37 protein-coding genes and 1 pseudogene are annotated in these 42,378 nt (G+C 64.6%); 32 read left to right on the forward strand and 6 right to left on the reverse strand.

The window, feature by feature from the left end; translation table 11 throughout:
- Positions 1 to 133 precede the first annotated feature (133 nt).
- The 10 genes from C2U70_RS24820 (at position 134) to C2U70_RS24870 (ending at position 12,183) form a co-directional block, all read left to right on the forward strand.
- Positions 134 to 451, forward strand: coding sequence for an FtsB family cell division protein (locus tag C2U70_RS24820; RefSeq protein WP_140981261.1), 318 nt, complete (start codon positions 134 to 136; stop codon positions 449 to 451).
- 213 nt (positions 452 to 664) lie between these two features.
- A complete protein-coding gene (locus tag C2U70_RS24825) occupies positions 665 to 1,624 on the forward strand; it encodes a GAF domain-containing protein (protein ID WP_186294449.1) in 960 nt (319 codons plus the stop codon).
- 176 nt (positions 1,625 to 1,800) lie between these two features.
- Entirely contained in the window at positions 1,801 to 3,318 is a 1,518-nt protein-coding gene (adh, locus tag C2U70_RS24830; RefSeq protein ID WP_140981263.1) for an aldehyde dehydrogenase, read from the forward strand.
- A gap of 297 nt (positions 3,319 to 3,615) precedes the next feature.
- Positions 3,616 to 4,626, forward strand: a complete 1,011-nt coding sequence (gene pdhA, locus C2U70_RS24835) for a pyruvate dehydrogenase (acetyl-transferring) E1 component subunit alpha (protein ID WP_140981264.1) — start codon at positions 3,616 to 3,618, stop codon at positions 4,624 to 4,626.
- Positions 4,627 to 4,655: 29 nt separating this feature from the next.
- On the forward strand, positions 4,656 to 6,056 hold the full coding sequence (locus C2U70_RS24840) for a pyruvate dehydrogenase complex E1 component subunit beta (RefSeq protein WP_140981265.1): 1,401 nt from the start codon (positions 4,656 to 4,658) through the stop codon (positions 6,054 to 6,056).
- Positions 6,057 to 6,059: 3 nt separating this feature from the next.
- Complete coding sequence (locus C2U70_RS24845; RefSeq protein WP_140981266.1) at positions 6,060 to 6,365, forward strand: DUF5076 domain-containing protein; 306 nt, start codon at positions 6,060 to 6,062, stop codon at positions 6,363 to 6,365.
- Positions 6,366 to 6,409: 44 nt separating this feature from the next.
- On the forward strand, positions 6,410 to 7,756 hold the full coding sequence (locus tag C2U70_RS24850) for a pyruvate dehydrogenase complex dihydrolipoamide acetyltransferase (protein ID WP_140981267.1): 1,347 nt from the start codon (positions 6,410 to 6,412) through the stop codon (positions 7,754 to 7,756).
- A gap of 392 nt (positions 7,757 to 8,148) precedes the next feature.
- Positions 8,149 to 9,570: a dihydrolipoyl dehydrogenase gene (gene lpdA / locus C2U70_RS24855; RefSeq protein ID WP_140981268.1), complete on the forward strand. Its 1,422-nt coding sequence runs from the start codon at positions 8,149 to 8,151 to the stop codon at positions 9,568 to 9,570.
- 219 nt (positions 9,571 to 9,789) lie between these two features.
- Entirely contained in the window at positions 9,790 to 11,031 is a 1,242-nt protein-coding gene (locus tag C2U70_RS24860; RefSeq protein WP_140981269.1) for a threonine synthase, read from the forward strand.
- Positions 11,032 to 11,211: 180 nt separating this feature from the next.
- Complete coding sequence (locus C2U70_RS24870; protein WP_140981271.1) at positions 11,212 to 12,183, forward strand: tripartite tricarboxylate transporter substrate binding protein BugD; 972 nt, start codon at positions 11,212 to 11,214, stop codon at positions 12,181 to 12,183.
- 178 nt (positions 12,184 to 12,361) lie between these two features.
- On the opposite strand, the gene C2U70_RS24875 is transcribed toward C2U70_RS24870, so the two are convergent.
- Positions 12,362 to 14,554, reverse strand: a complete 2,193-nt coding sequence (locus C2U70_RS24875) for a lytic transglycosylase domain-containing protein (protein ID WP_140981272.1) — start codon at positions 14,552 to 14,554, stop codon at positions 12,362 to 12,364.
- A gap of 259 nt (positions 14,555 to 14,813) precedes the next feature.
- Here C2U70_RS24875 and C2U70_RS24880 point away from each other — a divergent pair, with 259 nt between their 5' ends.
- The 5 genes from C2U70_RS24880 to C2U70_RS24895 all read left to right on the forward strand — a co-directional run bounded on the left by C2U70_RS24880 (position 14,814) and on the right by C2U70_RS24895 (position 20,379).
- Complete coding sequence (locus tag C2U70_RS24880; RefSeq protein WP_140981273.1) at positions 14,814 to 16,547, forward strand: adenylate/guanylate cyclase domain-containing protein; 1,734 nt, start codon at positions 14,814 to 14,816, stop codon at positions 16,545 to 16,547.
- 175 nt (positions 16,548 to 16,722) lie between these two features.
- Positions 16,723 to 16,899 carry a hypothetical protein gene (locus C2U70_RS33155; RefSeq protein ID WP_186294450.1) on the forward strand — a complete coding sequence of 59 codons (177 nt, stop codon included), beginning with the start codon at positions 16,723 to 16,725 and terminating at the stop codon, positions 16,897 to 16,899.
- Positions 16,900 to 17,097: 198 nt separating this feature from the next.
- On the forward strand, positions 17,098 to 17,313 hold the full coding sequence (locus C2U70_RS24885) for a hypothetical protein (protein ID WP_140981274.1): 216 nt from the start codon (positions 17,098 to 17,100) through the stop codon (positions 17,311 to 17,313).
- A gap of 539 nt (positions 17,314 to 17,852) precedes the next feature.
- Positions 17,853 to 19,577, forward strand: a complete 1,725-nt coding sequence (gene ilvD, locus C2U70_RS24890) for a dihydroxy-acid dehydratase (protein WP_140981275.1) — start codon at positions 17,853 to 17,855, stop codon at positions 19,575 to 19,577.
- Complete coding sequence (locus tag C2U70_RS24895; protein WP_140981276.1) at positions 19,564 to 20,379, forward strand: tetratricopeptide repeat protein; 816 nt, start codon at positions 19,564 to 19,566, stop codon at positions 20,377 to 20,379. Before ilvD ends, C2U70_RS24895 begins: the two co-directional genes overlap by 14 nt.
- Positions 20,380 to 20,391: 12 nt before the next feature.
- Here C2U70_RS24895 and xth read toward each other — a convergent pair whose 3' ends face one another.
- The gene (gene xth / locus C2U70_RS24900; protein WP_140981277.1) at positions 20,392 to 21,189 is read right to left on the reverse strand and encodes an exodeoxyribonuclease III; all 798 of its coding nucleotides are present in this window, start codon (positions 21,187 to 21,189) and stop codon (positions 20,392 to 20,394) included.
- A gap of 135 nt (positions 21,190 to 21,324) precedes the next feature.
- Between xth and C2U70_RS24905 the strand changes: the two genes are divergently transcribed.
- The gene (locus C2U70_RS24905) at positions 21,325 to 23,655 is read left to right on the forward strand and encodes an ATP-binding protein (protein ID WP_140981278.1); all 2,331 of its coding nucleotides are present in this window, start codon (positions 21,325 to 21,327) and stop codon (positions 23,653 to 23,655) included.
- A gap of 36 nt (positions 23,656 to 23,691) precedes the next feature.
- On the opposite strand, the gene C2U70_RS24910 is transcribed toward C2U70_RS24905, so the two are convergent.
- Positions 23,692 to 24,594 (reverse strand): hypothetical protein, encoded by a 903-nt coding sequence (locus C2U70_RS24910; protein WP_140981279.1) that lies wholly within the window; start codon positions 24,592 to 24,594, stop codon positions 23,692 to 23,694.
- A gap of 185 nt (positions 24,595 to 24,779) precedes the next feature.
- Between C2U70_RS24910 and C2U70_RS24915 the strand changes: the two genes are divergently transcribed.
- Positions 24,780 to 25,442 carry a DUF4272 domain-containing protein gene (locus C2U70_RS24915; RefSeq protein ID WP_140981280.1) on the forward strand — a complete coding sequence of 221 codons (663 nt, stop codon included), beginning with the start codon at positions 24,780 to 24,782 and terminating at the stop codon, positions 25,440 to 25,442.
- 128 nt (positions 25,443 to 25,570) lie between these two features.
- Here C2U70_RS24915 and erpA read toward each other — a convergent pair whose 3' ends face one another.
- Positions 25,571 to 25,900, reverse strand: a complete 330-nt coding sequence (gene erpA / locus C2U70_RS24920; RefSeq protein ID WP_140981281.1) for an iron-sulfur cluster insertion protein ErpA — start codon at positions 25,898 to 25,900, stop codon at positions 25,571 to 25,573.
- A 111-nt stretch (positions 25,901 to 26,011) separates the two neighbouring features.
- On the opposite strand from erpA, the gene C2U70_RS24925 reads away from it, so the two are divergent.
- The 12 genes from C2U70_RS24925 (at position 26,012) to surE (ending at position 38,065) form a co-directional block, all read left to right on the forward strand.
- Positions 26,012 to 27,220 carry a deoxyguanosinetriphosphate triphosphohydrolase gene (locus C2U70_RS24925; protein ID WP_140981282.1) on the forward strand — a complete coding sequence of 403 codons (1,209 nt, stop codon included), beginning with the start codon at positions 26,012 to 26,014 and terminating at the stop codon, positions 27,218 to 27,220.
- Positions 27,221 to 27,230: 10 nt separating this feature from the next.
- On the forward strand, positions 27,231 to 29,021 hold the full coding sequence (argS, locus tag C2U70_RS24930) for an arginine--tRNA ligase (protein WP_186294451.1): 1,791 nt from the start codon (positions 27,231 to 27,233) through the stop codon (positions 29,019 to 29,021).
- Between the two features lie 153 nt (positions 29,022 to 29,174).
- Positions 29,175 to 30,701 carry an SPOR domain-containing protein gene (locus tag C2U70_RS24940; protein WP_140981284.1) on the forward strand — a complete coding sequence of 509 codons (1,527 nt, stop codon included), beginning with the start codon at positions 29,175 to 29,177 and terminating at the stop codon, positions 30,699 to 30,701.
- 52 nt (positions 30,702 to 30,753) lie between these two features.
- On the forward strand, positions 30,754 to 31,782 hold the full coding sequence (gene nagZ / locus C2U70_RS24945; protein WP_140981285.1) for a beta-N-acetylhexosaminidase: 1,029 nt from the start codon (positions 30,754 to 30,756) through the stop codon (positions 31,780 to 31,782).
- Positions 31,779 to 32,618, forward strand: a complete 840-nt coding sequence (locus C2U70_RS24950) for a segregation and condensation protein A (protein WP_140981286.1) — start codon at positions 31,779 to 31,781, stop codon at positions 32,616 to 32,618. Before nagZ ends, C2U70_RS24950 begins: the two co-directional genes overlap by 4 nt.
- 21 nt (positions 32,619 to 32,639) lie before the next feature.
- Positions 32,640 to 33,374, forward strand: coding sequence for an SMC-Scp complex subunit ScpB (gene scpB / locus C2U70_RS24955; RefSeq protein WP_186294452.1), 735 nt, complete (start codon positions 32,640 to 32,642; stop codon positions 33,372 to 33,374).
- 165 nt (positions 33,375 to 33,539) lie between these two features.
- The gene (locus C2U70_RS24960; RefSeq protein ID WP_140981288.1) at positions 33,540 to 33,776 is read left to right on the forward strand and encodes a twin-arginine translocase TatA/TatE family subunit; all 237 of its coding nucleotides are present in this window, start codon (positions 33,540 to 33,542) and stop codon (positions 33,774 to 33,776) included.
- An 86-nt stretch (positions 33,777 to 33,862) separates the two neighbouring features.
- Positions 33,863 to 34,369, forward strand: coding sequence for a Sec-independent protein translocase protein TatB (gene tatB, locus C2U70_RS24965; protein WP_140981289.1), 507 nt, complete (start codon positions 33,863 to 33,865; stop codon positions 34,367 to 34,369).
- Entirely contained in the window at positions 34,366 to 35,169 is an 804-nt protein-coding gene (gene tatC / locus C2U70_RS24970; protein ID WP_140981290.1) for a twin-arginine translocase subunit TatC, read from the forward strand. The genes tatB and tatC overlap by 4 nt, the downstream gene beginning before the upstream one ends.
- Positions 35,170 to 35,308: 139 nt before the next feature.
- Entirely contained in the window at positions 35,309 to 36,637 is a 1,329-nt protein-coding gene (serS, locus tag C2U70_RS24975; protein ID WP_140981291.1) for a serine--tRNA ligase, read from the forward strand.
- A gap of 69 nt (positions 36,638 to 36,706) precedes the next feature.
- Positions 36,707 to 37,207, forward strand: a complete 501-nt coding sequence (locus C2U70_RS33890) for a hypothetical protein (RefSeq protein ID WP_433960705.1) — start codon at positions 36,707 to 36,709, stop codon at positions 37,205 to 37,207.
- A gap of 90 nt (positions 37,208 to 37,297) precedes the next feature.
- Complete coding sequence (gene surE / locus C2U70_RS24985; protein ID WP_186294453.1) at positions 37,298 to 38,065, forward strand: 5'/3'-nucleotidase SurE; 768 nt, start codon at positions 37,298 to 37,300, stop codon at positions 38,063 to 38,065.
- A gap of 106 nt (positions 38,066 to 38,171) precedes the next feature.
- Here surE and C2U70_RS24990 read toward each other — a convergent pair whose 3' ends face one another.
- Positions 38,172 to 38,534, reverse strand: coding sequence for a response regulator (locus C2U70_RS24990; RefSeq protein WP_140981293.1), 363 nt, complete (start codon positions 38,532 to 38,534; stop codon positions 38,172 to 38,174).
- A 266-nt stretch (positions 38,535 to 38,800) separates the two neighbouring features.
- On the opposite strand from C2U70_RS24990, the gene C2U70_RS24995 reads away from it, so the two are divergent.
- Positions 38,801 to 39,451: a protein-L-isoaspartate(D-aspartate) O-methyltransferase gene (locus C2U70_RS24995; protein ID WP_140981294.1), complete on the forward strand. Its 651-nt coding sequence runs from the start codon at positions 38,801 to 38,803 to the stop codon at positions 39,449 to 39,451.
- Between the two features lie 109 nt (positions 39,452 to 39,560).
- Positions 39,561 to 40,955: a LysM peptidoglycan-binding domain-containing M23 family metallopeptidase gene (locus C2U70_RS25000; RefSeq protein ID WP_140981295.1), complete on the forward strand. Its 1,395-nt coding sequence runs from the start codon at positions 39,561 to 39,563 to the stop codon at positions 40,953 to 40,955.
- On the opposite strand, the gene C2U70_RS25005 is transcribed toward C2U70_RS25000, so the two are convergent.
- A complete protein-coding gene (locus C2U70_RS25005; RefSeq protein ID WP_140981296.1) occupies positions 40,915 to 41,889 on the reverse strand; it encodes an AraC family transcriptional regulator in 975 nt (324 codons plus the stop codon). The two genes, C2U70_RS25000 and C2U70_RS25005, sit on opposite strands and share 41 nt — an antisense overlap.
- A gap of 100 nt (positions 41,890 to 41,989) precedes the next feature.
- Between C2U70_RS25005 and C2U70_RS25010 the strand changes: the two are divergent.
- Positions 41,990 to 42,378 (forward strand): annotated as a pseudogene (locus tag C2U70_RS25010) (serine hydrolase domain-containing protein); the annotation flags it as partial.

Below are 42,378 nucleotides of genomic sequence, written 5' to 3' on the forward strand. Positions count from 1 at the left end.
CCCGGCCATCCACGTCTTTCTTGGTTGTGGAGGCGAAGAACGTGGATGCCCGGCACAAGGCCGGGCATGACAGGGGATACAGGGGTGCGCAGAGTTAGCACTCCGTTAACCGACCTCGCCGATCTTGGCTGTCATGGTCACCCGTGCCCGCCTCAAATCGATTCTGACCGGCCTTGCGCTCTATACGATCGCTGCCGCGATCGTCGGCTATTTCGGCATGAACGCCTATACCGGCAAATACGGCCTGAATGCCCGCCAGGAGCTCGACCAGGAGATCATCGCGCTGACCTCCGAGCTGGCGCGGCTGAAGCGGGAGCGGGCCGAGGGCGAGCAGCGGGTGTCGCTGTTGCGGGCGGATAAAATCGACCCCGACATGCTGGACGAGCGGGCGCGCTTCCAGCTCCAATATGCCAACCCGCACGATCTGGTTCGATTGATCAACCAGAACTAGCGTTTTCGTACTGCTTTGATGCCGAAAGCCGCGCGACGAAACTGGCGCGGATGCGTCGTCTATGTCGAAGGTCGGTACCGGCGGAGGCCTGTTGCGTCTTGACGGCTGCCGGGAGCCGGGTTCATGGCATGACGCGCGCCGTCTTGCGCAGTTGACGCAGATCAACCTGACGGTGCGGGCACGACCCTAGACTGCCTTTCGGAGGAAACAGTGATGCACGGGCAAATGCCGCATCACGCGGCCCGTATTGAGGCCGCCATCGCGTCGGGCCAGGCGGCACGTTCCGCGCTCGTGGCCTCGTGGCGCCGTTCCTCGTGTTTGCATCACCTCGATCCCTCAGGCCACAGATCGCCGACCCGGCTCACCGACGCCGAGCTCATCTCCGCGCGCGAGCGCATCGCGCCGCTGCTTGCGGCAGCCCAGGGTGCGATGGACCGGCTCTACCAGGCGGTCGGCGCTGCCGGCTGCTGCGTGCTGCTCGCCGACGGCGAGGGCATTCCGGTCGACCGCCGCGGCACGCCGGCCGACGACGCGACGTTCCAATCCTGGGGCCTGTGGACCGGCGCGCTGTGGAGCGAGGAGCACGAAGGCACCAACGGCATCGGCACCTGCCTCGTCGAGCAGCGGCCGCTGACCATCGACCGCGACCAGCACTTCTTCACCCGCAACACGCTGTTGAGCTGCACCGCCGTGCCGATCTACGACCATGAGGCGGTGCTGGCCGGCGTGCTCGACGTCTCCTCCTGCCGTGCCGATCGCACCGACGCGTTCTCGAATTTGATTGCGCTTGCCGCGGGCGAGGCTGCGCGGCGCATCGAGGCCGACCTGTTTCGACACGCCTTTGCCAATGCCCGCATCGTGCTGATGCCGCCGGCGGAGGGGCAGGGCGGCGGCCTCGTGGCCGTCGATGCCGACGATCTCGTGATAGGCGCAACCCGATCCGCCCGGGTCGGATTGGGGATTGCGCCCGGCCGCCCGTGGCAGCCGGTGCCCGCAGCCGATCTGTTCGGTGGCGATACGGTGTGCGATCATCTTGCCGGTGGTCAGCGGTCCGTGTTGCAGCGGGCGCTGTTGCGCGCGGGCGGCAATGTTTCGGCTGCCGCCAAGGCGCTCGGCGTCAGCCGCGCCACGCTTCATCGCAAGCTCAAGCGCTTCGAGCTGCGCGCGCACTAAGTTTCCTTCATTGCTCATGTCGGCCGCAGCATCTGTCGCAGTTCTGCGACAGGTCGGTCGCACCGTCGTGCCCGCCCGGGCTGACAGCAGGCAGCTCCCGCGACATTTTCGATGCAAGTCGCAAGGACGCGAAACATCCGCGACGAATTGCTCACACAGCAACACCGGGAGTGAACATGAACAAGGTCGAATTCCTCAACGTATCGAAAGTTCCCTTCGCCGCGCGCTATGACAATTTCATCGGCGGCAAATGGGTCGCGCCGAAAGCGGGCAAGTATTTTGACAACACCTCGCCGGTGACCGGAAAGGTGGTGTGTCAGATCGCACGTTCCGACGAGCAGGACATCGAAGCTGCGCTCGACGCCGCGCATGCCGCCAAGCTCGCGTGGGGACGCACCAGCACGGCCGAGCGCTCGCTGATCCTCAACAGGATCGCCGACCGCATGGAGGAGAACCTGGAGCGGCTCGCGATCGCCGAGACCTGGGATAACGGGAAGCCGATCCGCGAGACCCGTGCCGCCGACCTGCCGCTCGCGATCGACCATTTCCGCTATTTCGCCGGCGTCGTGCGCGGCCAGGAAGGGACTATCGGCGAGATCGACGAGGACACCGTCGCCTATCATTTCCACGAGCCGCTCGGCGTCGTCGGTCAGATCATCCCCTGGAATTTTCCGCTGCTGATGGCGTGCTGGAAGCTCGCTCCGGCCCTGGCCGCCGGCAACTGCATCGTGCTGAAGCCCGCCGAGCAGACGCCTGCCTCGATCATGGTGTTTGCCGAGATCATCGGCGACCTCTTGCCGCCGGGCGTCCTCAATATCGTCAACGGCTTTGGCCTCGAGGCCGGCAAGCCGCTCGCCTCCAGCAAGCGGATCGCAAAAATCGCCTTCACCGGCGAAACCACGACGGGCCGGCTGATCATGCAATATGCCAGCCAGAACCTGATCCCTGTCACCCTCGAGCTCGGCGGCAAGTCGCCGAACATCTTCTTCAAGGACGTCACCGCCGAGGATGACGACTTCTTCGACAAGGCGATCGAGGGCTTTGTGATGTTCGCCCTCAACCAGGGCGAGGTCTGCACCTGTCCGAGCCGGGCGCTGATCCACGAAGACATTTACGACCGCTTCATGGAACGGGCGCTGAAGCGCGTGGCCGCCATCGTTCAGGGCGACCCCCGTGACGCCGCCACGATGATCGGTGCGCAGGCGTCCAGCGAGCAATTGGAGAAAATTCTTTCCTATATCGACATCGGCAAGCAAGAAGGTGCCAAGGTTCTGGCCGGCGGCGGGCGCGCCAGCCTGTCCGGCGATCTCGCCAGCGGCTTCTACGTCCAGCCGACCGTGTTCCACGGCCACAACAAGATGCGGATCTTCCAGGAGGAGATCTTCGGCCCCGTCGTCTCGGTCACGACCTTCAGGAACGACGACGAGGCGCTGTCGATTGCCAACGACACGCTCTACGGCTTAGGGGCCGGGGTCTGGAGCCGCGACGCCAACCGCTGCTACCGCTTCGGCCGCGCCATCCAGGCCGGCCGCGTCTGGACCAACTGCTACCACGCCTATCCCGCGCATGCGGCGTTTGGAGGCTACAAGCAGTCGGGCATCGGACGCGAGACCCACAAGATGATGCTCGACCACTACCAGCAGACCAAGAACCTGCTGGTCAGCTACAGCCCGAAGAAGCTCGGCTTCTTCTGATCCGGCACACAGGACGGCGCAAAAATCTTCTCCCATTGCGCCGTCCTGGACTGGCGGGGCACGGCTCATGCACGGCCCCGTCCTGTTTCATCAATCGGAGGTTCTTGACGCGGTCACAAATCTGATCGCGCGGCGACGGCGATTAGATTTGTTGCCCGATCGGCGCAAAAGATTTTGCAAAATTTCCGGCCACGTTGCACTGCGGCATAATGAAAATCGCATGGCGGCGCTGCGGTGCTTTCACCGGCGTTTGAGTTGGGTTAGAGAGGACTTAGTTTTCTCTGACCCGGAATTCGCATGGCCTCACCCAAAAAAGCCGCCGCTGACAAGACCAACGGCAGCTCTCCTCCGGAATTCACCAAGGAACAGGAACTCAAGGCGCTTCGGGACATGCTCCTGATCCGCCGTTTCGAGGAGAAGGCGGGCCAGCTCTACGGCATGGGTGCGATCGGCGGTTTCTGCCACCTCTATATCGGCCAGGAGGCCGTGGTGGTCGGCATGCAGATGGCGCTGAAGCAGGGCGACCAGGTCATCACCGGCTACCGCGACCACGGCCACATGCTCGCCTGCGGCATGGATGCCAACGGCGTGATGGCCGAGCTCACCGGCCGCCGCGGCGGCTACTCCAAGGGCAAGGGCGGCTCCATGCACATGTTCAGCATGGAGAAGCAGTTTTACGGCGGCCACGGCATCGTCGGCGCCCAGGTCTCGCTTGGCACGGGGCTCGCCTTCGCCAACCATTATCGCGGCAACGACAATGTCAGCGTCGCCTATTTCGGCGACGGTGCGGCGAACCAGGGTCAGGTCTATGAGAGCTTCAACATGGCGGAGCTCTGGAAGCTGCCGGTGATCTACGTCATCGAGAACAACCGCTACGCCATGGGCACGTCGGTATCGCGCGCCTCGGCGCAGCAGGACTTTTCCAAGCGCGGCGCCTCCTTCAACATCCCGGGCAAGCAGGTCGACGGCATGGACGTGCGCGCGGTCAAGGCTGCGGGTGATGAGGCGGTCGCCTGGTGCCGCGCCGGCAAGGGCCCCTTCATCCTGGAGATGCAGACCTATCGCTATCGCGGCCACTCGATGTCCGACCCCGCGAAATATCGCACGCGCGAGGAGGTCGAAAAGGTCCGCCACGACCAGGACCCGATCGAGCAGGTGCGCAACCGCCTGTTGGCGGCCAAGGTGAGCGAGGCCGACCTCAAGGCGATCGACGCCGAGGTGCGCGACATCGTCAACGCGTCAGCCGACTTCGCCCAGCATGATCCCGAGCCGGATGCCGCCGAGCTCTGGACCGACGTCTACCGCTAATCGCGCGCAAGCTTTCTTTTGGAGTCGATATGCCAATTCAAGTGCTGATGCCCGCGTTGTCGCCCACGATGGAAAAGGGCAACCTCGCCAAATGGCTGAAGAAAGAGGGCGAGACGATCAAGTCGGGCGATGTCATCGCCGAGATCGAGACCGACAAGGCGACCATGGAGGTCGAGGCGACCGATGAGGGGACGCTCGGCAAGATCCTGATCCCCGAGGGGACCGCCGACGTTGCCGTCAACACGCCGATCGCAACCATTTTGGCCGATGGCGAGACGGCCGCTGATCTCGCCAAGGTGCCGGCCGCGCCCGCGCCGAGCGTCGCGCAGGAGGTTGCCGAATCCCGCTCGCCGGTCGGCGAGGGCAAGCCGATGATCTCGGCGCCGAAGGCTACTGCCGCGCCGCAGGCCGTTGCCGAGCCCGATCCCGAAGTGCCCGCGGGCACCGCGATGGTGACGCAGACCATCCGCGAAGCGCTGCGCGACGCCATGGCCGAGGAGATGCGCCGCGACAAGGACGTCTTCGTCATGGGCGAAGAGGTCGCCGAATATCAGGGCGCCTACAAGGTCACCCAGGGCCTGTTGCAGGAGTTCGGCGCCAAGCGCGTCATCGACACGCCGATCACCGAGCACGGCTTTGCGGGCGTCGGCGTCGGCGCGGCCATGACCGGGTTGAAGCCGATCGTCGAGTTCATGACCTTCAATTTCGCCATGCAAGCGATCGACCAGATCATCAACTCCGCCGCCAAGACGCTTTACATGTCCGGCGGCCAGATGGGCTGCTCGATCGTGTTCCGCGGACCGAACGGTGCGGCTGCGCGCGTCGCCGCGCAGCACAGCCAGGACTATTCGTCCTGGTACTCGAACATCCCGGGTCTCAAGGTCATCGCGCCGTTCTCGGCCGCCGACTACAAGGGCCTGCTCAAGGCCGCGATCCGCGATCCCAACCCGGTGATCTTCCTCGAGAACGAGGTGCTCTACGGCCATACCGGGGAAGTGCCGAAGCTCGACGACTACGTGATCCCGATCGGCAAGGCGCGCATCGTGCGCGCGGGCTCGCACGTCACCATCATCTCCTGGTCGAACGGCATGACCTATGCGCTGAAGGCCGCCGACGAGCTCGCCAAGGACGGCATCGAGGCCGAGGTGATCGACCTGCGCACGCTGCGCCCGATGGACACCGAGACCATCATCAACTCCGTCAAGAAGACCGGCCGCGCCGTCACCGTCGAGGAGGGCTGGGCGCAGAGCGGCGTCGGCGCCGAGATCGCCGCGCGCATCATGGAGCACGCCTTCGACTATCTCGATGCGCCGGTGACGCGCGTGTCGGGCAAGGACGTGCCGATGCCCTATGCCGCTAACCTGGAAAAGCTCGCGCTGCCGTCGGCGGCCGAAGTCGTCGAGGCCGCCAAAGCCGTCTGCTACAGGTAAACCATGGCAGGGCCCAAGGAGCAGCCACTGCCGCCCGACGTCATGGCCCGCGAGGATGCGATCGAGATCCTGCGCGTGTTCGTGCTCGACGGCGGGCTGTCGATGGCGTTCCAGCGGGCCTTTGAAGAGCCCGACATGTGGGGCCTGCTGCTCGTCGATCTCGCACGCCATGCCGCGCGCGCCTATGCGCGGGAGAGCGAATACACCGAGGACGAGGCGCTGGGTCGAATCCTCGAGATGTTCGAGGCGGAAATCCAGCGGCCGACCGACATCGGCACCACCACACCACGTGGTCAGAAGGGACACTGAGCGCGTGGCATTCAAGCTTTTGAAAAGTTTTTCGTGAGGTCAGCATGCCCATCAACATCCTGATGCCCGCTCTTTCGCCGACGATGGAGAAGGGCAACCTCGCCAAGTGGCTGAAGAAGGAAGGCGACAAGGTCAAATCCGGCGACGTCATCGCCGAGATCGAGACCGACAAGGCCACCATGGAGGTCGAGGCGATCGACGAAGGCACAATCGCCAAGATCCTGGTGCCTGAGGGCACGCAGGACGTGCCGGTCAACGACGTGATCGCGGTACTCGCTGGTGAAGGCGAAGACGTGAAAGCTGCTGGTGCCGCAAAACCCAGCGCATCCGCCGCGCCGCCGAAGGCGGCCGAGGCTCCCGCCGCTGCGCCTGCAGCGCCGGCCGCACCGAAGGCTGCTCCGGCTCCTGCCGCCGCGCCCGCGGCACCTGCTGCTGCTCCCGCCGCGCAAGCCAACGGGCAGGGCGGCCGCGTGTTCTCCTCGCCGCTGGCGCGCCGGCTCGCCAAGGATGCCGGCATCCAGATTTCGGCCATCAACGGCACCGGCCCGCATGGTCGCGTCGTCGCGCGCGATGTCGAGCAGGCGAAATCCGGCAAGGGCCTCAAGGCGCCCGCCGCAGCGCCCTCAGGCGCGTCCTCGATCGCGCCGACCATGTCGGACAAGCAGATCCTGTCGCTGTTCGAGCCCGGCTCCTACGAGATCATCCCGCATGACGGCATGCGCCGCACCATCGCGCAGCGCCTGACCGCGTCGATCCAGAACGTCCCGCACTTCTTCCTCACCATCGACTGCGACATCGGCAAGCTGATGGCCGCGCGCGAGGAGATCAATGCGGCCGCGCCGAAGGACAAGGAGAAGAAGCCGCTCTACAAGATCTCGGTCAACGACTTCGTCATCAAGGCGATGGCGGTCGCGCTGCAAAAAATCCCGAACTGCAATGTGAGCTGGACCGAAAGCGGCATGGTCAAGCACCATCATTCCGACGTCGGCGTTGCCGTTGCGATGCCTGGCGGCCTGATCACGCCGATCATCCGCAAGGCGGAGACCAAGACGCTGTCCACCATCTCCAACGAGATGAAGGATTTTGCCGCGCGCGCCCGTTCGCGCAAATTGAAGCCCGAGGAATATCAGGGCGGCACCACGGCCGTCTCGAACCTCGGCATGTACGGCATCAGCCACTTCACCGCCGTGATCAACCCGCCGCATGCCACCATCCTGGCGGTCGGCACCAGCGAGGAACGCCCGGTCGTGCGCGGCGGCAAGATCGAGATCGCGCATATGATGAGCGTGACCTTGTCGTGCGATCACCGCGCCATCGACGGCGCGCTCGGCGCCGAGCTGATCGGCGCATTCAAGCAGCTGATCGAAAACCCCGTCATGATGATGGTGTGATGGGTTTTTTGTTTTTCCTGCTCGGCGTTCTGTTGTGGGACCTTCTTGCTCTCATGGTCTTAAGCGGGTCGCCAGCAGCTTTAGCTGGTTCGGGGGAAATGATACTCGCTGCTGCATTTTTCGCGAGCCTGTGGGCACTACCAATCGTCGCTTTTGTCTCCGTTGCCGACGCCATCTCGCGGCAGTTTCATTCTTGGATGAGATTGCTGCTGTTCCTCGGGCTGTGTTCCTTAGGAATAGCCGGCTTGCTCTTTTGGCTCGCAAGCCTTTCGACTTGGTACACGTTGAGACACGATGGTACGCTCCGGCTCATCCTCTTCCCGACCCTGGGTGTCGTCGCTCTGTATTTGGGGCGCTTCTTTAGGTCCGCGAACAGATCAGGTGCGTAACATATGGCCGACACATCCTTCGACATCATCATCATCGGCTCCGGTCCCGGCGGCTACGTCACCGCGATCCGCGCCGCCCAGCTCGGCTTCAAGGTCGCGATCGTCGAAAAATCCTATCTCGGCGGCATCTGCCTGAACTGGGGCTGCATCCCGACCAAGGCGCTGCTGCGCTCGGCCGAGATCTACCACTACATGCAGCACGCCAAGGATTACGGCCTGTCGGCGGAGAAGATCTCGTTCGATCCGAAGGCGGTGGTGCAGCGCTCGCGCGGCGTCTCCAAACGGCTGAACGACGGCGTCGGCTTCCTGATGAAGAAGAACAAGGTTTCGGTGATATGGGGTGCCGCCTCGATCGACGCGCCCGGCAAGGTCACCGTGAAGAAGTCCGATGTCGAGGCGCCCAAGGGGACGCTCGGCGAGGGGAGCTATCAGGCCAAGCACATCATCATCGCGACCGGCGCGCGGCCGCGCGTGCTGCCCGGGCTCGAGCCCGACAAGAAGCTGGTCTGGACCTATTTTGAAGCGATGGTGCCGGATCGTATCCCGAAATCGCTGCTGGTGGTCGGCTCCGGCGCCATCGGCATCGAGTTCGCGTCGTTCTTCCACACCATGGGCTCCGAGGTGACCGTGGTCGAGGTGCTGCCGCAGATCCTGCCCGTCGAAGACGCTGAGATCGCGACGCTGGCGCGAAAACGCTTTGAGAAGATGGGCATCAAGATCATGTCCTCGACCAAAGTGACGAAGCTCGACAAGAAGGCCGACAGCGTCGTCGCCACCATCGACGACGGCAAGGGCAAGCCGGTCACGACCGAATTCGAGCGCGTGATCTCCGCCGTCGGCGTCGTCGGCAATATCGAGAACCTAGGCCTCGAAAAGCTCGGGGTCAAAACCGATCGCGGCTGCGTCGTGATCGACGGCCTCTGCAAGACCAATGTCCCCGGCATCTACGCCATCGGCGACGTCGCAGGTCCCCCCATGCTGGCGCACAAGGCCGAGCATGAAGGCGTGATCTGCGTCGAGGCGATCAAGGGCCTGCACCCGCATCCCATGGACAAGAACATGATCCCGGGTTGCACCTATTGCCATCCGCAGGTCGCCTCGGTTGGTCTCACTGAGGCCAAGGCAAAGGAAGGCGGCCGCGAAATCCGCGTCGGCCGCTTCCCCTTCGTCGGCAACGGCAAGGCGATCGCGCTTGGCGAGGACCAGGGTTTGGTCAAAGTCATCTTCGACAAGAAGACCGGGCAGCTTCTGGGGGCCCACATGATCGGCGCCGAGGTCACCGAGCTGATTCAGGGGTATGTCGTCGCCATGAACCTGGAGACCACGGAAGAAGAGCTGATGCACACGGTCTTCCCGCATCCGACGCTGTCGGAGATGATGAAGGAAGCCGTGCTGGATGCTTACGGAAAGGTGCTGAATATCTAGCCTGTTGCGGCGGGCAACACGCGTAACCCGTCATCCTGAGGTGCGAGGCCGGCGGTGCGGAGCACCGATGGCCAAGCCTCGAAGGATGAACGGCCGAGATGCTACAGCGGGGCCCGTCGCCCTTCGGGGCTCACCGCACGGCGCGCTGCGCCGCTTGGTTCGCACCTCAGGGTGACGGGTTCGACAGGAACAGAGTAAAACAAGAAAAGGGAAGAACCCGTGCACGACAACGACAACCTCACCATCGAGCGCCCGACCTTCGTCACGCATCTGGAATGCGCGATGGAGGGCGACCGCTACGCCGCCGACCAGGTCCATAACCTCTCCAAGGCCGGCAAGCCGCTGCTGGTCCGCTACGACCTCGCGGGGGTGAGGAAAGCGCTGACCAAGGACGCGCTCGCCCAACGCCCCGCCGACATGTGGCGCTATCGCGAGCTGCTGCCGGTGCGCAAATGCAGGGATATCGTCTCGCTCGGCGAGGTCACGACGCCGCTGATCCGGCTGCCAAAGCTCAGCACAAAACTCGGCGGCGGCGAGATCATCGTCAAGGACGAAGGGCGGCTGCCGACCGGCTCGTTCAAGGCCCGCGGGCTCGTGATGGCGGTGTCGATGGGCAAGGCGCTCGGCATCAAGCACATGGCGATGCCGACCAACGGCAACGCCGGCGCGGCACTCGCGGCCTACGCGACCTCCTGCGGCATCAAGACCACGATCTTCTGCCCGGCCGATACGCCGGAAGTGAACGTGAGCGAGATCGAGCTGCAGGGCGCGACCGTCTACCGCGTCAACGGCTATATCGACGATTGCGGCAAGATCGTCGGCGAGGGCAAGGCCAAGGTCGGCTGGTTCGATACGTCCACCTTGAAGGAGCCGTACCGGATCGAGGGCAAGAAAACGATGGGGCTCGAGCTCGCCGAGCAGCTCAATTGGGACGTGCCGGACGTGATCTTCTATCCGACCGGCGGCGGCACCGGCCTGATCGGCATGTGGAAGGCTTTTGACGAGCTCGAGAAGATCGGCTTCATCGGCTCAAAGCGCCCGCGCATGGTCGCGGTGCAGGCCTCCGGCTGCGCGCCGATGGTGCGCGCCTATGACGCCGGCACCGAGCACGCCACGCGCTGGGAGGACGCCCACACCATCGCGTCAGGCATCCGCGTGCCGCAGGCGATCGGCGACTTTTTGATCCTGCGCGCGGTGCGGCAGAGCAAGGGTTTTGCGATCGCGGTCGACGACGACCAGATCTCGTCGGCGCTCAACGAGGTCGCGCGCGAGGAGGGGCTGCTGCTGTGCCCCGAAGGTGCCGCGACCTATGCCGCCTACAAGCAGAGCCTTGCCGACGGCCGCGTCACCAGGAGCGATCGCGTGATGCTGTTCAATTGCGCGACCGGGCTGAAGTACCCGCTGCCGCCGGTCACCCGCACGCTCGACCGTCACAAGCCGATCGACTATTCGCAGTTCTGAGGACTTCTCCCTCTCCCCGCTTGCGGGGAGAGGGTTGCGGTGAGGGGGAGTCTCCGCGGGGACGGTGAGAGTTGGACTCGCGGAGACTCCCCCTCACCCGGATCGCATCTAACGATGCGATCCGGCCTCTCTCCGCAAGCGGGGAGAGGCGAAGAAGAAACGATGTCGGGAGGAAGAACAATGAAAAAAGCTGTCTGGGCTGCCTTGTTTGCCGTTCTCGCGTTCACCGGCGTCGCGCGTGCGGATACCTTTCCCTCGCGCCCCATCACCATCATCGTGCCGTTCTCGGCCGGCGGTCCGTCGGACGCGATGGCGCGCATCCTCGCCGAGCGGATGAAGGTGACGCTGGGGCAGGCCGTGCTGGTGGAGAACGTCACCGGCGCCGGCGGTTCGATCGGGGTCGGGCGCGCCGTGCAGTCGCCGCCGGACGGCTACACCATTTCGTTTGGCCATCTCGGCACCCATGTGGCCAACGGCGCCGTCTACAAGCTCAGCTACGATCTCGTCGCCGACCTCATGCCGGTGGTGCTGCTGCCGAGCAATCCGATGATCGTCGTCAGCAAGAACGCCGTGCCGGCGAAATCGCTGACTGAGCTGATCGCCTGGCTCAAGGCGCGTCCGGCGCCTGCGACCGCGGGCACCGCCGGCGCGGGCTCCGGCAGCCACATTGCCGGCGTTTATTTCGAGAGCGCCACCGGCATCAAGCTGCAATATGTGCCGTATCGCGGCACGGGACCTGCCCTGAACGATCTCATCGCCGGTCAGATCGACGTCATCGTCGACCAGACCTCCAACTCCATCAACCAGGTCCGCGCCGGCACCATCCGCGCCTATGCCATCAGCGACGACAAGCGCCTGGCTTCCGCGCCTGACATTCCGACCGCGCAGGAGGCGGGGCTCAAAGGTTTCACCATGACGCTGTGGTCGGGAATGTGGGTGCCGAAGGGCACGCCGAAGGACATCGTCACCAAGCTCAACGCCGCGGCGGTTGACGCGCTGAACGATCCCGGCGTGAAGAAGCAGATGGAAAACCTCGGCCTCGAAATGCCGCCACCGGATCAGCTCACGCCCGAAGCGCTCGGCGCCAAGCAGAAGGCCGAGATCGCCAAATGGTGGCCGATCATCAAGGCCGCCGACATCAAGGTGGATTAGGGCGCAGGCTGCGCAAATGCGTAGGGTGGGTTAGCGAGGCGGATGCGCGAAGCGCAGTCCGCTCCGCGTAACCCACCACTTTGGTTTCCGCGTCGACAGAAGAGGTGGGTTACGCCCAGCGAACTGCGCTTCGCGCAGTCGCAAGGCTAACCCACCCTACGAAGCCTCCGTGACAGACTCAATCCGCGCCGGCGCTCACCGGCACCGCGGCTGGCTTCGCACTGACCTCCTGCGCGCCGACCCGTCCTTCGGACTTCGCGGCGACCGTGCCTGATCCCTCGAACCGCACCCGATAAACCAGCACGTTCTCCATCACCCGCTGGACGTAGTTGCGCGTCTCCGACAGCGGGATGCGCTCGACCCAGTCGACAGGATCGACCTTGGGGTCGCGGGGATCGCCGCGCGCCTGCACCCATTCGCGCACGCGGCCACGGCCGGCATTGTAGCCGGCGAAGGTCATGATCTGGTTGCCGCGGTATTCCGACAGCAGCGCGCTGAGCTCGGCGGCGCCCATCTGCGTGTTGTAGACGGGGTCGGAGACCATCTTGCTCCAGTCATAGGTGAGGCCGAAGCGCTTTGCAGTATCGCGGCCGGCCTCCGGCGTCACCTGCATCAGCCCGACGGCGTTGGCCGGCGACTTGTCGCGCTGGTCGAACGCGCTTTCGGTCCGCGCCACGCCATAGATGATGCTGAGCTCGATCTCGGGCGCGACCTGCTTGTGCGGGGGAATGCCGATGGTGGGGAAGGCGTAGTGATCGAGCGCGAGCCCGCGGGCCAGCGCCGACTTGCCGATCTCCAGCATGGCGCGGGCGTCGTTGCGGCGGCCGGCCAGTTCGCCGAGCGCTTCGAGCATGCGCGCATCCGTGCTCTGCTCGGCGAGGTCGTCGGCGTAGTAGTAGACGACGTCGCGCTCGCCGACCTCGTAGAGCATCTCGGCGCCGCGCACGCGCTCGTCCATCGGGGCCGCCGTATCGGAGGCGAGCACGGCCGTGGGCGCGCGCAGCTCGATGCGGTCGATCCCGAGTCGCGCGCGGGCAAGCTGGCCGTAATAGGCGGTCGGATAGCGGGCGGCCGCCTTGTAGCTCGCCCGCGCGTCGGCGGTGGCACCGAGCGCCTCGGCCGCGCGACCGCGCCAGTAATGCGCGCGCGACAAGGCGAGCGGGTTCGGCGAGCCCTCGTCGATGGAGGCGAAGTGCGTCAGCGCCGTCCTGGGATCGTCGAGATAGCGCAGCGCAATCCAGCCGCACATGAAGTGATAGTCGACGCGGTAGACTTCCATCGCCGGCACCGCCGCGGTGCGCACCACGTCATAGGCCGTCGTGAACTTGCCCTGGTCGAGCAGTTTTCGCGCGATCAGGCGCCGCTCGCGCCACCAGGCGTCGGTGTCCTGCGCCGCCATCATGTCGGGGCTGGCTGCCAAAATCACCTGCGCGGCGTCGTCGACACGGTCCTTCTGCAGGTGCCACTGCGCGCGGCACAGCACATAGCCGAGATCCTTGCGGCCATCGGTCGAGACGTCGTCGAGATAGTCCTTGGCCTTGTTGGCCTTGCCTGTCACGGCCGAGCACGCCTTCACGATCGCGAGCGCATCGTCGTCGAGATGCTTGGCCGCGCGCCGCGCGCCGGCGTAGTCCTTGACGCCGAGGCGCTTGTCCATTCGGGCGCGATGGTCATCTGACGTCAGCAGGTCGCGGAATAGTTCGTAGGCGTCTTCCTCGCTACGCTCCGACAATTCGTCGGTGCGCCAGGCGTCACGGATGACCCGTTGGGCGCCGTCGCGGTCGCCCTCGGAGAGCAGCGCGCGGGCAAGCGCAAACTTGCCCTTGCCGGTCAGCGGCTGGTCGGCGGTGAAGCGATGCACGGTTGCGGCGTCGCTCTTCTCCTGCCACAGCCGCGCCTCCGCGCGCCTGCGCAATTGGGGGATGCTCGGCCATTCCGGATTGGCTGTGATGAACGCCGCGTAGCGGTTGAAGTTCGCTGTTGTCTCCGAATTGCGCAGGATGAACCACTCGGCGAGCTTCTGCCCGGCGGGCTCGGCGATCCGGTCGCGCGCGGCGGTCGCATCGTCGGTCTTACCCTTGCGGGCGAGGTCGATCGCGTCTTTCAGCGCGGCGAGGTCGCCGGTCAGCGCCGGCTTGGCCGGCGTCTCCTCGTCATCGTCATCATCGACGGGCTTCGGCTTGCGCTTGGCCGTGGCATGCTTGGAATGCCGATGCTTGGCGGCGACGCGCTTGCCGCCCTTCGAGTCCTTCTTGGCCTCGTGCGTCTTTTTCGGATGGGAGGATTTTGGCTTTGCTCCGGCCTCCGTCGACAGAAGCGCGAGCGACACGAACGCGAACACATACGCAAGCGAGCGTAGGCACTGGTTCATTCCATGGTCCCCCTGCGAAACCATCAGCACAAACCAAGCCGCGAATCCTGCGGGCTTGAGCGAAACGAACGATACCACAGCAGCGCGTGGTAATCCGGCACGCTCGGGCAACATTGCGGCAAAAATGGCAGCGAACGAAAATGGAACCCGTGAAGATTCGATCGTAAATTGACGTTAACGATTTGGGCGCGTGTTCCCTGGAACAAATCCGGTGTATGAGTTCCAAAGCTCTCTCCGGAAGTTCACGCGTCGCGTATCCATGCCGCTGTTCAGCCAAACGATCAGGCGAAAAATCGTCGGGATCGCCCTCGGACTGATCGTCCTGATGGTGATCACGTCCATGCTGTCGATGGTGATGTCCGGCAGGGTGGGCGTCCTCCTGGACGAGCTGACCAACCGCTACATTCCCGCCTATGGCGACCTGGCCCGGGCCAACATCCGCTCGCTGGAGCGGGCGCTCGCACTGCGTCGGATGGTCATCGCAAAAATGCAGACGCCGCCGGATGAGGAGGGCTATGCCGCGCAATTGCGCGTCTTCCGTGAGACCGAACCCCTGGTCGAGCGCGAGACGGATTCTGCGCGAAAGCTGATCAACGAGATCATCGCCGACGAAGCCACGCCGTCCGACAACGCGGCGCTCGGTCGGCTCGATGCCCGAATTGAAACGGCCGTCGGGGAGCTCCGCCGCGAACTTGCCGATGAGAACGCAAAGCTGCTGAAACAGCTCGAGGCCAAGGATTTTGTATCCGCACGGGCAACGCTCACGCATATCGAGTCGCTGCGCGATCTCTTCAGCCAGCGGATCGATGCGATCCGTGCCGACATGCTCAAGCAGGTGTTTGCCAGCACCGCGACCGTGATCCGCCATCAGCGCCAGGCGATCATCGTCTCCGCCATCGTCACCGTGCTTGCCGCGATCGTCGGCCTGGTGTTTGCGTGGCTCGTCAGTAGCGGCATCACGCGCCCGGTGCGCTTGTTGCTCGCGGGCACGCGCGAGGTCGAGGCGGGCCGCTTCGACCAGCCGATCAGCGTCTCGACCCAGGACGAGATCGGCGAGCTCGCCCGCGCTTTCAACCGGATGGTCGAGCAATTGCGCCAGAACGAGCGCGTCAGGGAAACCTTCGGCCGCTACATCGATCCCAAGGTCGTGCAGGGCCTGATCGACCGGCCTGAGATCGCCGTCGACGGCGAACGCCGCCTGATGACCATCATGTTCTGCGACATGAGCGGTTTTACCGCGATGAGCGAGGGCATGACGCCGCGCGGCCTCGTCAAGGTGATGAACCATTATTTCACGGTCATGTCGGCGCCGGTCCGGCGCAATCGCGGTGTCATCGACAAATATATCGGCGATGCCATCATGGCCTATTGGGGGCCTCCCTTCATCGAGGAGGGCGAGCAGGCCCAGCTCGCCTGCCTCGCCGCGCTCGACATGGCGGACCAGGTGCCGGCGCTGCAGCAGCAGCTTCCCGATCTGCTCGGCATCCGCCACATGCCAGCGCAGTGCGACCTGCGCATCGGTATTGCCACCGGCGAGGTGCTCACCGGCAGCATCGGCTCGGAGCTGATGATGAGCTTCACGGTGATGGGTGACGCCGTGAACCTCGCCTCGCGCCTGGAGGCCGCTAATAAGGTCTATGGCAGCCGCATCCTGGTCGCGCAGGCGACCGCCGCGGCGTTGAAGAACAGCGTTGAGCTACGCGAGATCGATCGCATCGCCGTCGCCGGCCAGAGCGTGCCGCAAGGCGTGTTCGAGGTGATGGCGCGAAAGGGCGAGTTGGCGGCTCAGATGGAGAGCCTGCGCACGCGCTACGCCGAGGGCCTTGCCGCGTATCGCGCCGCGCGCTGGGACGAGGCGCGCACCGCCTTCAATGCCGCGCTCGAGCTCGTGCCCGGCGACGGTCCGTCGCGGACGCTGCTGGCGCGGATCGATATCCTGAAGGCCCATCCGCCAGCCGATTGGGACGGTGCCTGGCGCATGGAGCAGAAGTAGCTTCCGCAGTGCGCGTCATCCCTTGGATGCCATCTGTCGGTGCGCGGCCCAGTTAACCTCTGACGGCCGCGGCCGACAAAAATTGATTCAGTCGCATAACGATGTTGGCGGTGACGTATCCGGCAGGCTTAGGCTTTGAGTCGCGTTCGAAGGCGTATTTTATGGGGACACGCCGATGACAGACCTCGAGGACCGGCTCGAGCGTTCCGAGACGCTCACCGCCGAATGCGAGTTGATCGCCAAGCTTGCAACCGACGCGGCCAAACGGGAACTCTACCTCAAGCTCGCGGAGCATTATCGCGAACTGGCCGCCGACATGCGGCAGGCCATCGCGACGAGGCACGCTGCTTGAGGGCAGGAGAGGCGTGGCCTCGCGTCGTGGATGGGGCGGGCCGGGCCGAAAGTCCTTCTTAAGAAATGACGCGCATCCTTCAGCGGATGTGGCGGAGGGCGCCGATCGCGCTTCGCCACGTTGGGAATGCTGGGGCTTGGCGCTGACGCAACGGGCCTCATGGACTGGCGCGTTGTCCTTGCTCTCCAGGGCGATCCCATGCGGGCTGTTGCGGTCATATTGCTTCTCGGACTGACGGTCGCCGGCTGCGAGCCGGAACAGGACATCACGGGCACCACGCCGGTCTGCCCGATGCGCCTTTACAGCTCGTTCAATCCCAAGGACATGAACCAGTGCGTCGCAGCCTGCAAAGCCTGCGACCGCGGCAACACGGTCACCTGCTCCACGTCCTGCACGCTTAGGGGCGCCAGATAGGCCGCGCGGGCTTGCGGCCGCTACCTGCCGTCGTTCCTGACGCCATAGCAAAGAAATCAAAAACCGGCATCGAGGAGCCGATCCTGCGCAGATTATCGTCGCCTACAACGTCGAGTGCCTGCCGGAATAGGCGTGCCATTACAACGGCAGTTCTACTGTGTATGGGGTTGTTTTTCGCCAAAAGCGAACCCGTAACAAGCCGGCCGACTCGAGTCTCTTCGAAGCCAGCTGCAAGGCAGCAGGTGGAATATCTCAGGTTGTCGATCGCCGTCGTCTAGGGGTGCTTTAGGTCGCTTTCATCGTGGCCTGCGAGCCACGAATGTGTCGTTGATACAACAGTCGGGTGAGATTTAACCGTCGTCCCAGCCCGTTTGGACGTGCGCCGCTTTTTGGCCACACCCCTGCATGAATAAAATCTTCGTAAGGTTTTAGGGGCTGCGGCTGGCTCCGGCGGGCGACAGGGAAATCCCAAGGTCGATTCAAATCTTGGGTCTGATTTTCCGGGTCTGACAAGAGTTGGCCGAGGAAACTGGTTCGCGATGGACGCCAAGACGAACATCAAGGCTAGGCTGCCGAGCCGTCACGTGACGGAAGGTCCGGCGCGCGCGCCCCATCGCTCCTACTTCTACGCCATGGGTCTGACCACCGAGCAGATCCACCAGCCCTTCGTCGGCGTCGCCTCCTGCTGGAATGAAGCCGCGCCCTGCAACATCGCCTTGATGCGCCAGGCGCAGGCGGTGAAGAAGGGCGTTGCGTCCGCCGGCGGCACGCCGCGCGAATTCTGCACCATCACCGTGACCGACGGCATCGCCATGGGCCATGACGGCATGCGCTCCTCGCTACCGTCGCGCGAATGCATCGCCGATTCCGTCGAGCTAACCGTCCGCGGCCACGCCTATGACGCCCTCGTCGGTCTCGCCGGCTGCGACAAGTCGCTGCCGGGCATGATGATGGCGATGGTCCGTCTCAACGTTCCCTCGATCTTCATCTATGGCGGCTCGATCCTGCCCGGCAATTTCCGCGGGCAGCAGGTCACCGTGCAGGACATGTTCGAGGCCGTCGGCAAGCACTCGGTCGGCGCCATGTCGGACGAGGACCTCGACGAAATCGAGCGCGTGGCGTGCCCCTCGGCCGGCGCCTGCGGCGCACAATTCACCGCCAACACCATGGCGACCGTGTCCGAGGCCATCGGCCTGGCGCTGCCGTATTCGGCCGGTGCCCCGGCACCGTACGAGATCCGCGACGCCTTCTGCATGACCGCGGGCGAGAAGGTGATGGACCTGATCGCCCAAAACATCCGTCCGCGCGACATCGTCACCCGCAAGGCGCTGGAGAATGCGGCTGCCGTCGTTGCGGCCTCGGGCGGCTCGACCAATGCTGCACTGCACCTACCTGCGATCGCGCATGAGTGCGGAATCAAGTTCGACCTGTTCGACGTGGCGGAAATCTTCAAAAAGACACCATATGTCGCGGATTTGAAGCCGGGCGGCCGTTATGTCGCCAAAGACATGTTTGAAGTTGGCGGCATCCCGCTTCTGATGAAGACGCTGCTCGACAACGGATACCTTCACGGTGATTGCCTCACCGTCACTGGCCGAACGATCGCGGAAAACCTCAAGAGCGTGAAGTGGAATCCGCACCAGGACGTGGTGCACCCGGCAGACAAACCGATCACCGTCACGGGAGGCGTGGTCGGCCTGAAGGGGAATTTGGCGCCAGAAGGTGCGATCGTGAAAGTCGCGGGAATGTCCAACCTGAGGTTTACCGGCCCGGCTCGATGCTTCGACCGGGAAGAGGACGCCTTTGCGGCCGTCCAGAACCGGACCTATCGGGAAGGCGAAGTCATCGTGATCCGCTACGAGGGCCCCAAGGGCGGCCCCGGCATGCGGGAAATGCTCCAGACCACAGCGGCGCTGACCGGGCAGGGCATGGGCGGCAAGATCGCGCTCATCACCGACGGCCGCTTCTCCGGCGCCACCCGCGGCTTCTGCATCGGCCATGTCGGCCCCGAAGCGGCCGTTGGCGGACCTATCGGGCTGCTCGAGGACGGCGACATCATCGAGATCGACGCAGTCGACGGTACCCTTAACGTAAAATTGAGCGACGCCGAGCTCGCTCAACGCAAGACCAAATGGCAGGCGCGCGCGACTAACCATACGACGGGCGCGCTCTGGAAATATGCTCAGCAGGTAGGACCAGCAATCGGTGGGGCAGTGACCCATCCCGGTGGCGCGCACGAGAAGCAGTGCTATGCGGACATCTAGGCGTACCATAGTTGCGTTGGTGTTGGGGGCCTCGGCGCTGGCCTTGCCCGCGCACGCCTTCGACGGTGCGCCGGTCAATCAGAAAGACGCCACGATCCCCGTCGTTTCGCCGGCGCCCGGTGCTGCCGGTGCGCTGCGCAAGGCCGTGCCGTCCGAAAGCTCGTCGCTGACCGCGCTGCAATATGCCGCCGAGGGCGGCCATCCCGTCGCGCAGTGGAAGCTGGGGCGCATGTACGCCAATGGCGACGGCGTCACCCAGGACGACGTCCGCGCATTCGAATATTTCAGCCGGATTGCCAATGCGCATGCCGAGGACAGCCCGTCGGCGCCGCAGGCGCAGATCGTGGCCAACGCCTTCGTCGCGCTCGGCCGCTATTATCTCAGCGGCATCCCGAACTCGAAGATCAAGGCGGACCAGGAACGCGCGCGGGACATGTTCTCCTATGCGGCGTCCTATTTCGGGAATGCGGATGCGCAGTACGACCTCGCCCGGCTCTACCTGAATACGCCTGACGGTTCGCGCGAAGCGTTCACGCAAGGCGCGCGCTGGCTCAGGCTGTCGGCGGAGAAGGGGCAGCATCAGGCTCAGGCGCTGCTCGGACAGATGCTGTTCAACGGCGACCGCCTGCCGCGGCAGGCCGCGCGTGGCCTGATGTGGCTGACGCTGGCGCGTGACAGCGCCGGGACCGACGAGACCTGGATCAAGGAAGGCTACACGAGAGCCTTCGCAAAGGCCTCCGACGACGATCGGGCGATGTGCCTGCAAATGCTCGAGCAGTGGGTGCAGGGCCGCCGGAATTGACCGGCGGCCGGCTCACGCCGCCTCCAGATCCAGATCCGCCCACACCGGCACGTGGTCCGACGGCTTCTCCCAGGCCCGCACATAGCTGTCGATGCCGACATTGGCGAGCTTGTCGCTCGCCTGCGGTGACAGCAGCAGATGGTCGATCCGCAGGCCGTGATTCTTCTGCCAGGCGCCGGCCTGGTAGTCCCAGAAGGTGTAGAGCCCGGGCTCGTCGGTGACGGCGCGCAAGGCGTCGGTGAGGCCAAGGCCGAGCAGGGACTGGAAGCTCTCGCGCGTCTCGGCCTTGAACAAGGCGTCCTCGGTCCAGGCCGCGGGATTGTGGACGTCGCGGGCGTGCGGGATGACGTTGAAGTCGCCAGCGAGGATTAACGGCTCCTCGGTCTTAAGCCGCTCCTTCGAATACTCAAGAAGCCGCGACATCCATTTGAGCTTGTAAGGATATTTCTCGGTTCCGACCGGGTTGCCATTGGGCAAATAAAGACAGGCGATGCGCAGTACGCCGCGCTTCAGCGTGACCACGCCCTCGAGGAAGCGGGCATGGGCATCCTCGTCGTCGCCGGCGAGCCCCGATTTGGTCTCGTCGAACGGCAGTTTCGACAGCAGCGCCACGCCGTTGAAAGTCTTTTGCCCGTGGGTGACGACGTTGTAGCCGAGCGCCTCGATCTCCAGCCGCGGAAACGCCTCGTCGACGCATTTGATCTCCTGGAGGCAGACGATGTCGGGCGAGCACTCCTTGAGCCAGCTCATGAGGTGCTCGATCCGCTGCCGGACCGAATTGACGTTCCAGGTGGCTACTCTGATGGACATTTGCGGGGCACTCCGGGCAGGGCCCCCGTTAGAACAAACTGCAAACGCCGCCGTCAAGGAAGGTATTCCCGGAGATACAAAATCCCCCAGAAAATTAACCCGATGGAAGCGCGCCCTGGGTCAATTTCGCAGGCAATGGCATGGCCCACAAAATCCGCGCAGACCGCTCAGCCGCGCGACGGCTTCATCGGCGCGCTGCTGTACTGGCTCGGCGGCTTCGAGATCGAGGACGGCCTGACCGCCGATTTGAGCGAGCGCGAGATGCGCCGCATCCGCGCCAAGCAGATCGACGCGGTGACGCAGTTGATCCCGGTGACCATGGCCGTGAACATGCTGACCGTCGGCATGGTGCTGGTCCTGTTCTGGGGCATCGGCTGGAACGGCTTCTTGCTCGCCTGGGGCTTTACGCTGGCGAGTGCCGCCTCGCTTGCCGTGCGCTCGTGGCAGCGCTCGCACGAGAACCCGCCGCAGGAGGCATCCGCGCGCGCGACCGGGCAGATGATGCGGCAGGCGTTCTTCCTCGCCGCGATCTGGGGCACGCTGCCACTCGCGCTGTTCAGCCGGATCGAGCCCACGCACCAACTGATCCTGGCGTGCCTGATGGTCGGAATGATCTCGGGCGGCGCCTTCACGCTCTCGACGTTTCCGCGCGCAGGCCTGATCTATCTCGCGACCATGACGGTCGCCTGCGCCGGCGCGCTCTTGTTGTGCGGCACGGGTCTCTATCTCGTGACGTCGGTGTTCCTGATGATGTTCGCCTTCTTCATGGCACGCAACATCGTCTCGCAGGGCAACCTGTTCCTCGGCAATCTCACGGCGCAGCTCGAGCTCGAACGGCAGACCGAGATCATCTCGCTATTGCTGAAGGAGTTTCAGGACAACGCCAGCGACTGGCTGTGGCAGACCGATGCGGAGGGACATCTGACCGACGTGCCGGAACGTTTCGCAGCCGTCGCACAGCTCCCGCTGCCGCTGCTCAAGGGCACGCTGTTCTCCGACGTGCTGGAGATGCTCTGTCCGGACGACATGACGACCGCCTACAACATCATCGGGTTGATGGAGAATGGCGAGCCGCTGCACGAGATGAGCGTGCGCGTCGTCGCCGGCGGCGAGCCGCGACTGTGGTCGCTGACGGCGAAGCCGGCGCATGATCGCGACGGCCAGTTCCTCGGCTATCGCGGTTTTGGCCGCGACGTCACCGAGCGCTGGCGCGCGGAAAAGGCGGAGGCCGAGAGCCGCGCGAAATCAAACTTCCTCGCTGTGATGAGCCACGAGATCCGCACGCCCATGAACGGCGTGCTCGGCCTCGCCAGCATGCTGCTCGAAACCAAACTCGATGCGGAACAGCACGAGGCGGTCACTGCGATCCGCGAGTCCGGCGACAATCTCCAGCGCATCCTCAACGATATCCTCGACCTCTCGAAGCTCGAGGCTGGCCGCTTCGAATTCGAGGCTATCGACTTTTCACCGCAGGCGATGGCTGAAGCCGTCGCCGCCGTGGTGCGCGGCAGCGCCAGGAGCAAAGGGCTCTTGGTGAAGGTCGAGCTCGACCCGAACCTGCCAAACGCGTTGCGCGGCGATGTCGCGCGGATCAAGCAGGTGCTGCTCAATCTCGCCTCCAACGCGGTGAAGTTCACCGATCGCGGCGAGATCATCATCGCAGCGACCTGCCAGTCGCGTCGCGATCTGCTCGCCACCGTGGAGTGGGCGGTGACCGACAGCGGCATCGGCATCGCGCCCGAAAAGGTCGGGCAGCTCTTCAGCGATTTTGCGCAGGCCGACGCCTCGATCAGCCGTCGCTTCGGCGGCTCGGGCCTTGGGCTTGCGATCTCCCGGCGCATCATCGAGCAGATGGGCGGCACAATCGGCGTCACCTCGGCACCGGGCGAGGGCTCGACCTTCCGCTTCACGCTGGTGCTGCCGTGGAGCCAGGCGCTGGTGTCGGAGCAGGCGGCCGAGCGCAGCGAAGCGGAGGAGCTCAAGATACACATCGCCGCGCTCGATCGGCCGCTAAGGGTCTTGGTCGCGGAGGACGATGCGGTCAACCGCATGGTCGTCAGCAAGATGCTCGGGGAGTTCGACGTCGACTTGCGGGTCGTGACCGACGGTGTCGAGGCCGTGCAGGCCGCGAGCGAAGGCGATTACGACGTCGTGTTGATGGACGTGCGCATGCCCGATATGGATGGCCACGCCGCAACCCGCGCGATCCGAGCGCAGGGCGGCCGCTTCGAACTCTTGCCGATCATTGCCTTGACGGCCAACGCCTTCCCGGAAGACGTCAAGATCTGCCGCGAGGCGGGGATGTCGGACTTTTTGGCCAAGCCGTTGCGCAAGCCAGCGCTGGTGACGGCCCTGCTGCGCGCGCTCAACCACGTCGCACCGGACGAGGCGCCGCTGCAGCCACACTTTGAGCTGCCGGTCGAAGCCGACTGGACCGATGAGGAAAAGCAGATGACCGGCGTCTAGACCGAAAATGGGCGCCGGGGCGGTCATGCGCCGCCGCTACAGTTTTCCATAGACTCGCCCGGCTACCGCCTTCAGCCGCTCGACCGAGCCGGACTCCGGATGCGGCTTGACTGGCGCGAACAGGATCGACGCCTGCCGGCCTTTCTTCCAGACATAGATGGTGACGGCGTTGCCGTTGCCCTTGGTGCAGGAATGTTCGCCGAACGCTTCGCCGCCGAGCTCGGGTATTGTCACGTGTGTGCACGGGCCCGCGCGCTTCATCATGTTGATGACGGTGTCGCGCGAGGTTGCGATGACCGCGACGACCATGGTGTTGGCCTCGCCATCGAACATCATGCAGCTGCCTGCGCCGGTCCGCTCGACCGTCAGCGTGCCCTTGTCGAGAAAGCCGTCGGCATCCGCTGTCGTGAGCCATTCGCAACTGCCGAACCGCTCGCTGGTCTTGCTCATGTTACCGACGGCAACGCGCGCGACGTCGGAGAGGGGGCCGAGCAGCGCATCATCGGCACGGCGGCCGATCGGGTAGACGCTGATCTGGAGAATGTAATCGCCGGACAAGGCGACGACCGAAGCCTCCTGGCGCTGCGCGCCGGCGGCGCTCGTTCCGCCCTGGCTTTCGTCGCCGATCCCGGACACTGCGTTGAGCGGCATGCGCTCGCCCAACGTCTTGACGAAGGTCGCGTACAATTCCTTCGCGCGATCCTTGTCGGGATTGCGGAACACAGTCAGCATCATCGTGTCGCCGCGCCCGCCCTGATAGATGCAGCCGCGGCCGTCCTGATTTGAAATCAGTGACCATTTGAGCGCCGGCATCGCGCCGGCGAGCTCCCTGGCGCTGATGAACGGGCAGCTTTCGGCCGCGCGCGCGGGAAGCACCGGGACGGCCGCGATTGCGAGGAGGAGAGCGAGGCGGGAGAACAGACGATCGATAATTCGCATTGGACAATTGCTATTGGCGCGCCACGGCCGATGATGGGCGCTACTCGTTCGCCGTGGCACGATGATGCCGCAGTCTGGCACGGGCTCCAAGCGGTAAGGCATGCTCGATCCCGTCGCAGCCGAAGAGGCCTCGTGATATTAGTACGTCTGACAAGCGTTGGGGGATTGGTGTGATGAATGGGAGGATGTCAGCGGAGAATGGGGGGACAGCGGAAGCCGCCAACAGAAAGCTCAGATCAGAAAGGATACTTCGAGCCGAGGGCGTACCCTCCTTTGCTGCGTTACCCGTTATCGAGACCGCGGCCGAGGCGCAGAAACGGTCTAAAGAGGAGGTCGCGCTCCGAACTCTCTGTCTCCTCTTCGTTGCCGCAAAGGGTGAAGGACTTGGGGAAGAATTAGTCGAACGACTTCTCGAGTCATACGAACTCCGCCCACATCTGACTCCCAAGGAACTCGCTTTCGTGCTCGACAATTCCCCATCGCAGCACGACCGGATTCAATTCACCTGGAGGCACGAAGCCGCCTGGACCCTGCTTTGGGCGTTGGGCTTCGTGTCCCAACTAGGCAAGCCAGCTCAGATTTGCGACGTGAGTTTCGCTGCAGGAACGATGGCCGAAAGGACGACCTCTCAGTTCATCGAAGACTCCAAACTTCGTCCGATCGCCGACATTCTTGATCAGGCCGATCTAATCTACAGGTATCACTGGGCTGTTAGAAACGCCCGCATGAAAGGACAGCAGGTACCGGCAGCTCTCGAGCCTGGCGTGACGGAAGAAAGACACTACGCTTTGAACTGGCTTATCGGATACAATGGACAAGCGTGGGATTGTGTCACGACTGACACCTAACGACCATTGAGCGACGGGGCTGCGGCTGGGCTCCCTAAAGTAGGACTTCCGCATGCGCGCAAAAGCCGAAATTCCTCGTGCCGACGTCCCTGCTACCTTGCAGGGCTTTTCTTCCGATTTGAGCCGACCTAGACCGAAAAACTGGTGCCGCAGCCGCAGGACGCTGTCGCGTTCGGGTTGTTGACCCGGAACGAGGCGCCGATCAGATCGTCGACGAAATCGACCTCGGAGCCCGCCAGGAACGGCTGCGAGGCGGAATCGACCAGTACCACCGCATTGTCGCGCTCGATCACGAGGTCGTCCTCGCCCCGTGCACGCTCGATGTCGAACTTGTACTGGAAGCCGGAGCAGCCGCCGCCCTCGACGGAGATGCGCAGCATCGCGCCGGAGCCTTCGCCAGTCAGGATCTCCCCAATCCGGCGCGCGGCGCGGTCGCTGATGGTCACGGCAGTCGTCATAGCAGTCTCTCCGGTCGGGCCAGCGTCATACCCATTTCATTTGGTATCCCGCTTCCGACATAGTTAAGTGCGTCGGTCCGTGGAATCAAATGGATAGGGACTAAATTCGCCGTGTCCGTCGGAATGGCTGCCCCCCGCGCGCCCTATGCCTGCGACCCCGAGTCCAGCCGCGGCCGGCTGTTTACGGAGCCGCCGAGCCGGACCCGGAGCCCATTCCGGCGGGATTGCGACCGGGTGATCCATTCCACCGCCTTCCGCCGCCTCAAGTACAAGACCCAGGTCTTCGTGTTCCACGAGGGCGATCATTATAGGACCCGGCTGACCCATTCGCTGGAGGTCGCGCAGATCGCCCGCGCGCTGGCCCGGCAGTTGGGGCTTGATGAAGACCTCACCGAGACATTGGCGCTCGCCCATGACCTCGGCCACCCGCCGTTCGGCCACGCCGGTGAGCGAGCGCTGGACGCCTGCCTGAAAGATTTTGGCGGCTTCGATCACAACGCACAGACCCTGCGCGTCGTTACCGCGCTCGAGCATCGCTATCCCGAGTTCGACGGCCTCAATCTGACCTGGGAATCGCTCGAAGGCATCGTCAAGCACAACGGCCCGCTGACCGATCGTGAAGGCGCGCCGATTGGCCGCTACCGCGAGCACGGCGTGCCCGTCGGCATCGCCAGTTTCGACAAGACCTACGATCTCGAGCTCTGGAGCTTCGCGTCGCTGGAGGCGCAGATCGCAGCCGTTGCCGACGACATCGCTTATGACGCCCACGACATCGACGATGGCTTGCGGGCAGGGCTGTTCCGCGTCGACGATCTGAAGGTGATGCCGCTGATGTCCGACATCATCGGCGCGATCGGCGCGCAATATCCCGACCTGGACGATGACCGGCGCGGGGCGGAACTGGTGCGCGAGCTGATCTCGCATTTCATCGGTGCCGTCTTTGGCGAGGCCGAGCGGAACCTGTCGGAGGCCAAGCCGCAATCGGCCCAGGACGTGCGCCAGCAGAGGCGGGCGCTGATCGGCTTCCCGGCGGCAGCCGCGGAGCAGGAGGCGGCCATCAAGGCGTTCCTGTATCAGCACATGTACCGCCACAAGCGGGTGGTGCGGGTGATGGCCGACGCCGAGCAGATCCTGTTCGACCTGTTCGCCCGTTACCAGACATCGCCCGGCGACCTGCCGCCGGAATGGCTGGCCGGTGCGGCGGACGAAAGCGAGGCTGACAGGGCGCGCCGGATCGGCAATTTCATTGCCGGAATGACCGACCGTTTCGCCCTGACCGAGCACCAGCGGCTCTTTGACTTGACCCCGGATTTGCGTTAGGCGGCGGCCCATGGCCGACACATCCTCATCCCTGCATCTCTTCGCCGACGTGCTCGCACGCGTGCACGCCGTTTGCCGCGTTCTGGCGGCCGAATCCGGCTGGCCGGAGGGGATCGATTTCGCCCGTGTGGTCGTCGAGCCGCCGCGCGATGCGACCCATGGCGACATGGCGACCAACGCCGCGATGGTGCTTGCGAAAGAGGCCAAGGCGAAGCCGCGCGATCTCGCCGAAAAGATCGCCGACAAGCTGCGCAGCGACGCCCTGATCGCGAAGGTCGACGTCGCCGGACCCGGCTTCATCAATCTGACGCTCAGGCCATCCGCCTGGGCCGAAGCGCTCGGCACTGTGCTGCGGGAGGGGCCCGACTACGGCAAACTCACCGGCCGCTCCAAGGTCAATGTCGAATACGTCTCGGCCAACCCGACCGGGCCGATGCATGTCGGCCACTGCCGCGGCGCCGTGTTCGGCGACGCGCTGGCGAGCCTGTTGCAGTTCGCCGGCCACGACGTCACGCGCGAATATTACATCAACGATGCCGGCGCGCAGGTCGACGTGCTCGCGCGCTCCGCGTTCCTCAGGTATCGCGAGGCGCTTGGCGAAGACATCGGCGCGATCCCGGAAGGGCTTTATCCCGGCGACTATTTGAAGCCGGTCGGCGCGGCGCTCGCGAAAGAGCATGGCGACAAGCTCCGCACGATGAGCGAGGCGCAATGGCTGCCGACGGTTCGCGCCAAGGCGATCGCGATGATGATGGACGAGATCAAGGACGATCTCGCGGCGCTGAACATACGTCACGACGTGTTCTTCTCGGAGCGCTCGCTGATCGAGGGCGGCAACAACAAGGTCGCCGAGACGATCGCGTTCCTGCAGGACAAGGGCGACATCTACGAAGGCCGCCTGCCGCCGCCGAAGGGCGCGCCGGTCGAGGATTGGGAAGACCGCGAGCAGCTCCTGTTCCGGGCCACCGCCTATGGCGACGATGTCGATCGTCCGCTGATCAAGTCGGACAACAGCTATACCTACTTCGCCTCCGACATCGCCTATCACAAGAACAAGTTCGATCGCGGTTTTGCCGACCTGATCGACGTGTGGGGGGCCGACCATGGCGGCTACATCAAGCGCATGCAGGCGGCGGTGAAGGCCACCACGTCGGCCAAGGCCGCGCTCGACGTCAAGATTGTTCAGCTCGTGAAGCTCTTGCGCAACGGCGAGCCGGTGAAGATGTCCAAGCGGAGCGGGGACTTCGTCACATTGCGTGAGGTGGTGGATGAGGTCGGCAAAGACGCCGTCCGCTTCATGATGCTCTACCGCAAGAATGATGCGGTGCTGGATTTCGACCTCGCCAAGGTCATCGAGCAGTCGCGCGACAATCCGGTGTTTTACGTGCAGTACGGCCATGCCCGCGGCCACTCGATCTTCCGCAACGCCCGGGCCGAGGTCTTCGCCGAGCTGCCGGAGGAGGCGGGCGCCCGCATTGCATGGCTCCGTGAGTCGGCGCTGGAACGCCTGTCGGACCCGGCCGAACTCGACCTCTTGAAGCGGCTCGCAATTTATCCGCGGACGCTGGAAGCCGCGGCGGCAGCTCACGAGCCGCACCGAATTGCCTTTTATCTCTATGATTTAGCCAGCGAATTTCATGCACTTTGGACGAAGGGGCGTGATCAGCCACATTTACGCTTCATTATCAATAATGATGCAGAGCTTACAAAGGCGCGGCTGGCCATGGTCCAGGGCGTCGTCTCGGTCCTGGCATCGGGCCTCGCCATACTCGGCGTCCATGCCCCGGACGAGATGCGGTAGTTTGGGGCGAACTACTTACGTGGATATTCGGGGGTAACCGGCAGAAGCCGGATCGCTTAAGTTATGCGACTTGGTTGAAAGCCTTGTGGGTGAAGGCCATTTGAAGTCCTAGAGGGGGCTGAGTGGTTTTCCCGAAGGGGACGCATCATCACGATGGCCGATCGATATCAGGACAGACCGTATCCTTCCGATGACTATGGTCGCGGCGGCGATCAGCATGGGCGGACGGATAGCGATCCCTTGGCCGAGCTCGCGCGCCTGATCGGGCAGACCGATCCGTTCGGTAGCCAGGCCCGTCCGGCTGCACGACCTCCGTCAACTCCCGCACCGGAAGCCTATCAGCCGCCGGCACAGGATTATGCGCAACACCACGCGCAAGACTACGCACAGGACAGCTACGCCGCGCAGGATTATCAGGACAGCTACGAAGAGACGCCGCCGCCGCCCGGACCGCCGGCGTGGATGCGTCGCGCCAATGTGCAGGCACAGCCGGCGCCGCTTCCGCAGCAGCAGGATTATCAGCCCGCGGCCGTGCATCCGCTGCAGCGCTATTCCACCCAGCACGCGGCCCCCGAGCCCGAATACCATTCGCAGCCGCAGGCCTATGCCGAGCAGGATGCGCAGCCCGATCCGGCGCGCTATGACGACGCGCTGTATGGCCAGCTTGAATCAGGCGCGCAGGACTATCAGCGCGATCCGTCCTACCCGGATGACCCTTACGCCTATCAGAGCGATTATCCCGAGGACGAACTCGAGGACGAGCCGCCGAAGAAGCAGCGCGGCGGCTTGATCACCGTTGCGGCGATCCTCGCGCTCGCCGTGGTCGGCACAGGCGGCGCCTTCGCCTACAAGACCTATATGGGATCACCGCGCAGCGGCGAGCCGCCGATCATCAAGGCCGACAACACGCCGACCAAGATCGTGCCGGCGCCGAGCGACGGCTCGGCCAAGGTGCCGGATCGCATGGTGACTGGCGATGGCACCGAGAAGATCGTGCCCCGCGAGGAGGCGCCGATCGACGTCAACGCCAAGGCGGGCGGTCCGCGCGTCGTGTTCCCGCCGCTGAACCAGAATGCCAATCCGCCGCCGGTCGCGAGCGTCTCGCCATCCACGGTGCCGCCGCCGGTCGCCGGTGCCGCCCCGAGCAACGGAACGCTGCCGAACAACGAGCCGCGCCGCATCCGCACGCTGGCGGTGAAGGGTGACCAGAACGACGCCGCTGCGCCGCAAGGGGCCGCGGCGCCGAAACAGGCCGCTGCACCCAAGGCCGCGCCTGCGCCGGCCGCTTCCCGCAATCCACCAACCTCGGCCAATGCGAGCGCCAACCAGCCGCTCTCGCTGGCTCCGCAGGCCGACCAGCCGGCTGCGCCGCCGCCGACCCGGATGGCCGCGACCACTCCGACGCAGATCGCGCCCAGCGCGGCACCTGCTGATAGCGGAGGCACTGTGCTGGTGTCGATCGCGTCCCAGGACAGCGAGGCCGCAGCGCGTTCCGCTTTCCACGTGGCGCAAGGTAAATACGCATCGGTGCTCGGCTCGCGCTCGCCGGTGATCAAGCGGGTCGAGGTGGACGGCAAGGTCAAGTACCGCGCGATGGTCGGGCCGTACCGGACCCGCCAGGAGGCTGCACAGTTCTGTACCGAGCTGAAGGCCGCCGGCGGGCAGTGCTTTATCCCGTAGAATATTCGGCCGTTTCCTTGACCCCCTCACGGGGTGCGGATAATCGGCGTCGATGAGCACGCGGGCCTTCATCACCGGCGTATCCGGACCCGAATTGACCGCCGAGGAGCGGGCGTTCATCCGCGCCGAGCGGCCATGGGGCTTCATCCTCTTCAAGAGGAATGTCGTTACTCCTGGCCAAGTGGCTGCCCTTGTTGGCGAACTACGCAATGCCGCCGGTGCCCCCGACGCCCCGGTCCTGATCGACCAGGAGGGCGGGCGGGTGCAGCGCCTGGGACCACCGCACTGGCCGGTCTACCCGCCGGGGGCGGTGTTCTCGACGCTTTACGACATTGATTCGGCCCTGGGCCTGACGGCGGCGCGGCTGAGTGCCCGGCTGATCGCGGCCGATCTCCTCGATCTCGGCATCACCGTCGACTGCCTGCCGCTGGCTGACGTCCCGGTCGCCGGGGCCGACGCCGTGATCGGTAACCGCGCCTATGGAACGGAGCCGGGCAAGGTCGCGGCCATTGCCCGGGCCGTGACGGAAGGCCTGGAACAGGGCGGCGTGCTGCCGGTTCTCAAGCACATTCCCGGCCATGGACGGGCCACGGCGGACACCCATTTCAAGCTGCCGACCGTCGATACGTCCCGAGACGAGCTGATGCGGACCGACTTTGCGGCGTTCAAGCCGCTGTCGGATCTGCCGATGGCCATGACTGCACATGTTGTGTTTAGCGCGGTCGACCCCGCCCATCCGGCGACGACATCTGCGACAATGATCGAGCAGGTGATTCGCGGCGCGATCGGGTTCCAGGGTTTGTTGATGAGTGATGACGTGTCCATGAACGCATTGGCCGGAACCATTGCCGAGCGGACCCGGGCCATCGTGTCGGCCGGCTGCGACATGGTCCTGCATTGCAACGGTAATATCGACGAGATGCGTGACGTCGTCAGCCAAACGCCCGAATTGACGGGGAAGGCGCTGGAGCGGGCCAACCGGGCACTTGCAGGGCGTAAGGCGCCCCAGCCGCTCGATCGGGTCGCCGCTCGCACCGAAGTCGACGCACTGATCGCAAGAGCGAACACGGCAACCGCATGACCGCAGAGATCCTATCGTTTGAAACCGGGCGGCCCGCCGAGCTCGCCGACGGCGAACCGGCGCTGGTCGTCGATGTCGAGGGCTATGAAGGCCCGCTCGACCTCTTGCTTGCGCTGGCGCGCAATCAGAAGGTCGATCTCGCAAAGATCTCGATCCTCGCGCTTGCGGATCAGTATCTGCACTTCATCGAAGCCGCGCGAAAAATCCGGCTCGAGCTTGCGGCCGACTATCTCGTGATGGCGGCCTGGCTCGCGTTCCTGAAGTCGCGCCTGCTACTGCCGGAGCCGCCGAGCGCGGAGGGGCCGAGCGCCGAGGAAATGGCGACCGCGCTCGCCAACCGTTTGCGCCGCCTGGAGGCCATTCGCGAGGCCGCAAACCGGCTGATGAACCGGCAGCAATTGATGCGCGACATCTTTCCGCGCGGCGAGCCCGAAGCCATCGCCGAGATCAGGCACCCCAAATACACGGCGACGCTCTACGACCTGCTCACGGCTTACGCCGCGCAGCGGCAGTCGCGCGTGCTGGCCAGCGTGCACCTTGCCAAGCGCACGGTGTGGTCGCTCGCCGAAGCGCGCGCCTCGCTGGAGCGGCTGGTCGGCGGCATCACGGAATCGGAAGACTGGGGTTCTCTCGACGATTATTTGATGCGCTACGTCGCCGATCCCTCGCAGCGCGCCACCGTATTTGCCTCGAGCTTCGCCGCCGCACTCGAACTCGTGCGGGAAGGCCAGTTGGAGCTGAATCAGAAAGAGGCGTTTGCCCCCCTCTATTTCCGGAAGGGGCGGCACAAACCGGTGCCAGACGCAGTCCCTGCGCCTGATGCGCCGGTGAGTTAAGTGCAAGAAGGAGAAGCTGCCATGGCCTTGGCGGAAGTTCGGGTTGAAGAGGTCGAGCCGATGGACAACGAGCCCCAGGCGCGTCCCGAAGAGTTGAGGCTTCTCGAAGCGCTGCTGTTTGCCTCGAGCGAACCGCTGGATACCGCAACGCTCGCCAAGCGGATGCCTGACGGCGTAGACGTGAAGGCCGCTCTTGCGCAGTTGCAGGCCGAGTACGCCACGCGCGGCGTCAACCTCGTACGCGTCGCCAACAAATGGACGTTCCGCACCGCCGGCGATCTCGCCTGGCTGATGACGCGCGAGAGCACCGAGACCCGCCGCCTGTCGCGCGCGGCGATCGAGGTGCTGGCGATCATCGCCTATCACCAGCCGGTGACGCGGGCCGAAATCGAAGAGATCCGTGGCGTGGTGACCTCGAAGGGGACGCTGGACGTGCTGCTCGAGACCGGCTGGATCAAGCCGCGCGGCCGTCGCAAGACGCCGGGCCGTCCGCTCACCTTCGGCACGACGGATACCTTCCTGTCCCAGTTCACGCTGGAACAGCTCGGCGACCTGCCAGGCCTGGAGGAGCTGAAGGGCACGGGCCTGCTGGATTCCCGGCTTCCCACTGGCTTTAGCGTGCCGACCCCGTCGGATGATCCGGAGCTGCGCGAGGACGAGGATCCGCTGGAACCCGGCGACGAGCTCGACCTGGCGCTCGCGCCCGCGGTCGAGCCGGAGGAGCCGGAAGGCGGCAATGAGGGCGGCGAGGGCTGATTCCGGGCCGTTCTGCCGCCCCCTGCGCCGGTTAACACTAGGCGATATTACCTAGTGCCAGCAGCGAATTGGCACGCCCTTGGTCCTTGTTTTTGACACCCGCGGAGCCTAGGTTTCGGGGAGATCAGGCTGGGGCGCCAGCTATCGCGTTTGGAGGGTTGCAGGATGGGTTCGCTTAGCATTTGGCACTGGATCGTGGTGATCGCAGTGGTCCTGCTGCTGTTCGGCCGTGGCAAGATTTCGGACCTGATGGGCGACGTCGCCCAGGGTATCAAGGCCTTCAAGAAGGGCATGCAGGACGACGACAAGGCCGCCGACAAGCCGGCTGATCCGGCCAAGTCCATCGAGCACACCGGTGCGCCGACGGCGGCCCGGACGGACGTCGGCAGCAAGGCCGTCTGAGCACAAGACAGCAGACGCGCGGCGCGGCCCGATCCTTGAAGTGGAAGGATTGGGCGTGTCGGCGGCATGCGTGAACGGAAGACTTCATGTTCGACATCGGGTGGAGTGAACTGGTCGTCATCGCGGTTGTCGCGCTGATTGCCATCGGCCCGAAGGAGCTTCCGGGCGTTCTTCGCATGGTCGGCCAGTGGATGGGCAAGGCCCGCAAGATGGCAGGCGAATTCCAGGGCCAGTTCCAGGAAGCGATGCGCGAGGCCGAGATGGCCGACCTCAAGAAGAGCTTTGATGAGGTCAAGGACGTCGCCACCGGCCTTGCCAGCGGCAATGTCATGACTGCGCTCCAGAAGGACGTCAGCGACTCCCTCCGGATCGACGACATCGACAAGCCGGCGGAGACGTCGTCCGCGACGCCCGCGATCGAGCCGCCGACGACCCCCACGACACCGGAAGCCCCGACGCCCACGACCTTCGTCGAAGCAGAGGCGCATGCGGCGGCCAATGAGCCGCTCGCGATCGTCCGCGAGGTCGAGCAGGCCGCCGTGGCACAGGATACCGCGCCCGCCGAGGCGCTGAAGGATGCCAAAGCGTCATGACCGACGCCGATATCGAGGCCAGTAAAGCGCCCTTGATGGACCATTTGATCGAGCTGCGGTCGCGGCTGATCAAGGCGTTGCTCGGCTTTGGCATTGCCTTCATTCTCTGCTTCTTCTTCGCCAAGCAGATCTACAACGTGCTGGTCTGGCCGTTCGTGTTCGTTGCCGGGCCGGAGAATTCCAAGTTCATCTACACGGCGCTACTGGAATACTTCATCACGCAGCTCAAGCTCGCGATGTTTGGCGCCGCCTTCATCTCGTTCCCGATCGTGGCCGGCCAAGTCTACATGTTCGTGGCGCCCGGCCTCTACAAGCACGAGAAGCAGGCGTTCCTGCCGTATCTCGTGGCAACACCTTTCTTCTTCGTGCTCGGCGCGATGCTGGTCTATTTCGTCGTGCTGCCGATGCTGATCCGCTTCTCGCTCGGCATGCAGCAGACCGGCAGTGACGAGACCGCGCAGATCCAACTCCTGCCCAAGGTCGGCGAATATCTGTCGCTGATGATGTCGCTGATCTTTGCCTTCGGCATCGCGTTCCAGTTGCCGGTGATCCTGACATTGCTCGGCCGCATCGGCATCCTCACGGCGAAGACGCTGCGGGAGAAGCGCCGCTATTTCATCGTCGTCGCCTTCGTCATCGCCGCCGTGCTGACGCCGCCGGACGTGCTGAGCCAGGCCTCGCTCGCGATCCCCTTGCTCGTGCTCTATGAGGGCTCGATCATCGCGGTTGCGATGGTGGAGAAGAAGGCGACGGCCCAAGCATCGACCGGCGCCTCGTCCAGCGCCAATCCGGCCGAGTAGGGCTGCGTTTTCGCCTATCATTGACCAAGCCAGCCGATGATTCGTCATGCTCGGGCTTGACCCGGGCATCCCCGACTTGATCTAAGGCGGCCACGACGTGGATGGCCGGGACAAGCCCGGCCATGACGGGACATCAGCCATGCACGACATCAAATCGATCCGCGACAATCCGCAAGCTTTTGACGCCGCTCTCGCCCGCCGGGGCCTGCAGCCATTGTCGGCGTCGCTGCTCGCGATCGATGAGAAGCGGCGTGCGGCGATCCTGGCCTCCGAGCAGGCCCAGGCCCGGCGCAACGCGGCCTCCAAGGAGATCGGCGACGCCAAGAAGGCCAAGGACGAGGCGCGCGCGGCGAAGCTGATGGCCGAGGTGGCCGAGCTCAAGACCAGCATGCCCGAGCTCGAAGCCGCCGCGAAAGCCGCGGATGAAGAGCTCGCCAAGGAACTGTCGGCGATTCCCAATCTGCCGCTCGCCGAAGTGCCCGAGGGCCGCGACGAGCACGGCAATGTGCAGCGTCACGTCTTCGGCAACCGCCGCAACTACGCCTTCACGCCAAAGCCGCATGACGATCTCGGCGGCGCGCTCGGCGATATGGATTTTGAGACGGCGGCGAAATTGTCCGGCGCGCGCTTCGTGGTGCTGAAGCGAGGGCTGGCGCGGCTCGAACGTGCGCTCGGCCAATTCATGCTCAACCTGCACACCGACGAGCACGGCTACACCGAGATCAATCCGCCGCTGCTGGTGCGCAACGAGATCATGTTCGGCACGGGACAATTGCCGAAGTTCGAGGACGACCAGTTTTGGGCGATCAAGGGCGAATTGCTCGTCGACCCCGACGCGCGTCTGCGCACCGAGCGTCTCGGCCTCATTCCGACCGCCGAGGTGGCGCTGACAAACCTCGTCCGCGAGTCCATCCTCGACGAGAAGCAATTGCCGATGCGGCTGACCGCGCTGACGCCGTGCTTCCGCGCCGAAGCCGGTGCTGCGGGTCGCGATACCCGCGGCATGATCCGCCAGCACCAGTTCACCAAGGTCGAGCTGGTCTCGATCTCGACGCCCGAAACCAGCAAGGACGAATTGGAGCGCATGCTGGCCTGCGCCGAGGAAGTGCTGCGCCGTCTCGGCCTGCATTACCGCGTCATGACGCTCTGCACCGGAGATATGGGTTTCTCGTCGCAGAAAACCTATGACATCGAGGTCTGGATGCCCGGGCAGGGCGAGGGCGGGGCGTTCCGCGAGATTTCGAGCTGTTCGGTCTGCGGCGATTTCCAGGCCCGGCGCATGGATGCGCGTTCGCGCGGGCCGGACGGCAAGCCGCGCTTCGTGCACACGCTCAACGGCTCCGGCACCGCGCTCGGTCGCGCGCTGATCGCGGTCATGGAGACCTATCAGCAGGAGGACGGCTCGATCGCGGTTCCCGACGTGTTGCAGCCCTATATGGGCGGGCTGAAGGTGATCGCGCGCGCCTGAGCGTCATCTTCGGTTGCGAAGATCGGGTGGCCGGCTATCCTGCCGACTGCCCGAGAGTTTGAGCCGACCATGGCCTTGCATCGCGATATCTTCTGGGTCGGCAGACAATGGGCCGTGACCGGGTTCGGCATCCAGGCCGTCGACCAGCGTCTGCGCGGCGTGCTCGACATCGAGAGCGCCCGGATCTGGGACGACGATTTCGTGCAGAGCCGGCGGGCCAAGCCCGGCATCAATGTCGAGGATTTTGACAAGGCGCTGACCATGGCGCGCACGCGCCATCCGCAAAGTGATGCACCCGCTGCCAGCGCCTCGATATCAGCACCGGTCCCTCCCGCGCCGCGCACGGTGGAACGGCCACAGGCCAGCGTGATCAGCGACAAGGACAGCGCCGAGACGGACAGCCTGATGGCGATGCTGTCGAAGCTCGCGCCGCCGAAGATCACCCCCAAGGTCGTAGAGCCTCCGGCAGCGATGCCAATAGTCCCGCCGCCGGTAACTCGGCCGCCGCTCGAATTGCGGGCCGAGGGCAGACTGGCGCGGTTCCTGCCGCAATGGCGGATCCGGCGCTGAGCCGGTGCTTCCCGGGTTTGCCTGATCGGGCGGAGGGGGATAAGACGGCCCCCAACCCGCCCCCCATCCAGGCCCTTGGAATCGAAGCACATGCGCATTCTCTGCACCAATGACGACGGCATCCATGCCCCCGGCCTCAAGGTCGTGGAGGAGATCGCCCGCGCGCTGTCCGAGGATGTCTGGGTGGTCGCGCCCGAGCTCGACCAGTCCGGCGTCTCGCATTCGCTGTCGCTGAACGATCCCTTGCGCCTGCGCGAGGTCGGCCCGCGGCACTTTGCGGTCCGGGGCACGCCGACCGATTGCGTCATCATGGGCGCGCGCCACATCCTCGGTGCGACGATGCCCGACGTCGTGCTGTCGGGCGTCAACAAGGGCCGCAACGTCGCCGAGGATGTCGTCTATTCCGGCACCATCGCCGGCGCGCTCGAAGGCACCATTCTGGGCCTGCCGTCATTTGCGCTGTCGCAGGAGTTTTCGATCGACACCCGCGACCGTCCGCTGTGGGAGACCGCAAAGCAATTCGGCCCCGACATCCTGCGCAAGGTGCTCGCCGCCGGCGTGCCGAAGAACACCGTGATCAACGTCAACTTCCCGGCTTGTGCGCCGGAGGAGGTTCTCGGCATCCGAGTCACGCGCCAAGGCAAGCGCAATCTCGGCTTCCTCAAGATCGACGAGCGTCGCGACGGCCGCGGCAATCCCTATTTCTGGATCGGGTTCGAGCGCGCCGCGATGATGGATCTGCCGGCCGAAGGCACCGATCTCGCAGCACTTCGCGAGCGCTACATCTCGGTGACGCCGCTGCGGCTCGACCGCACCGACGAGGCGTTTTCGGAAGCGCTGGGCGAGACGCTGAAATAGGGCGTCGAAAACAACCCCATGCACAGTAGCCCGGGCTGGCGGCTCAAAATTTTCGAATTTTACGAAATCCCCTGAGGGATCAGGCAGATGCGCGCCGCCGCAGGGCTCACGCGCCGCGCAGCGCGGTTTCGATGGTTTTGCCGAGCGCGTCGAGCTGAAACGGTTTTTGCAGGGCAGGGCGGTCGCGATACTGCTCGGGCAGGCCCGAGGACCCGTAGCCGGTGGCGAAGATGAAGGGGCGGCCCTTGGCCTTGATGATCTCGGCGACCGGCGAGATCACCTTGCCGTTGACGTTAACGTCGAGAATGGCGAGATCGAACTCGGTGGATTCAGCCAGCCGCATCGCCTCGGCGATGTCGCCGGCTTCCGCCGCGACCTTGTAGCCGAGCTCTTCCAGCATGTCCGCGACCATCATCCTGATCATGACCTCGTCTTCAACGAGGAATACAGAACCGCCCGTCGCAGTCATCCACTTGAGTCCTTGCCCGTCCCGTTAAACGTTCGCAGATATAGGCATACGACACAATGCGCGTTTCGACGAACCCCAATCTGCCATGATGGTAACGGCTCTACGCACACAGATTGTGGGTCAAATCGCCGATGCCCTAGAATATCATGGGTTCCTGGGCCGGAACAGCAATTCCGACGGCTGCGGCAGGTCGTCGATCGACCTTGCGACGCAAACATTCAGGCGGCTTCGGCCGGGCTCCAAAGCAAGACGAAAACAAGCGTAAAATGACCAGCAATCAGCATCCGCCGGAAAAGATGATGTTTCAGCTCACGCTGAGACGCCGCGGCATCAGCGACCAGACGGTGCTGCGCACCATGGAGGAGGTGCCGCGCGAATTGTTCGTCGAGCAGACCGACCGCAACGATGCCTACCGTGACAGCGCGCTGCCGATCGCCTGCGGCCAGACCATCAGCCAGCCCTTCGTTGTCGCCTACATGACCGAGCAGCTCCAGCTCCAGAAGCAGCATCGCGTGCTCGAGATCGGCGCGGGCTCGGGTTACCAGGCCGCGGTGCTGTCGAAGCTTGCGGGCCATGTGCTGACGGTCGAGCGCTACCGCCGGCTCGCCGACACGGCGCGCGCCAGGCTGGAGAAGCTCGGCTGCCACAATGTCGAGGTGATGCTCGGCGACGGCCTCAATTTGCCGGCCAATATCGGTCCCTTCGACCGCATCATCGTCACGGCCGCCATGGAGCAGATCCCGCAGAACCTGATCGACAGGCTTGAGGTCGGCGGCATCCTGATCGCCCCGGTCGGGCCGCATCAGGGGGTGCAGACCCTCATCCGCCTGACACGCTCGGAGACGGGTATCGAGCGCAAGGAACTCGTCGACGTCCGCTTCGTCCCGGCGCTGCCCGGCGTGGCCCGCGAGCTGTAGAATTCCGGATCGGTTGTGCGGACAACACCTTATTGGGAGGGTTAAGCCGTTATTTACTCGGCGCGTGTTTACTTAAAAGACCAGTTCTGTTGCGTACGAGTGAGTAACCATGTCCGCTGTTGCCGAGTTGCTTTACTCGCGCCGCGTTCCGCATGTCGCGGTGTTGGCGCTGATCTCGTTGAGTTTTGCGGGGTGCAGTGCCGACATGTCGTCGCGGCTCTCCCAGTCCAACTTCTCAAATCCATTTTCGTCCCAGGAAGCGACCGGCACGGTGCAACAACAGCCCGTCCAGCGCGAGCTGCCGCAATATGCACGGCCGCAGACACAGGCGCCGGCCTACCAGTCGCAGCCCTTGCCGCCGCCGGCCGTCGCCGCGCCGCAGTCCTATCCCGTCGCGGGCGGGGTGTCCGGGGGCGGACGTGGTGTCAGCTCCTATGCGCCGCCGGCGCAGCCTCATCTTGAATCCACCGGCACCGTGCCGCCGCGCTCGGTCGCGGCCGCGCGCCCCGCAGGTGGCACCACGATCATCGTCGGCACCAGCGACACGCTCGAGGTGCTCGCCAAGCGCTATCACGTCACACCTCAGGCGATCCTTGCTGCCAATGGCTACAAGGGCCCGCGCGCGCTCTCGCCCGGCCAGCAATTGATCATTCCGCATCAGGCTGCCGCGGCAGCCCCGGCGCCTGCGATGGCACCGGTTGCTGCAGCGCCCGTCATGGCCGCGCCCGTTGCCGCCAAGCCGGTTGCGGCTGCGCCCGCCAGCGTTCACTTCGTCAACAAGGGCGACACGCTTGCCAGCATTGCCCGCAAAAATCACATGTCGGTCGCTGAGCTCGCGCGCGCCAACGGTCTCGAGCCGTCGGCCAAGCTCAAGCTCGGCACCAAGCTGAACGTCCCCGGCAAAACCGCCGCCTTGGCTGCGCCTGCCGCTGCACCTGCACCGGTTGCCGCTGCGCCCGTCGCCGCAACCCTGCAGCCGGCCGCGGCTGCGCCCGCGCCGACCATGAAGGTTGCGGCCCTGCCTGCGCCGCAGCAGAGCGCGCGGCTCGCCCAGGCCACCACCAATATCGAAGAGAAGCCCGCTGCCGAGGCACCGGCCAAGGCTGCGGAAACGACCGGCGCCTTGCCGACCTTCCGCTGGCCCGTGCGCGGCAAGGTCGTCACCGGTTACGGCGCCAAGACCAACGGCAAGTCCAATGACGGCATCAACGTTGCGGTGCCGGAGGGCACGCCGGTCAAGGCGGCTGAAGATGGCGTCGTTGCCTATTCCGGCAACGAGCTGAAGGGTTACGGCAATCTGATCCTGGTTCGGCACTCCAACGGCTACGTCACCGCATATGCCCATGCGAGTGAGCTGATGGTGAAGCGCGGGGACACTATTAAGCGTGGCCAGATCATTGCCAAGTCGGGTCAATCCGGTGAAGTGGCGTCGCCGCAGCTCCACTTCGAGATCCGTAAAGGATCTAATCCGGTTGACCCGCTTCAATTCCTGAATGGGGCGTGAGCGGGGATACCGCAACGCCTGAGCGTTGACGATCGGCAAAGCGCGACGGTGGGCAACCCACCGATCGCGCGAATGCCGTGCTGAACGCGCTCGTCGACTGATAGCCGCATGCGAACGCGATTTCGGCGAGGCGCGCTTCGCCTGCGCGCAGCATGTCCTTGGCTATCGCCATCCGCCATTCCCCGAGATAGTCGATCGGCGATAAGCCGACGACGCGCGCGAAGCGATCGGCAAACACCGAGCGCGACATCCCGGCGATTTCGGCCAGTTGCGCAACGGTCCAGCTCCGTTTCACCTCGGCATGAACTGCGTTGAGCGCCAGCGCGAGCCTGACATCGGCGAGACCAGCGAGCAGGCCGGGCCGCATTTCCGAGGTCCACGAACCGTCGTTCCGGATCACCTCGACCAGCAGCAGTTCGAGCAACCGGTCGAGTGCGAGCGCGCGTCCCGGCCGTTGCGATCTTGCTTCATAGGCAATGGCATCGAGCACGCTGCGCAATCGCGCTGCGGCGGTATCCGTGGCGTTGATCTCGACGATGTCGGGCAGGACGCGGCGGGCGAGCGCGATGTTGGTGTCGTCGAAGCTGAAGTGACCGCCGAGCAGCCGGAGCAGGGGTCCTGCGTCGTTCGCACCGATCTCGTGCGTGTGGAAATCGGCCGGCGTGTTTGATCTCGTGAAGTCCACCGCAGTGACATCAGCGCCGGTCTGCAAGCTCCAGACGGGCGGGGCGGCGAGAAAGACGAAATCGCCATCGCTGAGCTCGCGCTGGGCGCGGCCGGGAAAGCCGAGGGAGCAACGGCCGCTTTCGATCAGGCAAAACGCTGCACCTTTATGGCTGGGAAAGCGCGCCCCCCAGGGACCGCGCGCCTCCAACTGCTTCCAGAGCAGGCCGCGCGGCCTGAGCAGCGCAATGGTTTGGCTTAACGGGTCCATTCCGGACGATCTCGCATCAAATCAGGTCTATCGATGATAGATCGTCCGGATCTGGAAGGGTAGTCTGCGCCTCAATAATGACTTCCAGGAGACCGCAGGGATGTCCGACACATCTGAGCCTGATGCCGCCAACCTCTCGAACTGGCGCAACTCGCCCCACAACCGATGGGCCTTTCGCAACGTGCCGTGCCTGCTGCCGGTCGCCGATATCGCGGCGTCGTCGCAGCCGATGCCGCTTCCGTCAAAGCCGTCTGCGTTCGACCGCTTCGGGCTCGCCAACGGCAAGGGCGGGACGCTTGGGTTCGACGACGTCCTCGATGCGACGGATACGGACGGGCTCGTCGTGCTGCATCAGGGGCGCATCGTTTACGAGAGCTATCGCAACGGCCTTACAGCGCGCGCGCCTCATATCGTCATGTCCGCGAGCAAGTCGCTCGTCGGGCTGATCGCAGGCATCATCGCCGATGAAGGCGCGTCGATATCGATCGC

Source organism: Bradyrhizobium guangdongense (assembly GCF_006483445.1).
GTDB lineage: Bacteria > Pseudomonadota > Alphaproteobacteria > Rhizobiales > Xanthobacteraceae > Bradyrhizobium > Bradyrhizobium guangdongense_A.

What these genes read in the sequence shown, in the direction of transcription:
- C2U70_RS24820 (WP_140981261.1), top strand. Translation starts at nt 134, where the DNA reads ATGGTCACCCGTGCCCGCCTCAAATCGATTCTGACCGGCCTTGCGCTC.
- C2U70_RS24825 (WP_186294449.1), top strand. Translation starts at nt 665, where the DNA reads ATGCACGGGCAAATGCCGCATCACGCGGCCCGTATTGAGGCCGCCATC.
- adh (WP_140981263.1), top strand. Translation starts at nt 1,801, where the DNA reads ATGAACAAGGTCGAATTCCTCAACGTATCGAAAGTTCCCTTCGCCGCG.
- pdhA (WP_140981264.1), top strand. Translation starts at nt 3,616, where the DNA reads ATGGCCTCACCCAAAAAAGCCGCCGCTGACAAGACCAACGGCAGCTCT.
- C2U70_RS24840 (WP_140981265.1), top strand. Translation starts at nt 4,656, where the DNA reads ATGCCAATTCAAGTGCTGATGCCCGCGTTGTCGCCCACGATGGAAAAG.
- C2U70_RS24845 (WP_140981266.1), top strand. Translation starts at nt 6,060, where the DNA reads ATGGCAGGGCCCAAGGAGCAGCCACTGCCGCCCGACGTCATGGCCCGC.
- C2U70_RS24850 (WP_140981267.1), top strand. Translation starts at nt 6,410, where the DNA reads ATGCCCATCAACATCCTGATGCCCGCTCTTTCGCCGACGATGGAGAAG.
- lpdA (WP_140981268.1), top strand. Translation starts at nt 8,149, where the DNA reads ATGGCCGACACATCCTTCGACATCATCATCATCGGCTCCGGTCCCGGC.
- C2U70_RS24870 (WP_140981271.1), top strand. Translation starts at nt 11,212, where the DNA reads ATGAAAAAAGCTGTCTGGGCTGCCTTGTTTGCCGTTCTCGCGTTCACC.
- C2U70_RS24875 (WP_140981272.1), bottom strand. Translation starts at nt 14,554, where the DNA reads ATGAACCAGTGCCTACGCTCGCTTGCGTATGTGTTCGCGTTCGTGTCG.
- C2U70_RS24880 (WP_140981273.1), top strand. Translation starts at nt 14,814, where the DNA reads ATGCCGCTGTTCAGCCAAACGATCAGGCGAAAAATCGTCGGGATCGCC.
- C2U70_RS33155 (WP_186294450.1), top strand. Translation starts at nt 16,723, where the DNA reads ATGACAGACCTCGAGGACCGGCTCGAGCGTTCCGAGACGCTCACCGCC.
- C2U70_RS24885 (WP_140981274.1), top strand. Translation starts at nt 17,098, where the DNA reads ATGCGGGCTGTTGCGGTCATATTGCTTCTCGGACTGACGGTCGCCGGC.
- ilvD (WP_140981275.1), top strand. Translation starts at nt 17,853, where the DNA reads ATGGACGCCAAGACGAACATCAAGGCTAGGCTGCCGAGCCGTCACGTG.
- C2U70_RS24895 (WP_140981276.1), top strand. Translation starts at nt 19,564, where the DNA reads ATGCGGACATCTAGGCGTACCATAGTTGCGTTGGTGTTGGGGGCCTCG.
- xth (WP_140981277.1), bottom strand. Translation starts at nt 21,189, where the DNA reads ATGTCCATCAGAGTAGCCACCTGGAACGTCAATTCGGTCCGGCAGCGG.
- C2U70_RS24905 (WP_140981278.1), top strand. Translation starts at nt 21,325, where the DNA reads ATGGCATGGCCCACAAAATCCGCGCAGACCGCTCAGCCGCGCGACGGC.
- C2U70_RS24910 (WP_140981279.1), bottom strand. Translation starts at nt 24,594, where the DNA reads ATGCGAATTATCGATCGTCTGTTCTCCCGCCTCGCTCTCCTCCTCGCA.
- C2U70_RS24915 (WP_140981280.1), top strand. Translation starts at nt 24,780, where the DNA reads ATGTCAGCGGAGAATGGGGGGACAGCGGAAGCCGCCAACAGAAAGCTC.
- erpA (WP_140981281.1), bottom strand. Translation starts at nt 25,900, where the DNA reads ATGACGACTGCCGTGACCATCAGCGACCGCGCCGCGCGCCGGATTGGG.
- argS (WP_186294451.1), top strand. Translation starts at nt 27,231, where the DNA reads ATGGCCGACACATCCTCATCCCTGCATCTCTTCGCCGACGTGCTCGCA.
- C2U70_RS24940 (WP_140981284.1), top strand. Translation starts at nt 29,175, where the DNA reads ATGGCCGATCGATATCAGGACAGACCGTATCCTTCCGATGACTATGGT.
- nagZ (WP_140981285.1), top strand. Translation starts at nt 30,754, where the DNA reads ATGAGCACGCGGGCCTTCATCACCGGCGTATCCGGACCCGAATTGACC.
- C2U70_RS24950 (WP_140981286.1), top strand. Translation starts at nt 31,779, where the DNA reads ATGACCGCAGAGATCCTATCGTTTGAAACCGGGCGGCCCGCCGAGCTC.
- scpB (WP_186294452.1), top strand. Translation starts at nt 32,640, where the DNA reads ATGGCCTTGGCGGAAGTTCGGGTTGAAGAGGTCGAGCCGATGGACAAC.
- C2U70_RS24960 (WP_140981288.1), top strand. Translation starts at nt 33,540, where the DNA reads ATGGGTTCGCTTAGCATTTGGCACTGGATCGTGGTGATCGCAGTGGTC.
- tatB (WP_140981289.1), top strand. Translation starts at nt 33,863, where the DNA reads ATGTTCGACATCGGGTGGAGTGAACTGGTCGTCATCGCGGTTGTCGCG.
- tatC (WP_140981290.1), top strand. Translation starts at nt 34,366, where the DNA reads ATGACCGACGCCGATATCGAGGCCAGTAAAGCGCCCTTGATGGACCAT.
- serS (WP_140981291.1), top strand. Translation starts at nt 35,309, where the DNA reads ATGCACGACATCAAATCGATCCGCGACAATCCGCAAGCTTTTGACGCC.
- C2U70_RS33890 (WP_433960705.1), top strand. Translation starts at nt 36,707, where the DNA reads ATGGCCTTGCATCGCGATATCTTCTGGGTCGGCAGACAATGGGCCGTG.
- surE (WP_186294453.1), top strand. Translation starts at nt 37,298, where the DNA reads ATGCGCATTCTCTGCACCAATGACGACGGCATCCATGCCCCCGGCCTC.
- C2U70_RS24990 (WP_140981293.1), bottom strand. Translation starts at nt 38,534, where the DNA reads ATGACTGCGACGGGCGGTTCTGTATTCCTCGTTGAAGACGAGGTCATG.
- C2U70_RS24995 (WP_140981294.1), top strand. Translation starts at nt 38,801, where the DNA reads ATGACCAGCAATCAGCATCCGCCGGAAAAGATGATGTTTCAGCTCACG.
- C2U70_RS25000 (WP_140981295.1), top strand. Translation starts at nt 39,561, where the DNA reads ATGTCCGCTGTTGCCGAGTTGCTTTACTCGCGCCGCGTTCCGCATGTC.
- C2U70_RS25005 (WP_140981296.1), bottom strand. Translation starts at nt 41,889, where the DNA reads ATGGACCCGTTAAGCCAAACCATTGCGCTGCTCAGGCCGCGCGGCCTG.